General features: G+C 32.0%; 45 protein-coding genes (1 of these 45 running past the window's edge). 18 read left to right on the forward strand and 27 right to left on the reverse strand.

Features of this window, described 5'->3' with window-relative positions; genetic code table 11:
• Window positions 1–351: 351 nt before the first annotated feature.
• Window positions 352–1077 carry an NAD-dependent protein deacylase gene (locus JK636_RS11955; RefSeq protein WP_202749243.1) on the forward strand — a complete coding sequence of 242 codons (726 nt, stop codon included), beginning with the start codon at window positions 352–354 and terminating at the stop codon, window positions 1075–1077.
• A gap of 239 nt (window positions 1078–1316) precedes the next feature.
• On the opposite strand, the gene JK636_RS11960 is transcribed toward JK636_RS11955, so the two are convergent.
• Window positions 1317–6713 carry a diguanylate cyclase gene (locus JK636_RS11960; protein WP_202749244.1) on the reverse strand — a complete coding sequence of 1799 codons (5397 nt, stop codon included), beginning with the start codon at window positions 6711–6713 and terminating at the stop codon, window positions 1317–1319.
• Window positions 6714–6890: 177 nt separating this feature from the next.
• Here JK636_RS11960 and JK636_RS11965 point away from each other — a divergent pair, with 177 nt between their 5' ends.
• The 3 genes from JK636_RS11965 to JK636_RS11975 all read left to right on the forward strand — a co-directional run bounded on the left by JK636_RS11965 (window position 6891) and on the right by JK636_RS11975 (window position 9823).
• A complete protein-coding gene (locus JK636_RS11965) occupies window positions 6891–8228 on the forward strand; it encodes an aminotransferase class V-fold PLP-dependent enzyme (RefSeq protein ID WP_202749245.1) in 1338 nt (445 codons plus the stop codon).
• 110 nt (window positions 8229–8338) lie between these two features.
• Window positions 8339–8815: a DsrE/DsrF/DrsH-like family protein gene (locus tag JK636_RS11970; protein ID WP_202749246.1), complete on the forward strand. Its 477-nt coding sequence runs from the start codon at window positions 8339–8341 to the stop codon at window positions 8813–8815.
• Window positions 8816–8893: 78 nt separating this feature from the next.
• Window positions 8894–9823, forward strand: coding sequence for a DMT family transporter (locus JK636_RS11975; RefSeq protein ID WP_202749247.1), 930 nt, complete (start codon window positions 8894–8896; stop codon window positions 9821–9823).
• 38 nt (window positions 9824–9861) lie between these two features.
• Here JK636_RS11975 and rd read toward each other — a convergent pair whose 3' ends face one another.
• Entirely contained in the window at window positions 9862–10023 is a 162-nt protein-coding gene (gene rd / locus JK636_RS11980) for a rubredoxin (RefSeq protein ID WP_202749248.1), read from the reverse strand.
• A gap of 187 nt (window positions 10024–10210) precedes the next feature.
• On the reverse strand, window positions 10211–10963 hold the full coding sequence (gene surE, locus JK636_RS11985; RefSeq protein ID WP_202749249.1) for a 5'/3'-nucleotidase SurE: 753 nt from the start codon (window positions 10961–10963) through the stop codon (window positions 10211–10213).
• Window positions 10964–11295: 332 nt separating this feature from the next.
• Here surE and glgB point away from each other — a divergent pair, with 332 nt between their 5' ends.
• From glgB to JK636_RS12015, 6 genes are all read left to right on the forward strand, one after another.
• Window positions 11296–13257, forward strand: coding sequence for a 1,4-alpha-glucan branching protein GlgB (gene glgB / locus JK636_RS11990; protein WP_202749250.1), 1962 nt, complete (start codon window positions 11296–11298; stop codon window positions 13255–13257).
• Window positions 13258–13452: 195 nt separating this feature from the next.
• On the forward strand, window positions 13453–14595 hold the full coding sequence (locus JK636_RS11995; RefSeq protein ID WP_202749251.1) for a glucose-1-phosphate adenylyltransferase: 1143 nt from the start codon (window positions 13453–13455) through the stop codon (window positions 14593–14595).
• A 33-nt stretch (window positions 14596–14628) separates the two neighbouring features.
• The gene (gene glgD / locus JK636_RS12000) at window positions 14629–15741 is read left to right on the forward strand and encodes a glucose-1-phosphate adenylyltransferase subunit GlgD (RefSeq protein WP_202749252.1); all 1113 of its coding nucleotides are present in this window, start codon (window positions 14629–14631) and stop codon (window positions 15739–15741) included.
• A 24-nt stretch (window positions 15742–15765) separates the two neighbouring features.
• The gene (gene glgA, locus JK636_RS12005; RefSeq protein ID WP_202749253.1) at window positions 15766–17196 is read left to right on the forward strand and encodes a glycogen synthase GlgA; all 1431 of its coding nucleotides are present in this window, start codon (window positions 15766–15768) and stop codon (window positions 17194–17196) included.
• Window positions 17197–17284: 88 nt separating this feature from the next.
• Window positions 17285–19726: a glycogen/starch/alpha-glucan phosphorylase gene (locus JK636_RS12010; RefSeq protein WP_202749254.1), complete on the forward strand. Its 2442-nt coding sequence runs from the start codon at window positions 17285–17287 to the stop codon at window positions 19724–19726.
• A gap of 125 nt (window positions 19727–19851) precedes the next feature.
• On the forward strand, window positions 19852–20841 hold the full coding sequence (locus JK636_RS12015) for a polysaccharide deacetylase family protein (protein ID WP_243428218.1): 990 nt from the start codon (window positions 19852–19854) through the stop codon (window positions 20839–20841).
• A 264-nt stretch (window positions 20842–21105) separates the two neighbouring features.
• On the opposite strand, the gene JK636_RS12020 is transcribed toward JK636_RS12015, so the two are convergent.
• The 3 genes from JK636_RS12020 to JK636_RS12030 form a co-directional block, all read right to left on the reverse strand.
• The gene (locus JK636_RS12020) at window positions 21106–21297 is read right to left on the reverse strand and encodes a hypothetical protein (RefSeq protein ID WP_202749255.1); all 192 of its coding nucleotides are present in this window, start codon (window positions 21295–21297) and stop codon (window positions 21106–21108) included.
• Window positions 21298–21318: 21 nt separating this feature from the next.
• A complete protein-coding gene (gene rpsA, locus JK636_RS12025; protein WP_202749256.1) occupies window positions 21319–22500 on the reverse strand; it encodes a 30S ribosomal protein S1 in 1182 nt (393 codons plus the stop codon).
• Window positions 22501–22611: 111 nt separating this feature from the next.
• Window positions 22612–23550, reverse strand: a complete 939-nt coding sequence (locus JK636_RS12030) for a CPBP family intramembrane glutamic endopeptidase (RefSeq protein ID WP_202749257.1) — start codon at window positions 23548–23550, stop codon at window positions 22612–22614.
• Window positions 23551–23723: 173 nt separating this feature from the next.
• Here JK636_RS12030 and JK636_RS12035 point away from each other — a divergent pair, with 173 nt between their 5' ends.
• Window positions 23724–24968, forward strand: a complete 1245-nt coding sequence (locus tag JK636_RS12035; protein ID WP_202749258.1) for an aminopeptidase — start codon at window positions 23724–23726, stop codon at window positions 24966–24968.
• Window positions 24969–25016: 48 nt separating this feature from the next.
• Here JK636_RS12035 and JK636_RS12040 read toward each other — a convergent pair whose 3' ends face one another.
• Window positions 25017–26114 carry an RNA ligase RtcB family protein gene (locus JK636_RS12040; protein WP_202749259.1) on the reverse strand — a complete coding sequence of 366 codons (1098 nt, stop codon included), beginning with the start codon at window positions 26112–26114 and terminating at the stop codon, window positions 25017–25019.
• 346 nt (window positions 26115–26460) lie between these two features.
• Between JK636_RS12040 and JK636_RS12045 the strand changes: the two genes are divergently transcribed.
• Window positions 26461–26877 carry a hypothetical protein gene (locus tag JK636_RS12045; RefSeq protein WP_202749260.1) on the forward strand — a complete coding sequence of 139 codons (417 nt, stop codon included), beginning with the start codon at window positions 26461–26463 and terminating at the stop codon, window positions 26875–26877.
• A 36-nt stretch (window positions 26878–26913) separates the two neighbouring features.
• Here JK636_RS12045 and JK636_RS12050 read toward each other — a convergent pair whose 3' ends face one another.
• The 8 genes from JK636_RS12050 to JK636_RS12085 form a co-directional block, all read right to left on the reverse strand.
• The gene (locus tag JK636_RS12050) at window positions 26914–28965 is read right to left on the reverse strand and encodes a methyl-accepting chemotaxis protein (protein ID WP_202749261.1); all 2052 of its coding nucleotides are present in this window, start codon (window positions 28963–28965) and stop codon (window positions 26914–26916) included.
• 142 nt (window positions 28966–29107) lie between these two features.
• Entirely contained in the window at window positions 29108–29926 is an 819-nt protein-coding gene (gene speD, locus JK636_RS12055; protein WP_021656114.1) for an adenosylmethionine decarboxylase, read from the reverse strand.
• A gap of 62 nt (window positions 29927–29988) precedes the next feature.
• Window positions 29989–32262, reverse strand: a complete 2274-nt coding sequence (locus JK636_RS12060; protein ID WP_202749262.1) for an ATP-dependent Clp protease ATP-binding subunit — start codon at window positions 32260–32262, stop codon at window positions 29989–29991.
• Between the two features lie 386 nt (window positions 32263–32648).
• Window positions 32649–33656 carry an aspartate--ammonia ligase gene (gene asnA / locus JK636_RS12065; protein ID WP_202749263.1) on the reverse strand — a complete coding sequence of 336 codons (1008 nt, stop codon included), beginning with the start codon at window positions 33654–33656 and terminating at the stop codon, window positions 32649–32651.
• Between the two features lie 78 nt (window positions 33657–33734).
• Entirely contained in the window at window positions 33735–34418 is a 684-nt protein-coding gene (locus JK636_RS12070) for a DUF1048 domain-containing protein (RefSeq protein ID WP_202749264.1), read from the reverse strand.
• Window positions 34411–34752, reverse strand: coding sequence for a PadR family transcriptional regulator (locus JK636_RS12075; protein ID WP_202749265.1), 342 nt, complete (start codon window positions 34750–34752; stop codon window positions 34411–34413). Before JK636_RS12075 ends, JK636_RS12070 begins: the two co-directional genes overlap by 8 nt.
• 169 nt (window positions 34753–34921) lie before the next feature.
• Entirely contained in the window at window positions 34922–36589 is a 1668-nt protein-coding gene (locus tag JK636_RS12080) for a hypothetical protein (RefSeq protein ID WP_202749266.1), read from the reverse strand.
• A gap of 47 nt (window positions 36590–36636) precedes the next feature.
• Window positions 36637–37428, reverse strand: a complete 792-nt coding sequence (locus JK636_RS12085; protein WP_202749267.1) for an ABC transporter ATP-binding protein — start codon at window positions 37426–37428, stop codon at window positions 36637–36639.
• A 368-nt stretch (window positions 37429–37796) separates the two neighbouring features.
• Between JK636_RS12085 and JK636_RS12090 the strand changes: the two genes are divergently transcribed.
• The 5 genes from JK636_RS12090 (at window position 37797) to JK636_RS12110 (ending at window position 42985) form a co-directional block, all read left to right on the forward strand.
• Window positions 37797–38366, forward strand: a complete 570-nt coding sequence (locus JK636_RS12090; protein WP_202749268.1) for a CD3073 family putative ECF transporter S component — start codon at window positions 37797–37799, stop codon at window positions 38364–38366.
• 121 nt (window positions 38367–38487) lie between these two features.
• Window positions 38488–38970 carry a CD3072 family TudS-related putative desulfidase gene (locus tag JK636_RS12095; protein WP_202749269.1) on the forward strand — a complete coding sequence of 161 codons (483 nt, stop codon included), beginning with the start codon at window positions 38488–38490 and terminating at the stop codon, window positions 38968–38970.
• Between the two features lie 181 nt (window positions 38971–39151).
• Window positions 39152–39844 (forward strand): response regulator transcription factor, encoded by a 693-nt coding sequence (locus JK636_RS12100; RefSeq protein ID WP_202749270.1) that lies wholly within the window; start codon window positions 39152–39154, stop codon window positions 39842–39844.
• Entirely contained in the window at window positions 39822–41972 is a 2151-nt protein-coding gene (locus JK636_RS12105; protein ID WP_202749271.1) for a HAMP domain-containing sensor histidine kinase, read from the forward strand. Before JK636_RS12100 ends, JK636_RS12105 begins: the two co-directional genes overlap by 23 nt.
• Before the next feature lie 179 nt (window positions 41973–42151).
• Window positions 42152–42985 carry a DegV family protein gene (locus JK636_RS12110; RefSeq protein WP_202749272.1) on the forward strand — a complete coding sequence of 278 codons (834 nt, stop codon included), beginning with the start codon at window positions 42152–42154 and terminating at the stop codon, window positions 42983–42985.
• Between the two features lie 46 nt (window positions 42986–43031).
• Here the strand turns inward: JK636_RS12110 and JK636_RS12115 are convergent, their stop codons facing one another.
• Window positions 43032–44606: a DEAD/DEAH box helicase gene (locus tag JK636_RS12115; RefSeq protein WP_202749393.1), complete on the reverse strand. Its 1575-nt coding sequence runs from the start codon at window positions 44604–44606 to the stop codon at window positions 43032–43034.
• 85 nt (window positions 44607–44691) lie between these two features.
• Window positions 44692–45651, reverse strand: a complete 960-nt coding sequence (menA, locus tag JK636_RS12120) for a 1,4-dihydroxy-2-naphthoate polyprenyltransferase (RefSeq protein ID WP_202749273.1) — start codon at window positions 45649–45651, stop codon at window positions 44692–44694.
• 233 nt (window positions 45652–45884) lie between these two features.
• On the opposite strand from menA, the gene JK636_RS12125 reads away from it, so the two are divergent.
• Window positions 45885–46844 (forward strand): 3D domain-containing protein, encoded by a 960-nt coding sequence (locus tag JK636_RS12125; protein ID WP_202749274.1) that lies wholly within the window; start codon window positions 45885–45887, stop codon window positions 46842–46844.
• Between the two features lie 26 nt (window positions 46845–46870).
• Here JK636_RS12125 and JK636_RS12130 read toward each other — a convergent pair whose 3' ends face one another.
• From JK636_RS12130 to JK636_RS12175, 10 genes are all read right to left on the reverse strand, one after another.
• Window positions 46871–47971 (reverse strand): ABC transporter permease, encoded by a 1101-nt coding sequence (locus JK636_RS12130; RefSeq protein WP_202749275.1) that lies wholly within the window; start codon window positions 47969–47971, stop codon window positions 46871–46873.
• Between the two features lie 13 nt (window positions 47972–47984).
• Complete coding sequence (locus JK636_RS12135) at window positions 47985–49148, reverse strand: ABC transporter permease (protein ID WP_202749276.1); 1164 nt, start codon at window positions 49146–49148, stop codon at window positions 47985–47987.
• Between the two features lie 11 nt (window positions 49149–49159).
• Complete coding sequence (locus tag JK636_RS12140; RefSeq protein ID WP_202749277.1) at window positions 49160–50098, reverse strand: ABC transporter ATP-binding protein; 939 nt, start codon at window positions 50096–50098, stop codon at window positions 49160–49162.
• 426 nt (window positions 50099–50524) lie between these two features.
• Window positions 50525–51178, reverse strand: coding sequence for a response regulator transcription factor (locus tag JK636_RS12145; RefSeq protein WP_202749278.1), 654 nt, complete (start codon window positions 51176–51178; stop codon window positions 50525–50527).
• 2 nt (window positions 51179–51180) lie between these two features.
• Entirely contained in the window at window positions 51181–52359 is a 1179-nt protein-coding gene (locus JK636_RS12150) for a sensor histidine kinase (RefSeq protein WP_202749279.1), read from the reverse strand.
• 41 nt (window positions 52360–52400) lie between these two features.
• Window positions 52401–54020 (reverse strand): hypothetical protein, encoded by a 1620-nt coding sequence (locus JK636_RS12155; RefSeq protein WP_202749280.1) that lies wholly within the window; start codon window positions 54018–54020, stop codon window positions 52401–52403.
• Window positions 54013–54720 carry an ABC transporter ATP-binding protein gene (locus JK636_RS12160; protein WP_202749281.1) on the reverse strand — a complete coding sequence of 236 codons (708 nt, stop codon included), beginning with the start codon at window positions 54718–54720 and terminating at the stop codon, window positions 54013–54015. The genes JK636_RS12155 and JK636_RS12160 overlap by 8 nt, the downstream gene beginning before the upstream one ends.
• 43 nt (window positions 54721–54763) lie before the next feature.
• A complete protein-coding gene (locus JK636_RS12165; protein ID WP_202749282.1) occupies window positions 54764–56002 on the reverse strand; it encodes a HAMP domain-containing sensor histidine kinase in 1239 nt (412 codons plus the stop codon).
• The gene (locus JK636_RS12170; protein WP_202749394.1) at window positions 55999–56691 is read right to left on the reverse strand and encodes a winged helix-turn-helix domain-containing protein; all 693 of its coding nucleotides are present in this window, start codon (window positions 56689–56691) and stop codon (window positions 55999–56001) included. Before JK636_RS12170 ends, JK636_RS12165 begins: the two co-directional genes overlap by 4 nt.
• A 90-nt stretch (window positions 56692–56781) precedes the next feature.
• On the reverse strand, window positions 56782–57671 hold the 3' end of the coding sequence (locus JK636_RS12175; RefSeq protein WP_202749283.1) for an ABC transporter permease. The gene runs 1612 nt beyond the window's last position; the window shows 890 of its 2502 coding nt (coding positions 1613–2502); the start codon falls outside the window, past its right edge — the gene reads right to left on this strand; it ends in the stop codon at window positions 56782–56784.

Here is a 57671-nt window from a genome sequence, read left to right on the forward strand (position 1 = left end):
GGATAACTTATGCTCGCTGATTTCCATCAGCTAAGTTATCCGCTAAAGTCCATTTAGGACTTTAACCCTTAATTTCTCTGTTTAATTTTCAAAGACCAATTTGCTTTGCCGTCATCAGGCAACTTCTATATCTTATCAGCTGCAAGCTGCTTTGTCAACAACATTTTTCTTGGAAGTTTTAAGCAGTTTTAATTGTCTACTTTTGTAGATGCAATCGCTGTAGGATTTATATTATCAAAATTATATGTCTCTGTCAACGACTTAGTTAGTGGTAAATTATTCATATAACTTTAATATAAATACCATTAAGGTTTATAATAGTTAATATACTTATGTATGGAGATGATAAATATGTGTATAGATAGATTAAAACAAATAATAAATGAAAGTGATAATATTGTTTTCTTCGGAGGGGCTGGAGTTTCTACTGAAAGCAATATCCCGGACTTTCGCTCAAATAGCGGTTTATATAATACTGAGTCCTCTGCTGGCTATAAACCAGAAACAATATTAAGTCATTCCTTTTTCAAAAGTCATACCGAGGATTTTTATAACTTTTATAAAAATAAAATGATATATACAAAAGCAAAGCCAAATAAAGCACATTTAGCTCTAGCAGAACTTGAAGAGAAGGGCAAGCTTAAAGCTGTAGTTACTCAAAATATTGATGGACTTCATCAGCTTGCTGGATCAAAAAATGTTCTTGAACTTCATGGTTCTGTTCATAGAAATTATTGTATTAAGTGCGGTAAATATTATAGCTTGGATTATATAATGAATAGCCCTACTAACATACCTCGATGTGATTTATGCAGCGGTATAGTAAAACCTGACGTAGTTTTATATGAAGAAAACTTAAATATGGATGTGCTCTCTAGTGCAATAAATTATATCAGTAAAGCCGATACTCTAATAGTTGGCGGCACCTCTCTTGCTGTATATCCTGCCGCTGGATTAATAGATTACTATATAGGCAGCAAACTAATTCTAATAAACAAATCAAAAACTCCTTATGATAATAAAGCTAATTTAATATTTCATGGCAGCATAAGCGACATCTTAAGTTCTGTAGTGTAATTGGACCTAAAAATTAAACCTCTAAACAGATAAAGTTTTTTCTGTTTAGAGGTTCTTAAATTATAAGCTTTGTTAAAAGGAATTAATGGTTATTTTATCATTTACATATTTAAATATAAACCTATAAAAATATTTAAATATATAAATATTTACTGCAATCATGCCGATTTACAGTAGATTTGCCTTCTACAATATCAAATAACACGCTTATATCAACACTATTATTAATCAGCGCCAAATTATAATATTCCCGCAGCAAGTTCACCAATAGTATTTATGTAATTAAATTCATCAAATTTAAATTCTTTTAGCTTTGTAGATGCACTTAAGTACAATATACCTTTCGCTGCTCCATTTTTTACAAGCGGTACCACAACTATTGAATGCCAATCAGGCATTCCTGTTACAGAGTCATAATTTACACTTTCATCCCAATCAGTCATGAACAATCCCTGTTTTTTTATTATTGCTGAATTAACCGCCTCACTATTATAATTAATTGGCTCAGACCAATTTTCATTAAATATTTTTCTAGAATATATATTTTTTATTTCTCTATTATCAATGATAAAAAACATTCCACACTCTGACTCTGTAATTTCTATAATTCTTCCAAGTAAATTATATATTTTATTCTCAATACTTATATCCTGTTTTATTAGTTCGATAATATCAACCATAGCAAGTATATTTCTTGAATCTTGTACTGTATTACCAGAAACAATTCCAGAAAGCTTATTTCTACCCTTTACCTTATTCAAAAAATCATTACTCCAGACTTGGCATCTATTTCTTCCAAGCTCTTTAGACACATATAATGCTTGATCTGCCTTTTCTACAAGTTCTTGCTTCCACTGAGCATTATGTGGATAAGTAGCAATACCAAGACTCATTGTTACAGAGGTTTTATCTTCTAAAATTTTTGCATCCTCAACCGCTTTTCTAAGTTTTTCAGCTATAACCAAAGCTTCCTTACCATCAGTTTGTGGAAGAATGATAATAAATTCTTCTCCACCATATCGTCCAAAAACATCATTTTTTCTTATATTATTCCTTACAATATCACAAGCGCGTCTTAGAACTTCATCACCAGCTTGATGCCCGAATCTATCATTTATTTGTTTAAAATGATCCATGTCCATCATAATTATAGAAAAAATATTATTAAACTCATCCACTCTATCTATATGTTCACTAAGCGACTCTTCAAGGAACTTTCTTGTAAGTGTTCCTGTAAGCTTATCTGTAGATGATGTTAACAAAAGTTGATATCTTTCAATATTAACTCCAGCTAACCTGCTTAATTCAACACATTTTTTAAGTGTTTCCTTATTGAAATTATTAAGTATTCTTTCAGACTCAAGATATATATATCCTTTAATTGAATTTCTAGTTTGATTACTTTTCAAATCTTCAATGTTCATTATTATAGGTACACATATAACAGCCTTGGTTCCTTGAAGAATAATATTCAATTCTGGTTTATTCTCATTTGAAGCTTCAGTTATCAAAATTGCATTTCTGCTGGATTTTGCTTTTTCAAACACATACTTACTTCTCGGTACTGAATTACTTCCATCCATTGAAGTAATTACATGATAATCCTGCTCAAAACTATCAACAACAATAATACTTTTAGTAGCAATTGTAACACTTGCAAGGTATTTTGTTATTAGATCTAAATTTTTTAAGGGGTCTGAATATAAGTTCTTAACGATATCTGAAGAAGTTCTAATTGTTTTAGGCAAATATGAATTATATAGTCTTCTTGCAGATCTTATAAAATACTTGTTATTCAATATATCTTTTACATCTTCAAAAGCAAAAAGTTTATTCAGCTTATTCAAATTCATTTCTTCAAAGTCATTATCACTTTTGAAAAGTACTTTATCATATTCCCTAAAACTCCTTAACGTCGCAAGCTTTTTAAATGGGATTAATAGATTATTTTTAACGACAAATTGTACTCTAAACTCCTCTGGAATGCTTAATGCCAGTTTTTTAATTATTTCACAAGCTTCAAAATAAAAATTTATAGAGTAAAAGTAATCTTTGCCATAAAAATAATAGTCGCCAAGTTCACTGCAAACTCTAAGTTTCGACCAATCATCTTTTTCGATTTTACACATTTCAAAAGAAGCACTTAATACCTTTAATTTATTTGTTCCTTTAGCAAATACGCCACTTAAATAGAATTCTTTTATTCTCATTATGTTTGGTTTATCAGATACACTATAATTTTCAGCTTCATTAAATAACGCTGCAGCCTGCTCTTCAAAACCTCTTTTATATAGTTCAACAGAAGTACTATAAAGCTTGTCTACTTTTAAAAGAGTTGACTCAAACTTGTTTATAACCTGACGAACACCTATTAGTTTGTTATTCAGTTCTTCTCCTGACTGAATATTGCTTATATCAATAAAACCTTTCAAAATACTGCATTCCCACTTTGGTAAGGATTCATCAAATTTATAAACTTCAAGCGCTTTATTTATAAAAAAATCAGCCTTTTCAATATCTCCAAAAACACAAAATAATTCTGCACTCATTTGATAGTATACTGCAATTTCTTTTCCATGCTCAGGATATTCCTCAAGTTCTTTTTCAGCGAGCATATGATACTCATAAGCCTTTTGAAAATCTCTTAACCTTAAATATATGTTTGAAAGATAGTTATAACAATAGAATATATTTCCTTCATACTCTATCTCTTCAGACTTCTTTAAGGCATTGAGGAAATATTCAAGTGAAAGTTCATAATTCCACTCCTCAAAATAAGAACAGGCTAAATTAGTAAGCGCCATAACCTCATAGCTAATAATATGATTTCGTTCACTAATTTCTTTAACTTTCTTAAGATATTTAATGCTTTCCCGGCTATTTTGATATATATCTCCATATATGACAGAAATATTATTTAGTGCACTAACTATCCCCTCTGAATAATCTATTTTCTCAAAGCACTTCAAGCTTTCTTTGTAACAATTTAACGCCTTATCACCCAGAGAGTTATTTAAATAAACATTGCCTAGATTCTTATAAAAGATTCCTTTAAATTTATAATCATCTTCTTTGCAAAGCCTAATGCATTCTCTACATATTTTTTCAGCGCTTTTATATTCTTGTTTTAATGCCAGAACCCTGACTAAAAGCTCCTTAGCTTCAAAATAAGTCTGCGTGTCCTCTTCTATGATATTAGACTTTTCTAATATTTCTTCTGACTTTTTTATATAATTTAATGTTTTATCAATTTCATTTCTTGAATAATATACCTTTGCAATCCTATTTAAAGCCTTAATATGCTTATTACAATTATCTAATTTTACAGCCAGACTTTCTGCTTCTTTAAAGAATTCTATCGCAATTGCTCCATTGCCATCATCTTGATATACGTCTCCAATTCTAATGAGAAGCTCTGCCTTTCTATCATCTTCGTCATTGTTCTCCATTATAGCAACAGCTCTTTTTAGATTTTTTACTGCCTCGCTTCTATTCTTAAAAAGTTCCATCTTATCTGCTATTTCTAAACAATACTTAATTACTTTTTCCTTATGTCCAGCCTTTTCAAGATGATATATCAACTCTTCTCTATTGCTCAATCCCTCGTTGAGCTGCATTTCTAATAACTCTGCTGCCAATTCATGCTTTTTCTTTTTATAACTTATATCTAGTCTTTTTCTGATTAGGCTTTTCAATATTCTATTGGAAAAATCATAAACAAATCCTCTATCTTCAATTTTCTTGCATAATACACCACGTGATTCTAAATAATTAACTTTTTCTGTTACGTCGACTATATCCTTCAAAACAATTTTAGTTATATCATCTAAGGAAATTGCTGTATTAAAAATTGATATACCATTTAACACTTGTAAACTTAAACTGTCTATTCCTTTTATTTGAGAAAGAACAGCTTGTTCCATGTTTGAAGGCACAGGCAGCTTGCTATAATCGTAATCAAATTTGCTATTCCATATTCCGCTTTTTTCATCTACATAAATAATATTTTCAGAATATAAGTTTTTTAAAGTTTCTTCAATAAAGAGCGGGTTTCCAAAGGTTTTTGAGAATATCCTCTCACCAAAAATACTCGGCCTTACCGGCATTCTTAAAACATCTTGAATTAATGCAACTGAATCCTCATTGTTAAGCCCCCGCAAAGGTATATCTATACTGTTTACTTGACCAGAAACTTTAGCAATAAACTCTGAAAGTCTTTTGTTATTGTTAAGTTCTCCATCACAATAAGAAAAAATAATCATTATATTTTTATTTCTTAAATATAAGTATTCTAGAATATCTATTGAGAAATCTCCAGACATATGAGCATTATCAATAATAAATACAGCAGGTTTTCCTTTCATAAAATCATTTATAAAAGTGCACACTGAACCAATCAGCCTAATATTTTCTTTCTCTCCTGATATCGTACTGCTTGGAACAATGTTTTTGTTTTTTCCAAGTTCAGGTATAAGTTTTATTAATTCACTTTCATATCTTTCAAGTAAGTCACTATCGCACTCACTTATTATCTTCCTTAATATATCAATTGCTCCTCTATTACTCCCTAAACTTGATGCTTCAAGACTATAACTAGAATAAACATTTACATTCTTTAGAAGAAGTATTCTTTCCAGCTCCTTTAAAAGCTTTGTTTTGCCTATTCCGTACTCTCCGTGAACTATAACGAACTTTTCTCGAAGTCCAAGCTGAGCCATTGATTTATAAATATTAATGACATTATTAATTTCATAATCTCTTCCTATAAGCTTAGTGTTAAAATTAAGCTTTTCAACTTCATTATTATAGTGAGATTTATAGTTTGTCCCAAATTCAGCATTTATATCTTCAATTATTTGTCTTATATTAACATACCTTTTTTTAGTATCCTGTTCTATCATTCTTTCTATAATTGGAATTATTCTATTTAAAAAATTCAAATATTCTTTTGTAAAGTTTCTATCAGATTTATTTATATTTTTTATCTCATGAATTAGATTTATATTATCTTTTATTTGTTTTTTGCAAACAAGTAATAAAAGCACTCCAAGAGAATATATATTTGAAGAAACCGACTGTGTTTTATCTTCTAATATTTCAGGTGCCTTAAAAATAAGCTGACTGCTTTTTGTACTCCAATAGTCATATTTTTCAAGCTCTACAGAAGCTATATCCTTAAATTTTATTTTAGAATTACTAATAAATATATTATCTAAATTTATTCCGTTATATATAAAACCTCTTAGGTGTAGATAATTAACTGCTTGACATAGTTCTATGATTAGATCTAAAATTTCTTTTTCTTCCATGCCGCTTATAAAATGCATTAAATCATAATCTGCTTCTGCATATTCATTAACATAAAAATATCTTAGACCCTCTATTCTTTTATTATCTATAGTCTGTATAGAGTCAAAATCATATAATTTAACAAAATTATTTTTATCTATTGTCGTTAATGCAGAAAAATCTTTAATATAAAAATCAAGCAAACTTTCTGGGAGATATTCTGAATTAATAATATTCAATTGAAATTTTTCACTTTCGTTCTTAATATCTAAAACCAAATATGAAGAAACTAAACGATTTTGCTTTAAATTTTTAACTATTCTATATCTATTATTAATTAAATTCATGCTAATCTCACTCCCATGCATAGAAACATATTATAAGTATAGCATTATATGTAAATGTGGTAAATATTCTATAACTAATTATGCTAAGTAATTATTTCACTGCTTTCTTATATAAATCACAACCTTTTGATTCACTCATATACTAATACAAAAATAGTAATATTGCAGGTGAAGTATATGAACTATGAAACAGAGGAAGCCCCTTACAGATACTTAGTAGCAGGAGTTGATACCCAAGTTCCACTGGCCAATGGAAACTATGGGACCTATGTTAATTTTGACAATGCTGCTACAACACCACCTTTTAATTCCGTTATTAAAGATATTATAAGTTTTTCGCCCTGGTATTCTTCAATCCATAGAGGAAATGGCTACAAATCCCAAATTTCATCAAATATATTTGAAAGCTCACGGGAAACAGTTTTAAATTTTGTACATGCTGATTCAAGTAATGACACTGTAATTTATGTTAAGAATACCACAGAGGGCATAAACAAATTAAGCTTTAGACTCTGCACCGGAGATAAAAAATGCGTTGTGCTATCTACTAATATGGAACATCATTCAAATGACCTGCCTTGGAGAGATAAATATAAACTTGATTATATAGAGCTTGATAAGCAGGGTAAATTATCTTTAAAAGACTTGGAGCAAAAATTAATTAATTATAACGGAGCTGTTAAGCTGGTCACTGTCTCCGGAGCATCTAATGTTACTGGTTACATCAATCCAATATATGAAGTGGCTAAGCTTGCCCACAAGCACAATGCTAAAATATTAGTTGATGGAGCGCAATTAGTTCCTCACTCTCCGGTGGATATGAAACCTGAAAGTTCTTTAGAGCATATAGACTTTTTAGTATTTTCAGCTCATAAAATGTATGCACCTTTTGGCATAGGTGTACTTATAGGTCCAAAAGCTGCTTTTATGCAGGGTGCTCCTGATTATAAAGGAGGCGGTACTGTAGATTTAGTTACTCACGAATACGTTGCTTGGAACGAACCTCCTGAAAAAGAAGAAGCCGGTACGCCAAATGTTATGGGAGTTGTAGCTTTGGTATCAGCAATTAAAACTCTAACCTCAATAGGAATGAAAAATATAGATACTTATGAAAGAAGCTTAGCTTATTATGCTCTATCTAGTATAAAAAATATAAAAGACATAGAACTTTATGCAAGCTCAGAGGATATTAACAATAGAGTAAGTATAATTCCATTTAATATTAAAGGTATGCCTCATAGCATAGTATCAGAAATACTTTCTCTTGAAGCAGGGATAGCAGTTAGAACAGGCTGCTTTTGTGCTCATCCTTATGTTCAAAAACTGCTTGATGTTTCTGGAGAAGATATATCAAACTATCTTAGAACCGATAAATCAGAAAGACCTGGCATGATAAGACTTAGCTTTGGACTATATAACAGTTTCTCAGAAATAGATTATTTTTTAAGAGTATTAAAATATATAATTAATAACAAACAATATTTTTTAAATAAATACAGCAATCATACACATTAATCACCCTTTGCCTTTCTGTTTTAGGAAAGGCTTTTGTTTTTATGAATAAAAGTGTGCATAAAGATTAAACTAAACTTGCTAAGAATAATTATTTGAGGATGGTGATTTATTTGAACAAAAAAATAAATCTTCTTTTATTTAGCGGAGATTATGACAAAGCCCTAGCAGCTTTAATCATTGCAAATTCAGCAAAGGAACTTGGAGCAGATGTATCAATTTTCTTTGCCTTTTGGGGACTTTTATTAGTTAGAAACCCTGAAGTACCAATTGCAGACGAAAAAACCCTATATGAGAAAATGTTTAGTATAATGACTCCTAAGGGTCCTGAAGATTTACCTTTATCTAAAATGAATTTCAGTGGATTTGGCAAAGAAATGCTTAAAGCAATGATGAAAGAAGAGGATACTCCAAGCCTAACAGCATTTTTAAATGGTGCTAGAAAAAAAGGAGTTAAATTTTATGGCTGCAAGCTGTCTGTGGAAGTAATGGGCTTTAAAAGCGAAGAACTTTTACCAGAACTTGAGGTAATTGATGCTAAGCAGTATCTAAAGGATGCATTAGAATCAGATATGCAGTTATTTATATGAACCATTAACTAATCAGTTGAAAGCCCTCCCTTTTTATTATAGAATTTATTTAGACTATTAATATTCTCGGGGGTATATATGAAAAACGAACATAAGGCACTTGCTGTTTTGGCAGGCATAGTTTCATCAAGTATATTTGGATTAAGTTTTTTATTTTCTAAAATGGCTTTATCAGAAGCAGGAATTTATGAACTTTTATCCTTTAGGTTTTTAACAGCTTTCTTAATAATGTCAATTCTTGCACTACTTAAAATAATTCGTTTAGATTATAAAGGAAAGAATATAAAAGGTTTATTGATTCTTGGTCTTATGGAACCAGTAATATATTTTATATTTGAAACCTATGGAATTAAGTTTTCTTCCTCATCTATTGCAGGCCTTATGATATCTCTAATACCAATAGGAGTTGTTATATTATCAGCATATTTTCTTAAAGAAAAGCCCTCTGTTTCCCAAACAGGCTTTATCATACTTTCTGTTTTAGGTGTTATGTTTATAGGAATTATGGGTAGTTCTAATTCTGGAAGTTCCAGTTTACTTGGCATAATATTATTAATCGGTGCAGTATTATCAGCCGGAATGTTTACAATTATCTCAAGGAGACTATCAAAAAACTTTACACCTATGGAATTAACTTATTCCATGATGGCTATGGGAGCAGTTTTCTTTAATTTTGTTTCAGTAGTTCAGCATTTAATGAACAATAATATTAAAAACTATTTTTCACCACTAATGAATACTAAGTTCTTAATATCCATAGGATATCTAGGAATACTTTCATCAATAATCGCCTACTTTTTAATAAACTTTACATTATCAAAAATAGAAGCTTCCAAGTCCTCAGTACTCTCAAATATATCAACTATTGTTTCTATAGCAGCAGGAGTAATTTTCTTAAAAGAAGCTTTTCACTATTATCATCTTATAGGTTCACTTATGATACTCTTAGGAGTATGGGGCACAAACCATTTTGAACCCAAGAATATTACAAAAACTGAAGTTTTATAAGAAAATTAAAAAGATGGCCTAAGCAAGCCATCTTTTTACTATTCTACTTCTTCAAATTGATCTTTACCTACTCCACAAAGTGGGCATAGCCAATCTTCAGGAACGTTTTCCCAGCTAGTTCCTGCATCTACTCCGTTATCTGGATCACCTATTTCTGGATCATATATGTATCCACAAGCTATACAAACATATTTTTTCATAATTTTTCCTCCTCTTAACACTCAATTTCATTTAATATTAATTATATTTTACCAACTTCCACGACATATGTAAAGTTATAGGCAAAAAATAAATGTTAAATTATTGTGTATGCTTAGATTTTAGCAGCTACATAAATATTTTATTCTATTTCAGTCATATTTATACTACTTATCTAATTACATCCTGTCAAAACCACTGCTTTACTCTATCTATTATCTTATAATTAGTCAAGTCATAATGAAGCGGTGTAATGGTTATATATCCCTGTTTAAAGTAACTTACATCCGTATCTTCTTCATCTTTATCATTTACACTGCCCATTATTTCATAAATAAGATTTCCTTCTTCATCCTTACTCTCAACAAAAACATTATTGTAAGTTCTATTTCCTATTTTACAAGCCTTAATACCTTTAATATCTTCCTTATCTACAAGGGGAACATTAATATTCAAAACTACATCATCACTTATATAATTATCCTTTGCCATTGAAATTATTTCAACCGCTGTTTTTGCTGCAATTTCATAATTGTCTTTATCGCCTTGAAATTCCGAAGACACTGCTATAGACGGAATATTATATACCGATGCCTCAATAGCTGCCGAAACTGTTCCTGAATAAATAACATCTGTTCCTAAGTTTACCCCTTTATTGATTCCTGAGACCACCATATCAATCTTGCCTTCAATAAGCTTTTCTACAGAAGTTCTAACACAGTCTGCCGGAGTTCCATCTATGCTGTAGGCTTTTGAATTTATACCTTCAAGCTTAACCTTTTTCACAATTAAAGGTCTTGTTATTGTTATGGAATGCCCGCAGGCACTTCTTTGATCATCCGGTGCAGCTATTACAACCTCATGATATTTTTCTAATTCTTTTGCAAGTTTATATAAGCCAGGAGCATAAATTCCATCATCGTTTGTTAAAAGTATTTTCATATATACACCAGCCTTTAAAGTTTTTTCTATTTATATTATAACTATAAATAATTATTAGTACACTCTATTCTACGTAATGTTGACACAACACTAAAAATATATTTCAACTATTTAAAAATTTAAAATAGTACAGTGTATTATTATTGACGGTGCCTTATAAACAAGGTACTATATATCTATAGAGACTTATGGGTTTAATATAAATATTATTTAATTAAAATATGAAGGTTTTCAATCATGTTATTGCACAAACTTCATGTAACCTTGAAATTTTAAATAGGCAGAACATACGAAGTTCTGCCTTTTGTTATATAAGTCAAAGGAAGTGCTTTATGAATACAATAAAAAATAAAAAAATAGAACTGCGCAAAATACAAAAGATAAAACTTTATAATATTTTAGGCAGTCATGAAACAACTATAAATGGTGTTAAAGGAGTTCGCTTTTTTCTATGGGCTCCTAATGCAAGAGAAGTAAAAGTTGTAGGAACCTTTAATAATTGGATAGGCAGCAAGCATATAATGAAAAGTAATAAAAAACTAGGTTTATGGATCTTGTTTATTCCTAATCTTTGCTCTGGTGATATTTATAAATATGAAATTACAACTTACGATGGTAAAAATCAGCTTAAGTCTGATCCTTTTGCTTTTTATTCCGAATTAAGACCTAATACCGCTTCAATGATAGTTAACTTAGATAATTTTGAATGGAATGATAATGAATGGCTTTTAAAAAGAAGCTCTGAGGCTTTATATGATAAGCCATTAAATATTTATGAAGTTCATCTCGGATCGTGGAAAATGAATGATAATGAAGAATTTCTAAATTATAGAGAAATAGCTGACAAACTTCTAGAATACATACTTTATATGGGGTATACCCATATAGAACTCCTTCCTGTTACAGAGCATCCTTTAGATGCTTCCTGGGGCTACCAAAGTACAGGCTATTATTCACTTACAAGCAGGTTTGGTACTCCAGAAGATTTTATGTATTTTGTAGATAAATTTCATCAAAATAATATTGGTGTTATTTTAGATTGGGTCCCAGGTCACTTTTGCAAGGATGCTCATGGGCTATACAATTTTGACGGAACAAAGCTCTATGAATATGAAAATCCCCTGCTTGGCGAAAATTATGACTGGGGTACTGCTAACTTTGACTTAAGCAGGCCTGAAGTCAGAAGATTTTTGACAGCTAATGCTTTGTTTTGGTTTGATACATATCATATTGACGGCATGAGAGTTGATGCAGTGGCAAACATGCTATATTTAAATTACGGCAAGAAAGAAAATATGTCTCTAAAAAATAAATTTGGAGGCAGTGAAAATCTTGATGCAATAGATTTTTTAAAGCACTTAAACTCATACATATTTAAACACTTTCCAAATGTACTTATGATTGCAGAAGACTCTAGTTCCTATCCTTCAGTTACAGCTCCAGCTTATTTAGGCGGTGTTGGTTTTAACTACAAGTGGAACATGGGCTGGATGAATGATATGCTGAAATACATGCAAATGGATCCTATATATAGGAAATATCATCATAACTTAATAACCTTTTCTCTTATGTATGCTTTTTCAGAAAACTTTGTTCTTCCACTTTCCCACGATGAAGTAGTACATGGCAAAAAATCTTTACTTGATAAAATGCCCGGAGATTATTGGCAGAAGTTTGCTAATTTAAGAATGTTTTATGGATACATGATAGCTCATCCAGGAAAAAAACTTTTATTCATGGGCAGCGAGTTTGGTCAATTTATAGAATGGCGTTTTGCTCATGAACTTGATTGGATGCTTTTAGATTATCCAATGCATAAATCCATGCAGGATTATGTAGGAAAGCTTAATTTGCTGTATAAATGTGAAAAAGCCCTTTGGGAAAAAGATCACAGCTATGAAGGTTTTCAGTGGATTGATCATCAAAACTATGAACAAAGCATAATATCATTTATGAGAATAAGTAATAATCCAAAAGATTTTATAATAGTTGTTTGTAATTTCACTCCTATAGTATATGAAGATTATAAGATTGGAGTCCCAAGCTTTATACACTATAAAGAAATATTCAACAGTGATAGCGACTGTTTCGGAGGTTCAAATCAAATAAATAATGAAATAATTAAACCTGAGCTGGAGAAGTGGCATAATCAGCCATATAATATAAAAATTAAAATTCCGCCGCTAGCCACTATATTCATTAAACCTGAATATGAATTTAGATTGGAAAAGCCGGCATTTGAGGAGGTTGAAGTCCTAAACGGAATTCAACGAGCAATTAGCGAACGGAAGTGAGGTTAATGTCCTAAATGGACATTAACGGGCTGGCTAGCCAGTGGAAACTGGCGAGAACAGACAGCCCAGTGATTAATTGCTCAGTGCTTCCGACTAAAAGGAGGTAAAAGTCCTAAATGGACTTTTACGAGTAATTTTCGAGCGGAGCGAGAGTCTTAAATTACTCTGTGTTCCGATTAAAAGGAGGAATTGAAAATGCAGAAGAAAGAAATGATAGCAATGATCCTTGCAGGGGGGCAGGGAAGTAGACTTGGTGTACTTACAAAAGGAATTGCTAAACCCGCTGTTCCATTTGGTGGAAAATATAGAATTATAGACTTTCCACTAAGCAACTGTTCAAATTCTGGGATTGATACAGTTGGTGTTCTAACCCAGTATCGTCCTTTTGCCCTAAATTCACATATAGGTATAGGTTCTCCTTGGGACCTTGATAGAAATAAAGGCGGAGTAAGTATACTGCCTCCATATATGCGTGAATCTGGCGGTGATTGGTACAAGGGAACAGCAAATGCCATATATCAAAACATGAACTTTATTGACAGTTTTAACCCTGAATATGTACTTATTCTTTCTGGCGACCACATATACAAGATGGATTATTCAAAGATGCTTGAGTTTCACAAACAAAGAAATGCAGATGCAACCATAGGTGTTATAGATGTATCTCTTGAAGAAGCAAGTAGGTTTGGAATCATGAATGCAAATGAAACCTATGAAATATATGAATTTGAAGAAAAACCAAAGCATCCTAAGAGCACGCTTGCTTCAATGGGTATTTACATATTTAATTGGCAGGCATTAAGTCAGTTTTTAATAAAGGACGAACAGGATCCAAAATCAAGTAATGATTTTGGTAAAAATATAATACCTAAAATGCTTGAAGCAGGCAAAAAATTAGTTGCATATCCTTTTAAAGGCTATTGGAAGGATGTGGGCACTATAGAAAGTCTATGGCAGGCAAATATGGATTTACTCGATGATAACAATGAATTAAATATACATGATAAAGCCTGGAAAATCTATTCAGTCTCCCCAACCTTGCCCGCCCAGTATATTGGAGAAACTGCTTCAGTTAAAAACTCACTCATCTCTGACGGCTGTGAAATTTTTGGTGAAGTAATTAACTCCGTATTATTTTCTGGGGTTTATGTAGGCAAAGGCTGCAGAGTAATTGATTCTGTAGTAATGGCCAACACAAAAATAAAAGATAATTCTGAGGTTAGGAAAGCTATTATTGGCGGAGATGTTATTATTGAAGAAGATACTAAAATAGGCGATGGCAGCAAAATTGAAGTTGTTGCTGAAGGCAGAGTACTAGACAAATATTCAGAAATATAGATTTAATTCAAGGTTGATGGGAGATGAAACTCTATGCTTAAAAATTACATGGGAATATTAATGTTAAATGAAAATGACGATAAAATAAAAAGACTTACAAGGAATAGACCCTTAGCCTCCATCCCCTTTGGCGGAAGATATAGAATAATTGATTTTGTTCTTTCAAATATGGTTAATTCAGGTGTTACAAATATAGGAATGTTTACTGATGGAAAAACAAGATCTCTTATGGATCATATCGGCTCGGGAAAGCCCTGGGATTTAGACAGGAAAATAAATGGTTTATTTATCTTCCAATTAGACAAGAATAATTATTATATGAATGAAATTGAAAGCTTAAAAAACAATATAGAGTATTTTTATAAAAGCAAAGAAGAGTATGTTATTCTTTCCTCCTCTTATATGGTTTGCAATATAGATTATAAATCAGCTGCTGCTTACCATGAAGCCTCCGGCTCGGATATTACTATAATATATAACCATGCAGAAAACTGCAAATCAAACTTTATCGACTCCAGTATTTTAAATTTAGATGAGAATAACAATGTGCTCAGTGTGGGCAAGAATATAGGCACAGATAATATAAACAATATATCTATGGAAATGTTCATAATGAAAAAGGAAGTTCTTATAAACCTAACTCTCGAATGTATTAAATCCGGCTATTATAGTTCCATTAAAGAAGCTATATACAAGAAGCTTGGAAATCTTAAAGTAAATGCTTATGAATTTAAGGGTTACGTAAGCTGTATAAATTCTGCTGAGGTTTATTATAAAACGAGCTTGGACCTATTGAACTTAAATATAAATAACGAATTGTTTTTCAGTAATGGACTCATCTACACAAAATCCCAGGATGAACCCCCTACTAAATACTCAAACTCTTCAAAGGTTTCAAACTCATTAATAGCTAATGGCTGTATAATAGATGGCTGCATCGAAAGCAGTGTTATATTTAGAAGAGTGAAGATACACGAAAGTGCTGAGATTAAGAACTGTATTATAATGCAAAACTGTGAAATTAAAGCTGGCGCAAAACTTAGCAATATTATAATAGATAAAAATATTGTAATAGAAGAAGGAAAAGAACTAAAGGGTGATATGGATATCCCCTTAGTTGTCGAAAAGAAGCTTTACTTTGAATAAACTTTTAGAAAGAGGAGATTAGTTATGAAAATACTTTTTGCATCTTCAGAAGCTCATCCATTTATAAAGTCAGGAGGTCTTGGCGATGTGGCTTATGCTCTTCCTAAGGCACTTCGAAAAATGGGTGTAGACATTAGAGTCATAATCCCAAAGTATTCAGATATAAAACAAGAATTTAAGGACAAAATGATTACTCTTGAAACCTTTAATGTTCCTGTTGGTTGGAGAAATCAATACGGCGGACTTCAATATCTGGAATATGACGGTATCCCCTTCTACTTTATAGATAATGAATACTATTTTAAGAGACCAAGTTCCTATGGCTTCTATGACGATGGAGAAAGATTTGCTTACTTTTCCAGAGCAGCACTTGAAGCAGTTAATCATATGGTTGATTTTACTCCCGATATTATTCACTTGAACGACTGGCATACAGGCATGATAGCTCCTATAATGAAAGAACACTTTAAAGGTAATCCTAGATTTAAAGATATTAAAACAATATTTACTATTCATAATCTTCAGTACCAGGGAGTCTTTCCAAAGGAAACCTTAGGCGACTTATTAAGCCTTGGAGATAATTACTTTTCTGAAGATATGTTAAAATATTATGATGGTATTTCCTTTATGAAGGGCGGACTCAACTTTTCTGACAAAATAACCACAGTAAGCAGCTCTTATGCAGAGGAAATAAAAACTCCATTCTACGGTGAAGGTCTTCATGGACTTATGCAGGTTAGAGGCAATGACTTAAGCGGGATAGTAAACGGAATAGATACGGAACTGTTTAATCCTAGAGAAGATAAAGAATTATTTTATAACTTTGATTATAATGATATTAGTGGTAAAGCAAAAAACAAACTAGAACTTCAAAAAAGCTTAAACCTTCCTGTTAATGAAAATATTCCTATGATAGGAATGGTTACAAGATTAGCTTCACAAAAGGGAATAGACTTACTGGCTCATATTATTGAAGAATTGCTAGCGCTAGATATACAACTTGTAGTGCTTGGAACTGGAGAGCAAAAATTTGAAGAAATGTTACGCTACTACGCTGGGGTTAGCAAAGACAAACTTTCTGCAAACATAACCTTTAACAATACTCTTGCAAAAAGAATTTATGCTTCCTCTGATCTGTTCCTTATGCCTTCACTGTTCGAGCCTTGCGGTATAGGACAGCTTCTTGCACTTAGATATGGTACTTTGCCTGTTGTTCGTGAAACTGGTGGTCTAAAAGACACAGTTCATGCCTTTAATGAATATACTAATGAAGGAAATGGTTTTTCCTTTTCAAATTATAATGCTCATGATATGCTTTATACTATAAAAAGAGCACTTAATTTTTATGAAAATAAGGAGTTGTGGAACAATCTTGTAAAGAATGCTATGCTTATAGATAACAGCTGGAAAAAATCAGCTTTAGAATACAAAAATCTATACGATTCCTTATTATAGAATAATAATTTTAGTAGACAGCAGTATTTGCTGTCTACTGTTATATTAGGGATATTTATACGTTTTCAAAATATAAAGGAGAATCATAATGAAACTTAATAAAGAAAAATTCAAGTCTGATTATAAACGAAAGTTAATGAACACCTTTGCTGAAGAAATTGATACTGCTTCAAAGCTCCATAAGTATTTTGCCCTTGGTGGCTTAGTTAGAGATTATGTCACAGAAAATTGGGTTAATACAAACAAATATTACATGGAGAGCGGCGAGAAGCAAGTTTACTATTTTTCTATGGAATTTTTAATAGGAAGGCTTCTAGGCAGCAACCTTCTGAACTTAGGTATAAGAGAACTATGTTATGAAGGTTTAACCGAGCTTGGCATAGACTTAAACGAGCTTGAGGAAGTTGAAAATGATGCGGGGCTTGGTAATGGCGGCCTTGGAAGACTTGCAGCTTGTTTCTTGGATTCTATGGCTTCCATTGGTGTTCCTGGTCATGGCTGCGGCATAAGATACAAATATGGCCTATTTGAACAAAAAATAGTTGACGGCTATCAAGTTGAAATACCTGACTACTGGCTAAGAGATGGAAATGTATGGCAAATTAAAAAAGAAAATAAAGCTGTTGAAGTACGCTTTGGCGGAAATGTAAGAGCTACTTATGAAACCGGGAGACTTTCCTTTATTCATGAAAATTATGAACCAGTACGTGCAGTTCCCTACGATACTCCTGTAGTTGGCTATGATAAAAATATGGTTAACACCTTGAGATTATGGAGTGCGGAACCAGTAGACTATGAATTCGATTTTTCAACCTTCAGCCGAGGCGATTATCTTAAAGCCGCTGCTTACAGAACCTCAGTAGAATCAATATCGCAGGTTTTATATCCTGATGACAGCAATTTTGAGGGAAGGCTTCTAAGACTTAAACAGCAGTATTTCTTTGTAAGTGCAGGACTTCAAAGTATAGTTAGAAGCTATAAAAAATCAGGACTTCCCATGAATGAATTTCACAAGCATACTGCAATACATATAAATGATACTCACCCTTCTGTTGCAGTAGCTGAGCTTATGAGAATACTTGTAGATATAGAAGAACTATCCTGGGAGGAAGCATGGCATATAACGACTAATACAATGGCTTATACAAACCATACCATACTTTCCGAGGCTCTTGAGAAATGGCCTGTTGACATGTTTATGAAGCTTCTGCCAAGAATATATATGATAATTGAAGAAATAAATAAACGTTTCTGCGAAGAGCTGTCTCGTAGATACCCAGGTCAAAATGGAAAAATAAATAGTATGTCTATAATCAATGATGGAGTTATTAAAATGGCTTATCTTGCTATAGTAGGAAGTCATTCTGTTAACGGAGTTGCAAAGCTTCATACTGAGATATTAAAGAATCAGGAACTTAATAACTTTTATCAGGTTTTCCCTGAAAAATTTAATAATAAGACTAACGGCATAACCCACAGAAGATGGCTTATGAAAGCAAATCCAAAACTTACGGAAGCCCTAAATCATACTATAGGTACTAATTGGATTAAAAATCCTAATGAATTAGGAAAACTGGAAAACTTTAAAACTGATAAGTCTCTGCAACGTAAAATAGCTTCTATAAAAAAAGAAAATAAGCTTCAATTTTCAAATATGCTTAAAGCCAAGTACGGAATTGATATCGACCCAAATTCAATTTTTGATGTTCAGGTTAAAAGACTTCATGCTTATAAGCGACAGGTGCTAAACATTCTTCATATTATGTATTTATATAATAAACTTAAGGAAAATCCTAATCTTGATATTGTTCCAAGAACCTTCTTCTTTGGTGCTAAAGCTTCACCTAGCTATCATCTTGCAAAACAGACTATTAAGCTTATAAATACTGTAGCAAATAAAATAAACAATGACCAAAGTATTAATGGAAAGTTAAAAGTTATTTTTCTTGAAAACTACAGCGTATCTCTAGCTGAAAAAGTTATCCCCTGCGCTGATGTAAGCGAGCAGATTTCAACAGCTTCAAAAGAGGCCTCTGGAACCGGAAATATGAAGTTCATGATGAATGGTGCTATAACTGTTGCAACTCTTGATGGTGCTAATGTTGAAATGAAAGATTCTGTAGGGGAAGATAATATAGTTATTTTCGGTCTTAAAGCGAACGAAGTTATAAGTTATAATAAGTACGGAGGTTATTCTGCCTTTGATATTTATAATAACGATATGAGAGTTAAAAGAATACTTGATCAATTAGTTGATGGTTCTTTAGGCGTATCTTCAGGTGAATTTAAAAATATTCATGAATCTCTTTTAATGTTTAATGACGAGTACTTTGTTCTAAAAGACTTTGATGCTTATGTTAAGGCTCAAGAGAAGATTGATACGCTATATAGAGATCCAGCAAAATGGAATGAAATGTGTATAATGAACATCGCGCACTCTGGTATTTTCTCCAGTGATAATACTATTAGAGAATACTCTAAAGATATTTGGGGTACTAGAGAATTAAAGTCTGTACCTGTTATTGATTAAAAATAGTATTTATGATGCATGGATTATCTAACTTATCCATGCGTTTTTTATTCAATTTGCACGTGGTTTGTGATAATATGAAAATATAAATATTTATTTAAATATGACAATTGGAGGTGAAGCTTTTGAAAAATAAAGTTAAAATATTACTAGCTTTAAGCATAGCTGTTTCTACTGTAATTTCAGGCTGCAGCACAAAAACAAAACAAGCAGTTGCAGCAAATAATACAGCTATAAATTCAAACACTAGTCAATCTAGTGATAATGAAAACTCAAATTCAGAAAATAATTTACCTAACCCCTCTGCTGATAACACTGATAAAAATAATCCTACTGAAAATATACCTCAACAACCTGAAAAAAGTAATACGCAGTCTGATCCAACTCCTAAGCCTGCAGCACCAGTAAGCGTCTCGAACACAGCTTCCCTTGATACTAAAAGAATAGGCTGGTCCTGGGCTTACTCGCCTAAAAGCAGTGCTTCTTTATTATCAAAATATCATGGCTATGCCTTTGGTGATATTTCGAAGAAAATCATATATCTTACTTTTGACGAAGGATATGAGTACGGTTATACTCCAAGTATTTTAGATACATTAAAAGCAAATAATGTTCATGCAGCCTTTTTTGTAACGGCTCCATACATTGTCGGTTCTTTTAATGGTATTAAGAACTCTGACCTCTTAAAAAGGATGACAAACGAAGGACATGTAATCGGCAACCATTCAGTACATCATAAATCTATGCCTGACTTTACTGACGAGAATGCTTTCAATACAGAACTAACAGGAGTTGAGGCTGCTGCCGCAAAAGTTCCCGGAGTAAAATTATCTAAAAACTTCAGGCCGCCAATGGGCGATTTCAGTGAATTATCTTTATACTATACACAAAAACTAGGCTATAAAACTATATTTTTCTCTCTTGCATACAAGGATTATGACGTAAATAATCAGCCTGATCCCGAAAAATCTAAAGAGTTCTTATTGCAATCAACCAAACCGGGTATGATATGTCTTCTTCATGCAGAGTCAAAAACAAATGCATCAATTTTGGACAGCCTATTAAAGGAATGGAAAAAGCAAGGGTATGAATTTAGAAGTTTAGATGAATTATAAAATAATAAGGGCTGCTGTAAAACAGCAAAAACTTAGCGTGTTCTTTAAAGTTGCAGAAACATTGAGCGAACATTAATAAGACTTTAATTATTTTTTATACAAATCCGTTAAAAATCCTATATTGTTTGAACGAAGTGAGTTTATAGGATTTAGGAGTTGTATAAAAAATAATTATTAGTCTTATAATGTGTAGCGAACGTTTCCTAAACTTTAAAGAACACGCAGAGGTTTAAGCTGTTTTACAGCAGTCCATTCTTATTGTATCTACTTCTCTGCCTTAGTAACAATTTTATTTACTTTGCTTTCTTCAACGAGATCGCTTTTACTAAAGCCTTTTCTGAAATATCTTATCTGCTTGTATTTAGTACCGTTCATTTCAAAATCCAGTACATCTATTCTGTCACCAGTGTAAATAACCGGCTCTTTTTCACCTTTAAAGAATATTTGAACTTCCATGATGCCGTCGCTCCTAAAAACTTATTCTTCAAACTTAAAATCTTTAAATTTATCCTTTAGCAAATCTCCCAAAGTTAAACCTTCAGATTTATCTCCTAAGAAGTCTTTTATTTCTTCTCTTTCCTCTGTATTTTTAGCTTCTTTAATGCTTAAGCTCATCTTTTGGTTCTTGGTATCTATTTCCAATACTTTTACCTTTACTTTATCACCAACATTTAAAACTGAAGATGGCTTTGATACTCTTTCTTCTGATATTTGAGACGCATGTACAAGACCTTCTATTCCTTCAGCAACTTCAACAAAAGCACCAAAGTCTGTAAGTCTTACAACTGTGCCTTGGACTATATCATTAACTTTAAATTTAGCTCCTGCACTGTTCCATGGATTCTCTGAAACTTCCTTAAGTCCTAAAGAAATTCTCCCCTTTTCTTTGTCAAAATCAATTACATAAACCTCTACCTTATCTCCTACTGAAACAACTTCAGCTGGATCTAAAATTCTCTTCCATGAAAGATCTTGATTATGTATAAGGCCATCTATTCCACCTAAGTCAACAAAAGCTCCAAACTTAGCAAGTCTTGTAACTGTGCCAGTTCTTCTTTCTCCCTTTTTAAGAGACGCCCACACTTCACCCTTCTTTACTTCTGCTTCAGCTTTCTCAACTTCTTTTCTTGAAAGAATAACCTTTTTCTTATCCTTATCAAGCTCAATAACTTTTACTACTAAGTTCTTTCCTACAAAGCTCTTTAAATCTTCAACATATTTTGAAGAAAGCTGTGAAGCAGGAATAAATGCTCTAACACCTTTTACATTAGCAGTAACTCCACCTTTTACAACTTCATTGACTTTAACTTCTAAAGTTTTTCCTTCATTTATGGATTCTTCAAATTCATCCCAAACCTTATGCTCTTCAGCTTTAATTTTGGATAAGGCAACATTTCCTTCACCGTCATTAACCTGAAGTATGTATACATATATTTCATCTCCTGGTTTCACAACATCCTTAGGATTTACCACTTCATCATAGCTTAACTCTTCTCTAGATATAACGCCATCAGCCATATATCCTATATTAACAAAAACTGAGTCGTTAGAAGCTGATATAACAGTTCCCTTTACAACATCACCAGCATTTATTCTTTTTAGGCCTCCTTCTAAGGCAGCCATCATTTCTTCCATTGAACCTTCTTCGTAGTTACTCATTGAAATCTCTCCTTTATGTAATAATGTTAACTTTATTCTAATACTACCATTTTATCACAAGCATATTAATTTTTATACAATATAAAAATCTATAATCTCATTTTGCCTATCTTATATATTTTCATACATTTTATAACCCTTGTTTCTGGAAACTTCTCTCTTTGGCATGCTCCAAACTATTAAAATTCCAATGGCAATAACAATAGTTGTAAGTATTCCTGCTTCCGGTCCAAAAGCTCCTCCAGTTAATATATTATCCTTCAATATATTTATATTATATATACCATGAGCCTCATTTCCGCTTACAGGAAAACCAAAGACGTTTCCTTGAAAGTAATTCCAGGTTATATGATATCCAATAGGCATCCATAGGTTATTAGTCTTTATAAACATATATCCAAAAAGAATACCTACAAAAACTATGTTAATAAGTCCTAAAGCTTTTACATTAGGATTAAACAGATGAAGTGCTGAAAACATTAATGATGATATAAGTACAGACAACCAAGGTCTTTTCATTTGGTTTAATGCAGTAATTGAATATCCCCTTGACAGAAGCTCTTCTTTAAAACCAACTATTATAAATAAACCTATTCCCCAAAAAGTATATGATGAAAACTTTGGATTTCCTATATTGTTTTGAAGAGATATATTTTTAGTTGCAAATAGTACTATAAAGATTGCTGTAAAAGAAACCGCTCCAAATAAAAGCCCAGCCCCCAAATCTTTAAAATTGCTTCCTATGCCTGTAAATCCTATATCTCTAAAGCCTTTTTTATCTACTGCCTTAAGCATAATTATTAATGCAATTAAAAAGCCGGCCATGTCTATTGCCTGAGCTAGAAACATTCCTTGAGAAGAATGTTGAATAAAATTATTAATTGAGCTGTTCAAATTCTCTATACTTGTGCCTTGCATAAAAATTATACCCAGTACCATACCAAGAACAATTTGAAGAACTAAAGTAATACCTAAGTATAATGCCATAATGCATGCAAGCTTCCACCCAGATCTTAATTCATTATTACTATTTTTAAATACTTTTGCCATGATTCTACCCCCTATCCCATATTTATTATATGGCAATATATACATTTTACATTATTTGGATGCAAAAATAAAGCGTATTTATTTTGCTAATAATTTTGTGCTTTTATATGCGCATTATTAATGTTAGAATATAGATAATTAGTGGTTTTAAAACCGTATAAGGAGGAATTTACATGGAGAACTTTAAAGAAAATCTTGAAAAATATGCAGAGCTGGCTGTTAAGGTTGGTATCAACATACAAAAAGGTCAGACACTCGTTATTAATGCTCCTCTTCCAGCTGCTGAATTTGTTAGAGCTGCTGCGAAAAAAGCTTATGAAGCAGGTGCTAAAAATGTTCATGTTGAATGGGCTGATGAAGAAGTCACAAGAATAAAATATCTAAATGCTCCAGAGGAAGCTTTTTCTGAATATCCTATGTGGAGAGCACAAGGTCTTGAAGAAATGGCTAAGGAAGGAGCAGGATTTTTAAGCATTTCAGCTTCAAATCCGGATCTTCTTAAAGGAGTTGATCCAGAAAGAATATCTGTAGCTAACAAAACAGCATCAAAAGCATTAGATGGCTATAGAAGCTATGTTATGGCAGACAAGGCTGCTTGGTGTGTTATATCAGTTCCTACAAAAGAATGGGCTGCAAAGGTATTTCCTGATGCAGACGCTGAAAAAAGTGTAGAAAAGCTTTGGGAAAATATATTTAAAGCTACAAGAGTAGACAGAGAAAATCCTGTTGAAGCTTGGAAAGATCATACTAACAATTTAAATTCCAAGCTTGATTATTTAAACAGCAAGAATTTTAAGAAGCTTCATTATAAATCCCCAGTTACAGACTTAACTATTGAGCTTCCTGAAAAACATCTTTGGGCCGGCGGTGGTTCCAATGTTGAAGGTGGCAATTATGAGGGTACATATTTTGTAGCAAATATGCCTACAGAAGAAGTATTTACAATGCCAAAGAGAGATGGAGTTAACGGTACAGTTAGAAGCACAAAACCTCTTAACTACAGCGGTAATTTAATCGATAATTTCACCCTTAAATTTGAAAACGGAAAGGTAGTAGACTTCTCAGCAGAGCAAGGCTATGAGACCTTGAAAAAGCTTATCGAAACTGATGAAGGTTCACATTACCTTGGAGAAGTTGCATTAGTTCCTCATGATTCTCCTATTTCAAATACAAATATTATATTCTTCAATACATTATTTGATGAGAATGCTTCCTGTCACTTTGCTTTAGGAAAGGCTTATCCTACTAACCTTGAAGGCGGCGCTTCTATGAGTGAAGAAGAATTAACTAAAAATGGAGCTAATACAAGCTTAACTCACGTAGACTTTATGGTTGGTTCACCAGACTTAAATATTGACGGTGAAACAGCTGATGGAAAATTAGAGCCTATATTCAGAAATGGAAATTGGGCATTCTAATTAATGTAGAATTAATAGCAGAAAGTCCCTTTCGGGACTTTCTTACTTTTAAACCTTATAAGTAATCAACGGATTCAAACTTGCCACAAGCTTTATCATCTTTTCATTGACCATATCTTCAACTACTTTTTCTATACTTTTGTAAGCCTCAGGAGCCTCTTCATAAACTACATTTTTATCTTTACAAATTAAAGTACCTGCTAATTTTCTTTCCCTAAGTATTTTATCCTCATAAACATGTTGAAGTCTTTTCTTGCAGTCAAACCTAGGCCATCTTCGCCCTGCGCCATGAGATACCGAATAACAGTAGTCATAAAGTCCTTCTTCAGGTTTTATAATATAGGACTTAGTACTTCTGGTTCCTGCAATAACTATATAACCCACATCCGAAGGAGCTGCACCCTTTCTGTGAATGTATATTATTTCGCCCTCTGTCTCCTTTTTTGTTATAGAGTTATGCACACTTTCTAGAAGTTTTTTATCATCCTTACCGCCAACAGTGTCCAAAAGTCTATGAGCTACTAGTTCTCTGTTCAGCCTTGCATATTCAACTGATTTTTGATGTTCTTCCAAATACTCATTAAAAGCCGTACTGTCAGTTTTCAAACCCTTTTGGCAGGAATGTTTTCTTATACAGTCTTGAATAATATATTCTCCGTACCCTCTCGAGCCGCTGTGCACTAAAAGATAAACACTGCCCTTCTCCATGCCGATTTCCTCAAAGGCTTTTTCATCAAAGACCTCTGAAACCTCTTGAAATTCAGCAAAGTGATTTCCTGAGCCTATTGTTCCAAGAGACTCTTTAAAAGGCAGATCTATATCTGCTATTTTCTCGCTTATGTCTATATTTTCCAGACCTCCCAGCCTAAAAAGCTTTCCAAACATTTTATCAAATTTAAATTTCCCTCTATTTATTCCTGTTGAAAACAAAGCCATACCACAGCCAATATCGCTTCCAATAATATGAGGATAAATTATATCCTTAGTCATATAAGCTGCACCAACAGGTGTTTTTCCTACATGCAAATCTGGAAGTCCTACAGCCTTTATTATTCCTTCAAGCTCCGCTGTTTTTTCAAGCTGATCTATTGCAGCAGTCTCTATCCACGACTTTTCACTTTTTACTACTTTAACTTTACTCTCCATATTCTCTCCTTTAAAAACAATCAATTTTAAAGTCTATGCGAGAGAATATGCTAAGATATTTTATAATCTTATATATTCCCTCACCAAAATATTTCTTAATAACATTATAACCACAACCTTTCAAAGTTAATTACATACAATGCAATAAAGTTCTTACATTAATTAATAAGAAGCCTAGCAAATAATTATACGCATATTTATTATTAAATTAATTAGTAAACATATATAAATTTGATTATTCAGAATAAATTTATAATACATTTACTTTTAATCCAATTTATGTTAATATATTTGTAACATCTGATTATTGGTTAGACTGTTACAAATAACTTATGGGGGTGATCCTTTGTATACTGTTTTAGCCATTCTTTCTATCCTTTTATCAGTACTGTCTACTGTTTTAATTGTAAAAAATTTTTTAATTAATGTAAATACCAGCAGCAGAGCTTTGATTAATATTATGTTTATAGTATTGCTGATTGCCTCATTAGTCTGTGCTTTAGGAGGTTCCTACGGCGGAATTGTAATACCACAAGCTATTGCAGAATTTAATGCACAAAAATCTGGTTTAACTAATGAAATGATAGCCAAATATCTTATTAACATTAACCATTACACTAATGAAACAATTATTTTTACTATCTTAGGGTATGCGTTTTTCGGTATATCATTTTTATTATTAAATAAAATAAAGAAAGAAAAAGCAGAAGAACATAGTAAAGTCAAAACCTGGAACTTCGATAAAATAAATAATAAATCTTAAAAGACCAGCACATTAAAACTGTGCTGGTCCTCTAGTTTATTTAACCTTGAATTTTCGTACAATATCGTTAAGCTTTTGCGCAAGCTCAGCCTGCGTCTCTGCACTATGCGCAACTTCATTCATTGCTGCTGTGGTTTCTTTTACGCTGTTTAAAATTTCAGTTGTACTTTCTGCTGAATGTTGAGTAGTACTTGCTACATTCTGCACTGCTGTGCTTACCTGCGATACTGTAGCAGTTATTTCCTCAGACATAGCTGCTATTTCTTCAGACATTGTATTTATATACTGAGCATCGCTTCCATATTGGTTCCCTACTCCAACCATAGCTTCATAGTCTAGTTTTACTGTGCTGTCTATATAACTTACAACTTCTTGAGTATTATCAGATAGATTATCAAAAGCATCTTTAACCTTAGCAATTGTGTCCTTTATGTTTGAAACAGCCTGAGTTGACTGCTCTGCAAGCTTTCTTACCTCGTCTGCTACTACTGCAAAGCCTTTGCCCTGTTCCCCAGCTCTTGCTGCTTCTATAGCTGCATTTAAAGCAAGCAGGTTTGTTTGTGAAGCTATACTATCAATAATATCAGCCATTTCTTTTACCTTTTCAACTACTTTGCCATCCTCAACAGCCTGAAGTATCTTATTTTGCTTATCTCTATAAAGAAGTTCTGATTTCTCACTAGCTTCTTTACTGTTTTTCTGAATTTTTTCCGCCCTGTTCTTTATATCATTTGATAAACTGCTTCCATCCTCAGCTTTACCTGAAAGAACATTGATACTTGAGTCAACCTCTTCCATAGAAGCTGTTATTTCTTCAGTAGTTGAACTTAACTCTTGAATACCATCATCAATATTTCTAACCGATCCTTCTATTATATTTAACTTAGCGGTCATTTCTTCAACGCTTGCAGAAAGCTCCTCACTTGTACTTGCAACTTCTGTAGACTGAGCTAGTATCTCTTTAACCATATCGTTCATATTTTGCGACATCGTATTCAAATAGCCTGCCATTTTACCTATCTCATCATGAGTCTTTATATCAATCTGCTTTGTAAGGTCTCCCTCTGCAATTGCCATAGCAAAGTCTTTAACTTTATTGATGCTCTTTGTTAAATAGAATGCAAAGAATACTATAAGTGCTATAACTGCAGCTATGGATATAACTGTCAATAAAGACATACTAATAACAAATTTCTTAACAGGAGCCATAAGCTCGCTTTCAGGAATACTTAATGCAATCTTCCAATTTGTCTCTGGAACAGAAGAATAATAAACTATATTATTACCACTTTCATCTTTATAAGTGCCTTGTCCTGATTTATTACCAAGCATTGTCTTACCCAGTTCTGATAAACTTGAATTTTTGTCTTCACTTATCTTAACCTTCATAACTTTATCAGTATCTTTATCTGCTATAAAAGTTCCATTCTTATCTATTATAAAAGCTTTACCCTTTTCACCAACCTTTATATTCTTAACCATGTCTTGTATAGTAGTAAGATTAATATCAGCAGTAGCAACCCCTAAAAATTGCTTGTTCTTATCATAAAAAGGAACTGTAGTAGTTATCATTGATATCTTTGTTACATCGTCCAAATAAGCGTCAGACCATACTGTACCATTGGTCGTCGTTCCAGCCTTGTACCAATCATACTTTATGTAATTATAGTCATCTTTGCTATAATCATCAGTATATACTATCTTTCCGCTATCTTTGTAGGCATAAGGTCCAAAAAACTTATTACTAGAATTATATTTATACGGCTCGAACCAAATTCCAGATCCTAAAGTATCATCATTTGTTGCAATTATACTTTTTAAAAAATCCGCATAATTATCTTTGCTTAATACTGTACTTGCTGCTTCTGCTGTTTTTGCAGCACCTTGTGCTACCTTTTCGTGTCTTTGAAGCCTTTTTTCAATTTCATTCACGTTCGTAGCTAGCTGATTTTGCATATCACTTTTTATCTGTGAATTCATTAATGCTGAAATTCTATCATAGCTTAAGAACACTAATACACCTATTACTACAATAAATACAGGCAATACTGAAAGCAAAATTTTATTTCTGATACTTTTTATTTTCATGTTTGTCACCTCTTTAAATTTTAAGTATATATTATATTTCGAATCATTTTCACAAAACTTTATCACCTTATTATGGCAAAGTATAAATTTCAAAAAAATAAAGACCTTGTGCTTTAAAAAATCCAAGCACAAGGTCTTTATTTTAAACATTAGGTACATTAATCCCAAAAAATATTTCTGTCATTTCTCTATCAATCTTTTTTATTACTTCTTCTCTTTCCTCAGGACTTAAATCTTCTTCTCTGACTTCAAAAAGATAATTAGGCAGATTGATATCTCTGACTCTCATTTTTGTATGAAATATACTTGATTGAAAAATATTCATATCAATGAGATTGTATCTATTAATTGTATCTTTCGAAATAAAGTTTTGTATAGAGTTTATATCGTGGTCTATAAAATGCTTATATCCATGTATATCTCTAGTAAAACCTCTTACTCTATAATCTATTGTAATAACATCTGAATCAAAGCTGTCTATAAGATAATTCAAAGCTTTTAGAGGAGAAATCGTTCCACAGGTTGAAACATCAATATCAACTCTAAAGGTACTTATATCGTTTTGAGGATGACTCTCAGGATAAGTATGCACAGTTACATGACTCTTATCAAGATGCCCTACTATATTTTCACGAGCCGGAGTTAAAACCCCCCTGTTACAGGATGGATCAAGCACATATAAAGGAACTTCTTCTTCTGAAATCAAAAGTGTAACGCTTGCTCCCTGTGGGTCGTAATCCTGCTTCGCAATATTAAGCACACTAGCACCAATAGTTTCCGTAACATCAGTTAAAATCTTAGTGAGCCTTTCAGAATTATATTGTTCATCGATGTACTCAATATACTTTTTTCTATCTTCCTCTGTCTTTGTATAGCAGATATCGTATATATTGAAGCTAAGCGATTTTGTTAAGTTATTAAAACCATACAATTTTAATTTATCTTCTTTGTTTACATCCAAAATTCATCCCTCTATTCTACGTGAAAAGTATTACACCCATGCTTTATAGTATATAACTTTTTTTACTTCAATACAATATTTCCATTTTCTAAAGTTATATTTACTTTTGATCCCTCATGAATTCTTTTATGAAGATAGCTTTCTGAAATTTCATCTTCTATATATCTTTGTATAGATCTTCTAAGAGGTCTTGCCCCATACTTTTCATCATAGCCCTTTGTAATAAGGAAGTCTTTAACCTCTTCAGAAATTTCGATGTTTATATCCTTTTCTCTAACTTCCTCTAAAACTTCATTAAGCATTAATTCTACAATTTTATGAAGTTCTTCCTTAGCTAATGGCTTAAATACTATGGTTTCATCTACTCTGTTTAAAAACTCCGGTCTAAAATATTCTTTTAAGGCTTCTTTTACCTTATTCTCCAAAGCGTCATAACCTTCTTTTCCAAAGCCTATATTGTTGCTTTTAAAGTTAGTTCCTGCATTTGAGGTCATTATTATGACTGTATTTTCAAAATAAACGGTTCTTCCCTGACTATCAGTAAGCCTTCCATCTTCAAGTATTTGAAGCAGCATATTAAATACATCCGGATGAGCTTTTTCGATTTCATCTAGAAGTATTACTGAATAAGGTCTTCTTCTAACCTTTTCAGTCAGCTGTCCTCCTTCATCGTATCCCACATATCCTGGAGGCGCCCCGATAAGCTTAGATACAGTATGCTTTTCCATATATTCAGACATATCTATTCTTATTAACGCTTCTTCACTTCCAAAAAGCTCAATGGAAAGTGCTCTTGCAAGCTCTGTTTTACCTACTCCAGTAGGGCCAACAAATATGAAGGAAGCAGGTTTCCTCTTCTTTCTAAAGCCTAATCTGTTTCTTCTTATTGCTCTTGAAAGTCCTACAACAGCCTCATGCTGTCCTATGACCCTTCTATGAATTCTATCTTCTAATTGGAGCAGCTTTTCTGCTTCTTCTTCAGTTATACTCTTCACAGGTATCTTCGTCCAAGCTTCAATTACATAAGCAATATCTTCAACCGTTAAATAAACATCACTTGTTTCCTTTTCAAGCTTAGTAATTTTATCTTGAAGTCTATATTTTTCAACTTTGTATTCTGCTGCTTTTTCATAATCGGTTTTCTCAGCAGCATCTTCAATTTTCTCTTCAATTGCCTTTAATTCTTCTCTTACAGCCTTAAGTTCAACTAAACCCTTATTTTTAAGATTAGCTCTTGAGCTAGCTTCGTCAATAACATCGATAGCCTTGTCTGGTAAAAATCTATCTGTTATATATCTTTCAGACATTACAGCTGCTGCTTTAATAACCTCATCAGTTATATGCACTGTATGGTAGTTTTCATAATAATGCCTTATACCTTTTAATATTTCTATGGTATCCTCAACAGTAGGTTCTTCTACCATTACAGGCTGGAATCTTCTCTCTAGAGCTGAATCCTTTTCTATATGCTTCCTGTATTCCTCTAAGGTAGTTGCACCTATTACCTGGATTTCGCCTCTAGCAAGAGCAGGCTTTAGTATATTTGCAGCATTCATAGCTCCGCCTTGGGCTTCTCCAGCACCAATTATATTATGAACTTCATCTATAACTAAAATGATGTTGCCGTTTTCCTTAGCTTCATCAATTATAGATTTCATTCTTCCTTCAAACTGCCCTCTAAACTGAGTTCCTGCAACAACAGCAGTTAAATCCAAAAGATAAACCTCTGCATCAAAAAGTTTGGCAGGTACTTCCTTCTCAGCAATTCTAACAGCCAAGCCTTCAGCTATAGCTGTTTTACCAACCCCTGGCTCACCAATTAAAATAGGATTATTTTTACTTCTTCTATTTAAAATTTGTATAACTCTGTCTATTTCACGATGTCTTCCAATGACCTTGTCTACTTTCTTTTCTAAAGCCTTATCAGTTAAATTAGTTCCGTAAGTATCCAGATACTTTCTTTTAGTTTTTTTCTTTTCCTCTTTTTTATCCTTTGGCTTATCTTTAGCCTTAGAATCCGGAATCGATTTTGTTTCTTCTTTTTCATTAAAGTCCATAGGCTCTGCCGGAAAAGCACCATTCATAAGATTCATAAACATATCATTCTTTCCTAGCTCTTCCATATTGACATCTTTAAGCATGTCATTCATCTGTTCAGATAAATTTTCAATATCGTCTGCACTCATGCCTGTTTGCTGCATAAGCTGATCTATAACCGGTATTCCCATTTTTTTAGCACACTGAAGGCATACACCAACAGTTTCTGTTTTTCCTTCTACTGTCTTGGCAGTAAAAATTGTAGCTATATTTTTATTGCAAATTGAACACAGTTTCATATTTTCTCCTTTCATTCGAAACACTGGGTACTCTAAACATGCTCGTTCACACTCGCAGACTACCCGTAAAAGTCCATTTAGGACTTTTACCTCCTTTCAGTCGAAACACTTGGTACTCTAAAGCACTCATTTCCATTCGCAGCTTACCCGTCGAAGCCCATTTATGGCTTCAACCTTCTTGTTTACGAATAGTCATCTAAATAATAATATATCTTTATATTATAATTAATTTTAGCAAATAATCTACAGTAAAATGACTAATAATCTTAAATTTACAAATAATTATTATTTTAAACTTTATAAAGTTAAAAACCCTGTAATTTTCATACAGGGTTATAAGTCTATTATATTCTTTCCTCACTTTTTAATCCATAAAACTTAGGCAATTATAATAGAAATATATTATTAGCCTCACATTCTGCTATTATTTCATCAGTCCATACAGAAGATTGAACTTCTCCAATATGTGCCTTTCTTAAAAAGAACATACATATTCTGGACTGTCCAATTCCTCCACCCATTGTATAGGGAAGCTTTTTTTCAAGCACTGCTTTATGATATTCAAGATTTTTTCTTTCCTCGCAGCCTGAGAGCTTAAGCTGTTTTTCTAATGTTTCTTCATCAACTCTTATCCCCATAGAGGATACTTCAAAAGCTCTGTCAAGAAGAGGATAATAGAAAACTATATCTCCGTTTAATGTCCAATCGTCATAATCAGGTGAACGACCATCATGCTTTTGACCTGACCTAAGCTGTCCACCTATCTGCATTATAAAAACTGCACCTTTTTCCTTAGCAATAACATCTTCTCTTTCTTTAGGAGTAAGTTCAGGATATTTATCTTCAAGCTCTTGTGTTGTTATAAAGTATATATCCTGCGGAAGAACTTTTTCAAATATTGGATAGATAGAATACAGATAATTTTCAGTATCCTTAAATACCTGATATATTTGATTAACTATAACAAACAAACTCTCAAAGGTTCTGTCCTTCTTAGAAATAATCTTTTCCCAGTCCCACTGATCTACATAAATAGAGTGAAGGTTATCAAGCTCCTCATCTCTTCTTATAGCATTCATATCTGTATAAAGGCCTTCTCCTTCTCTAAAACCATATCTGTAAAGAGCCATTCTCTTCCACTTTGCAAGAGATTGAACAACCTCTAAAGTATTATCTTCTATTTCTTTAGCATCAAAGGAGACTATTCTTTCTACACCGTTTAAATTATCATTTATTCCTTTGCCGCTTTTCACAAAAACTGGAGCTGATACTCTTGTTAAATTAATCATTTCAGCTAGTCTTTTTTCAAAATAATCTTTAACACTTTTTATGGCTATCTCTGTTTCAATAAGATTCAATGAGGATTTATATTCTGTTGGTACAACTGTTGACATCCCTAGCCCCCCTATTTTATTAATAAAATTACCTTATTATAATTCAAAATTTTACCATAGTCAAGTGTTAAAGGTAACTTATGCATACTTGTTGGATAGCACTTTTGACAGTAGAAATAAAATTAATAATGGTATAATTAATATATAAAATGCAACATTAATCTGTATTACTTCGTCAATAAAATGTCCTGCAATTACAGATGCAATTATTATAAAAGCATAGGATATGCCGAATAAAAAATTAAATTTCAGCTTTTCTTTTTTATTCATCCCTTTTAGCTTTTCATTTTCAGTTCTTCCTATCCACTTAACTATATATACAGCAATAAATACAAATATTACTCCTAATATTATCGGTGTTAGATGAAACTTATATACTATATCTAGACTTCTTTGTTTTTTAAGCTGGATAATTTTTTCAGATACAAAGTCAAGCCCTATTAAAAACGCAATATTGCCTATAAATAAAGGAATTGTTTCAATTAAATTTTTTATGCCTTGATTTTTTTCCTTGTGAGACTCAATTACATCGTCACAAAACTTTTTATAATCCTCCCCTATAACCTTAAAAATATCTTCTTCTCTCTCCTGTGCTCCAAGCATGATATCTAAAATATCATTTACCGCTTCCTCAATCTGTCTTTCAGTAAGGGGTGCTGTTCTGATGTAGCATACAATGTCTGTATATAAATCTTGATATTCTTCTTTAAGTTTTTTACTCAACTCATAATTCTTTTTGATAACTTCCTTGACCTTACTCATTTATCTCTCCCCCATAATTTAGAAATATTTTATCCACTATGTCTTTAAATTCAATCCAATTGTTATAGAATACTTTTAATTCCTTTGCTCCTTGCTCTGATAAAGAATAATATTTTCTTTGCGGTCCTAAAGGCGATTCTTTTTTAACTGACTTTAATATATCTTTCTTTTCGAGCCTTGTAAGCAGCGGATATATTGTACCTTCTGTTGAATCAGTAAAGCCATACTCCCGAAGTTTTGAAACTATTTCATAGCCATAGGTTTCACCATCGCTTATTATCTTTAGTATGCAGCCTTCCAATGTACCTTTTAGAAGCTGTGACTTATCATTCAAAGGTATCCCTCCTAATCTTAGCCTATTATGTATTGCATAGTAGTATAGTTAAAAAATAACTACTATGCATTACATAGTATTCCTTGACTATATTGTAATGCATAGTAGTTTCGTGGTCAATAGGTTTCTGCTATATTTTGTTAAATTAATTTTTCGTACTCTTCTCTTCCTAAATATCCTTCCAGCTGAACCTAAAGCTAATATTCCAAAACAAGATAAATAATAGAAGCAATACAATATTATATGCTAAAATTCCATACTGAATTTTAGCGAGTGCAAAGTGTATTCCTGCGCATCCACCGCAGTATGCCATACTCCCAAACATAAGGCCCAACGCACCTTCTTCATTGCTTTTAGTTGTAGCAAAGTCCTTATGAAAAGGAAGTTCTTTTTTAGATAATTTGAATATGAGCATAGATAAAAGCATCGCGCTTAAAAATATGCCAGTTAAGTCTAATAAAATCCTAGGTCCAAATATAATTAGAAATATAACTGTTATTACTAAATATACCGGAACTACTAGCTTGAGTATAACAGCCTTTATTGCTCCTTTAAAAACATCTGCCGGTTTTTCAATAGGCAGCGCTTTGTATATCCATGCACCTTTGTATTTTTCGCTTCTAGTAATATATTTAACTGCTCCTGCGAGCACAATACTTGAAAAGTAAATGAAAAGATAAGCTTTTCCACCTCTAATGTTTGACATCACCTGTGAAAAACTCTTGCCCTTTTCAAATTGATTTGCCATGAATATAAATGGCATTATTACTGAAAATGCCAGAGAAGGATAAATACTTAGCTTAAGCTTTCTTTCATTTGAAATCATATTTTGCGTAAATCTAAAAAATGCATTTTCTGTCCTGTTAAAAGTAAATACTCCAGCGAAGTTTCTTTGTCTTTTAACCTTTTTTTCTTTAGATTCCTTTACTCTCTCATTATTTTGAGAAAGCTTTTGCAGATTCCTTTCAAAGTATGGAGTTATTACTTTAAAATAAAGAATAAAAGCTGCCAATGGTAATATTATGCTTATAGCAGTAAATACTATAAAAACTAAGGATTTATTTCCTTCAAATATTAAGCTGTAGGGTGCAGCAAACCAGGTTGATGGTATCATGTAATGCCACCATTTTGGTTCATAAGCTATATTATAGTCGAACAAATTAAAAATTCGTCCCATAAATTGATATCCTACAGTAATAACTATACTGAGCACAATTTGAAAGTAATTAATAACATCTTTAAGTTTTTCTCCATCAAACATTGATAAAATAAAGAAATATAAAATAGATGTAAAAAATATAACAAACCCCGAAATTAGAACAAGCTGAAGCAGAAAAACAAGTGCGAAAAGTATTCCATATTTATATATTGAAGCTATAATCGCAAGCCCGGAAAAAGCAGCAGTAATACTAAAAAGATATATAAAAATATGCACAAGCTTTGCAGCGTTAATGGTTCTGCTGTCTACAGGTCTTGGCACAAGAATATTTTTATCTTTTATATCCAATAAAACCGATGAAAAATCTGAAATCATTGTGGCCATAATCATAAATACTATCATACCTAATATAAAATTCATCTTCATAAATAAAGGCATCGGCATAAAGATAAAGATTGCTATAAAAAGACCCAAAAATCCATACATAAACAATGAATAGGTAAACTGATTTCTGTTTTTCTTATCAGAATTGTTATTATTCATTATTGTAGTTGTTCTTCTGCTGTCTAAAGTAAGCTTAAGCTGAACAATTTTTCTCATCATCTTATAATCAATCCCAAGTTTTGTAAAGATTGAACTAAATCTATCTAAAAGCTTTAATACCCATATATCTTTCATTATTACCCCTCCAGTATTACTTATAGGTCCATGACAATTATTAATTGTCATGCCTCACTACTAAGCACACTTACGAACTCTTCTGCTATTTGTTTATGTTGGTTAAAGCCTGTGAGTTGGTTGAATATTTCCTCTAAAGAACCTTCCTTACTCTTTGCTTTAAGCTCTTCAAAGGTTCCGTCTGCAACAACCTGTCCACCATTTATAAGTACAATTCTGCTGCTTATTCTTTCAACCACATCCATAATATGTGAGGAATAGAATATTGTTTTTCCTTGGCTGGCGAGCTCAGACATTATTTCTTTTACGACCATAACACTGTTAGCATCAAGCCCGCTTAAAGGCTCGTCTAGAAATAATATATCCGGATTATGCAGCAAACTTGATATAATAAGAACCTTTTGCCTCATTCCTTTAGAAAAAGAAGATATTCTAGAGTCATACACATTATCAATTCCGAAGAGTTCCATAAGCTTCTTAGCTTTTTCATCCACCTTTTCATAGTCTAAGCCATACAGTTCACCTATAAACGTAAGATACTCTCTTGCTGTTAAGTTTTCATAAACTTCTGCAGTTTCCGGTACATAGCCAATCTTTTTTTTATATTCAATGCTTCCATTAGATATATCTTCACCGAAAATTTTAATTGTACCTCTGTAATTATTCAATATTCCTAAAAGTATCTTCACTGTAGTACTTTTGCCTGCACCGTTAGGTCCTATATATCCAATTATCTGTCCTTTATGAATATCTATATTTATTCCCTTAAGAACATCCTCCGAGCCATAGCTCATTCTTAAATCTTTAATAGATATAATCGGTTCGTTAATGTTTTCCATGGTCTTTCCCCCCAGTAAATATGTTTGTTATAATAATAACAATTTTTAACATATTATATCATAACTTATAGCCGTATTCTATAAATTTACTTTAATTACAATTATATTTAAATAGTTAAATATATATCTTCTTATCATGATATCGCGATATCTTCTTTTCTTGAAATCAATATATAGTGCACTTTAATGATGCTGCTTTATAGTAACTTAAGGCTTCTGCATAACTTTTTAGACTTTACTATCAATTTGCTTATTAATATTACCAATACTTACAAGTTTATCTATTTAAATTATCTATTTTACTTCTTATAGGCTAAGCCCTTAGAATAAATATTGTTATTAGATATTTATTTTAGGGGGAATACTTTATGCAAAACAGAAAAACTTTTATAATGGTCATGTGTGCCTTAGCAATTGCATTAAATATTGTACTAGGTACAGTAGTTCAAAAGCTTCAAATTCCGCTTTTATTTTTAGATACAGTAGGAACTATCTTTGCTGCTGTTTTATTTGGTCCTTGGTATGGTGCTGCTGTTGGAACAATAACAAATGTATTGACTCCAATACTTACTGGAAACCCAAAAGATATTCCATTCTTCATAGTTAATGCAGCCGTAGGTATAATAGTTGGATATATGGTTAAAAAATTCGATTTCACAATAGTTACTGCTGCAATAACTGGAGTAATACTTTCAATAGTATGTCCTATAATCGGAACTCCAATTGTAGTCTGGGTATATGGCGGAATAACTGGTTCAGGCAATGATCTTCTATTCTTAATTTTTAAGAATTCTGGGATGCAGATTTTCTCTGCAGCATTTATTCCTAGAATCACAGGAAACATAATAGATAAAATAGGTTCCTGCTTACTTGTTTTTACTGCAATGAAATATATACCAGCTCAATATAAACAAAGTAAAAATATATCTGCCCAATAAATTGAAGGATAGATAGTTAAAAAACTATTCTATCCTTTTTTAAACTGAATAATGGTCTAAATGAGGAGACTTAAAGATTAATAATCTTTAAGGACATTATAAGGAATACAGGAGGGTATTTATGAGGAGTAAAAAGATAATACTTACAAGTCACTGTATATTAAATCAAAACAGCGTAGTTGAGTCTCTTGCGAGAGCTAAAGGTGCTTTTAGTTTTGTTAAAGATCTAGTTGAAAGCGGAGTGGGAATAATACAGCTTCCCTGCCCTGAATTTAGATTTTTGGGTATAACAAGAAAGCCTATGGAAAAAGCTGATTATGACAGCTCTGAATATAGGGAGCTTTGCCAAAAACTCTTTTTGCCAATTCTTGATGATCTGCTTATATATATCGAAAATGGCTATGAGTTCTGCGGAGTTATAGGTATTAATCAAAGTCCAACCTGCAGCATATCAGGAAACCGTGGAATCTTCATGGAGGAAATATTTAAACTTTTGTCCTCCAAGGGTATAGATCCAAAATATTTTGAAGTTCCCGAGGATTACAATGATGAAACAGATGGTGATGAACTATTTAGTAAAATTAAAAACACCTTAAATATATAAATTGCAGACGGTCTTAGCTAAAAATTAGGACCGCCTTTTTATTTTTTGCTTCTTTCATATTCTTAAGAAATTTGTAAGAAATTTAAATACTGAATTGTAAAAAATATTTCTTATAATATATTTACGGCTACAGCAAACTATGTGGAAGGTGATATAATGGTTTGAGAAGGGGTGGAGATTTATGTCAAAATATAATGTTTTAGTTGTTGATGATGATGAAGAAATAAGAGACGCTATTGAAATCTATCTAAAGAATGAAGAAATTAAAGTTTTTAAAGCTAAAGATGGTATAGATGCTTTAATGATTTTAGAGGAAGAAGATATACAACTTGTACTTATGGATATTATGATGCCGAGAATGGATGGAATTAAAGCTACCTTTAAGATAAGAGAAAATAAGCACATTCCTATAATAATGCTTTCAGCTAAGTCTGAAGATACGGATAAAATTTTAGGTCTTAATGTTGGTGCTGACGATTATATTACAAAGCCTTTCAATCCTTTAGAGCTTGTAGCAAGAGTTAAGTCCCAGCTTAGAAGATATGTAAACTTTCAAAGCTTTAATCCTATAAGCAATGTACTTCAGATTAAAGGTCTTGTATTAAATAAGGATACCAAACTTGTTACCGTAGATGGTGATGAAGTCAGGCTTACTGCTATTGAGTATAAAATACTTGAGCTCTTGATGGAAAACAAAGGACGTGTATTTTCTATTGATGAAATATATGAGAGGGTATGGAAAGAGCCAAGCTATAACAGTGAAAATACCGTTGCTGTACATATAAGAAGAATACGTGAAAAGATTGAAATAAATCCTAAGGATCCAAAGTATTTAAAGGTGGTGTGGGGTATTGGATATAAAATTGAAAAATAAAAATTTAAAGCTAATAATCTTTGTTTTATCTTTAATTTCTATTACATTAGCTTTATGTTCTATGTTTAATTTTAAAGTTAATAAGGAGTATTTAAATTTCAAGTCCTATTTTGAGAGCCGCCAATTTGAAAGCAGGTTAAATGAGTTTTATTCTGACTTTAAAAATTATAATGTTGATTATAAAGACTATGGAAAGAAATCAATTGATGACAAAATAAATACTGATAATTTTAACAACTTAAAGAATCAATATGACAATCAACTTGAAAACAAGCTTCAAGATACAGAAAATCAATATGATTCACAAATTGAAAATGCAGAAAGCAATGGAAATAAGGATAAAGTAACAAGGCTAACAGAAGAGAAAAACAAAAAGCTTGAAGAAATAAAAAAACAAAATACTAAATCTGCAGACGATATAAAAAAAGAACTCGCCAAAAGAAGTGATGATAACTATAACTCAGTTAAAAAACAATATGAAAGTATAACTGATATAAAATATTATCTTAAAGACAGCAAGAGCGGTGATATCTATAGTAATTTAAATAATGTAGATGATATTCAAAATTATATTAAAAGCAGTTCTGCATATTCTTTCAGTCTGCCTAATAATTCTCCAACCACCAGTACCAGATATGTAAGCAATCAGCTTTCCGGATTAGGACTTGAGGGTTATGTAATAGTACCTAAAACCAGCCCTCTGGTTTCAAACAGCAAGGAGTTTAATACTAATAAGATACTTGCAATAATTCAATTAATAGTTTTTCCTGTCTTCTTAGCCGCTGGAGTTTTGATGCTAAGATACTCTAGAAAAGCAGAAATAGATAATCATTCTTTAATTATAGCTTCTAAAAAGCTTTATAATAAGGTTCCTTTTGATCTAAAATTACTAATACTATTTTTCGCGTTAATAATTTCACCAAATATTTATAGAGATCTGTATTACCAGGGTATGAATGTAATTACATCAGACTTTTTCATAAACCTTATTCTTACTACTTTACTTACTTACTTTCTTTATATAAGCATACCTGATATCATTAATTGTTTAAAAAACAGAGAGAATCTTTTAGCTGAAATTAAATCAGGATTGCTATATAAGTTCAAAGATATTATTCTCGGATGTTTAAAAGATAAAAACCTGATGTTTATAACCATTATATTTATTATTGGAACAGTAATATTTGGTGTTATTGCAGCTGCAATATCTTTATCTGCCCATGCCGCCCCAGAACTATTTATACTTGCAACGATATTATATGTATTCTTTGTTATAATCCTGCTTCTTAAAAACATAGTAAAATTAGATAAAATAATCAAAGGCACCGACGAAATAGTAAAAGGTAATCTAAGCTATGTTATAAAAGAAAAAGGAAAGGGAAATTTATCAAGACTTGCACATAACATAAACAACATGAAAACTGGTATCAGCAAGGCTGTTGAAAGCCAAATGAAAAGCGACAGACTAAAGTCTGAACTTATTACAAATGTATCTCATGATTTAAAAACTCCTCTTACCTCTATAATTAATTATGTAGATTTACTGAAAAAAGAGGATTTATCGAAAGAAGAAGTAGAAGGCTATATTAAAGTTTTAGAGAGAAAGACCGAGCGGCTGAAGGTTCTTATTGAAGACTTGTTCGAAGCTTCTAAAATGGCAAGTGGTGCTGTAGAGCTTAATATAGAAAAGGTAGATGTTGCTCAACTACTAAGCCAATCGCTGGCAGAACTTGATGAAAAAATCAAAGCTTCCGGACTTATATTCAAAGTTAACATCCCTCATCATAAGGTTTATTCTAACTTAGACGGCAAGAAGACTTGGAGAGTTTTTGAAAACCTTATAGGAAATATACTTAAATACTCTCAAATTGGCACAAGAGTATATATAGATCTCACTGAAAATGATGATAAAAATATAATAACCATGAAAAATATCTCAGCTTATGAAATGGAATTTGTTGTCGATGAAATCTTTGAAAGATTTAAAAGAGGTGATACCTCAAGGGCTACTGAAGGCTCAGGCCTAGGGCTTGCCATTGCCAAGAGTATAGTAGACCTTCAAGGCGGACGACTAGATATTGACATTGATGGAGATTTATTTAAGGTTAGGGTTGAATTCAATAAGTAACCTCATAATGCACTTTTAAAAGTGCATTATTTTTTATTAAATTTGTACTGACTATTCTAAATTAATCTAGTATATCCATAAATTATATGATATAGTTCATATATAGCTAATAAAATATTTTTTTTATGTATATAATAAATAATAATAGTTTTATTTACATATCTGGAGGTAGAGGATTAATGTCAATAAAAATTGTTGCAGACAGCAGCTGTGACTTAACTGAAGAAATGAAAAAAGAAATGAACGTAGAAATTGCTCCATTAATATTGGAATTAGGAGATAAGTCCTTTGTTGATGATGAAAATTTAGATGTAAAACACTACATTAAAGAAATGAATGCTTATGAGGGGGCTCCAAAAACAGCTTGCCCTTCCCCAAATGAATATATGAAAAGATTTGAAGGTCCTGAGAGCGTATTTGTTATAACACTTTCAAAATTTCTAAGCGGATCATATAACAGTGCGGTGCTTGCAAAGGATATGTTTATGGAGGAAATAGGCAATAAATTTATTCATGTCTTTGACAGTTTAAGTGCTGCCTCAGGCGAAACCATGGTAGCAATGAAAATAAATGAACTTGCTAAGCTTAATTTTAGCGAAAATGAAATTGTAGAAAAGGTTTCAAAATACATTACTGAAATGAAAACTTTCTTCCTTCTTGAAAACCTAGAGCACCTTGCAAAAGCAGGAAGATTAAATCCAATAATAGCTAAGATAGCATCAATGTTATCAATAAAACCTATCATGTGCGGTGATGAAGGAAATATTAAACTTTTTGAAAAAGTAAGAGGTTATAAAAAAGCCTTCAATAGACTTGTGGATGTTATTGGAGAAGAGGGAAAGAACTTCGAGGACAAGGTCTTAGGAATTGCTCACTGCAATTGTTTAGATAGAGCCTTAGAATTTAAAGATGCAGTTCTCAAAAAATATAACTTTAAAGATGTTATCATTGTAGAAACTAAAGGCTTAAGTTCTACTTATGCAGATGATGGCGGAATTGTAATAGCCTTTTAATTAAATAATAAAAAAACTCTGAGGCTTTTGCTTCAGAGTTTTTTTATTATTTTCTTCCAGTAGACACTTCAAGTTTAACTTTTCTACCGCAAAGCTTTTTGCCAGTGCAGTTTTTCATAACATTATCAACTACTCTTTCAGAAACATCTACAAAGCTGAATTTTTCAAGTATATCTATGTCTCCAACATCTTCTTTATTTAATCTTGCAGTTTCATTAAAGAACTGAAGAAGAATTTTTGGATTAAGTCTATCCATTCTTCCAACTGTCATAAACAATCTAACAAAGCCTGCATCAGCTCCGATATCATTTTCTGTATAATCAAAGCTTACTTCTTTGTTATAAAGTATATTCATAAGTGCTGCAGCAACATCTACTAAGTTAAATTCTTCATCTAATTCAGCAGCAAGCGGCACAAATCTCTTGTAGTCTTCAGTATCAAGGGTTTCTTTAACCCTTCCTGTTATATTTTTATATTTTGCTAAGAATATATCATCAATTGTAGGTACTTCTTTTCTCTTAATCTTGCTCTTTGTTACTTTTTCAATTTGTTTAAGAGTCATATATTCTCTTGGAGTTACAAGAGTATATGCTATACCTTCTCTGTTTGCTCTTCCAGTTCTTCCTATTCTGTGAACATAGGATTCGATTTCTTGAGGCAAGTCGTAATTTATAACGTGAGTTACATTTTCAACGTCTATTCCTCTTGCAGCTACATCAGTAGCAACTAAAAATTCAAGATTTCCTTCTTTAAACTTTCTTAAAGTATTTAATCTTTGATTTTGATTCATATCACCATGCATACCTTCTACACTATAACCTCTAGCCTGCATAGCTTCAACTAATTCGTCTACGCCTCTTTTAGTTTTGCAGAAGATAATTGCAGAAGATGGCTCATCTACATCAAGAATTCTGCAGAAGGATTCAAATCTATCCTTTTGCTTAATTTCATAGTAATACTGGCTTACTGTAGATACAGTCATAGTATTTTTTATTATAGCAATATGCTTGTTGTCTGGCTTTAAATATCTTTTAGTAAGCTTTTTGATTTCATCAGGCATAGTTGCAGAGAAGAGCATTGTCTGTCTTTCCTTATTAGAATTTTTCATTATCTCTTCTATGTCATCAATAAAGCCCATATTAAGCATTTCATCTGCTTCATCAAGAACAAGGAACTTAATATGGCTTAAGTCAATAAGTCCTCTTCTAATTAAATCAAGTACTCTTCCTGGAGTTCCTACTACTATATCAACTCCGCTCTTTAAAGCCCTTATTTGTCTTTCAATAGGCTGACCACCGTAAACAGGCAGCATTCTAACTCTTGAATACTTAGCTATACGCACTATCTCATCATTTACTTGAATTGCAAGTTCTCTTGTAGGAGTAAGTATTATCGTATTTATCTTATTGCTTTCACTTCTCTCAAACTTACTTAAAATTGGAGCACCAAAAGCAAGAGTCTTTCCAGTACCAGTTTGTGCCTGCCCAATAGCATCAAAGCCCTGCAGCAAAACTGGTATTACTTCTGCTTGTATTCTTGATGGCTCTTCAAAGCCTAAGTCATCTATAGCTCTAAGCACCTTTTCATTAAGTCCTAACTCATTAAATTTTACATCTACTATTTTTGTTTCTTCCATTCATATCCCTCTTTCAAACGTCAATTGTTCTATTATACTATAGTGTTCCTCTATATACAAGGAATTATTATTACTTTGTTAAGGAAACTGTAATTATTGTTGCTCCCAATACAAGTATATTAAACATATTTATAAGCACCATATTCTTCACAGACAGTACAAAAGTTTCAGCCTTTGAAGGATTAGCTTGAAATATTTTAATATTTTTATAAGCCGGAATAAAAGTTATAAGCATTATTAAAGCTGATAGTGGTAATAGCCTTAGAATAACAGCAGCAATGATTGCTATATATCCTATATAATAGAGAAAAGCAAATAGCCTAAGAGCATTCTTTCTTCCAATATAATACGGAAGAGTAAATCTTTGATTTTCTATATCATCTTCTACATCACAAATATTATTTGCTAGCATTATGTTTGCAATACATCCTACTAATGGTATTGAGATTAAAAAAATCGATAAAACTTCTAAAATATTAATTCCAAGACCTAATACATTACTGCTGTAGCTCAAATAAACAACATTTTTATCGTAGGCATGTATAAATATTGATAAAAAAGTAATTCCAAAGCCCATAGTAACTCCGGAAAAAGCTTCTCCTAAAGGCATTCTTGATATGGGTATAGGTCCAAAGGTATAGAATACACCAATAGCAAAGCATAGCATGCCTATTAGTAATACAACTAAGCTTGTTCTTAATGTTAATATTAATCCAAAGACAGCAGCAATAGCTAATAGGATTATTATTATTCTCTGACCTGTTTTTTCGCTTATCCCACCTCTTCCCATGGCGTTATGCACTTCATAGCCATAGCCTTCTTTTTTGTTTGCTTTTTTGAAATCTATATAGTTGTTTATTGCGGTAGTAGCCATATCAAAAGTTATCAAAGACACAAACATGATTAAAAAATTAATTAGATTAAAGCTTTTATAACGATAAAAGCAATACAGCGTTCCAAAAGTAAAAGGTATGACACTTGCTACCTTGGTTTGTATCTCTACATATTTCAAAAAACTCCTTATAGTCAACTTATGTTCCCCCTCCATGTTTAAGTTTGTTTCCCATATAAATTATACCCTATTTTTTTGAATGTTAAAGGGCTTATCTCCTGCAAATTTGACAAAAACATAAAAAACAGTTATCATATCTTACATACCTTTTACATATTTTTTCCATATTAAATAAAAGGAGGGGGATTAATATTAGTAAGGTTCAAAACTTTTTACAAAAGCTAAGAACGCAGAAGCTGTTTGCTTCGCTAATGTCAATCTTAATCGCATCAGGGTTAATAGCAGTAATATATTCAAATATAAAAACCATTACCGTAATAATTGACGGTAAACAAACAAAGCTTACAACTTTTAAAGGTACTCTTGAAAAGGCTTTAGCTGAGGATGGCATTACAATAGGCCCAAAGGACAAAATAGAGCCTGCCTTAAATTCAAAGGTTGTGAAGAATGAAACAGTTAATATTAAGCGAGCGGTTAATATTAAAGTAGCTGTGGATAAAGAAGAGCGTATTATATTGTCCTCAGAGGATAATGTAGAATCTATGCTTAAAGCTGAAAATATATCATTAGGCCAGCAGGATAAGTTAAGCCTATCAAAGGATACTAAACTTTCAGAAGGCATGAATCTTGAGGTTATAAAAGTAGAAACAAAGGAGCTTTCTGAAACTGAAGCTGTAGCTTTTAGTACAGTTGTTAAAAATAGCAATGATCTGCCAAACACATATAAAAAAGTTGTACAAGATGGCTCTGAAGGTGAGAAAAAAACAACCTTTAGCGTTACATATGAAAATGGAAAAGAAGTACTAAGAAAAGTAGTAAATGAGATAATTTCTAAAAAGCCAACTGACAAGATAATAGTTTTAGGTACCTTGCCTGTTCTCCCTGTTTCAAGAGGCGGAGATTCAGTGCCTTATACCAAGGTAGTAAAAATGAGAGCAACTGCCTATTCTCCAACAGGAGGAGCTACCTCAGCCTATACAGCTTCCGGAAGAAAAGCTGTAAGAGGTTCAGGAGAGGCCTACAGTACTATAGCTGTAGATCCAGGTGTTATACCTTATGGTACTAAAGTCTTTGTACAGGGCTATGGCTTTGCAGTAGCTGCTGATACTGGCTCTGCAATAATTGGAAACACAATAGATGTTTTCTTTAACACAAAACAAGAGGCTCTAAATTGGGCTGTAAAATATGTAAATGTATATATTCTAAAATAAACTGAAAGACCGGATTTCTCCGGTCTTTATTCTTTTACTAATTTGTTAAGCCTTATAGAACCTGCTGTAAACAGCACTACCCCAAACAATAAAATCAAGATTGAGCTTACTATTACATTTCCTCCGCCCATAATCTCAGAAAACCAGTATTGAGGAGTGAACTTTGCTATACTTTGAATTGCTGATGGAAGACTGGCACTTGGTGTAAAGGAGCCGCTGACAAACCCTGTAGCAGTTCCAATTACACAAACTATTATGGATAAAAGCCCCTCATTTGTTGTTATTCTAACAGCAAATAGACCTAAGCTTACCGAAACTACAATCATGCATGCCATTCCTATAAAAATACTTATTAAAGACACATCAAACTGAAGGCCAAAAGTCATTTTTAAAATAACAATAATAAAACTATAGATAACTATCTGTATAAGCCCAAAACCTAATATAAGTCCTCCGCTCACTTCCCAAGGCTTATGCGGGGTTGTAAGCTGCCTTGATAGTGTTTTCTCCTTACGCTGTGCAAAAATTTCTCCTGCTACATAGTTTGCTGAGAAAATTATAAAATTTACTATAAGAACCATAACCAGTTTAGCAAAATTAAAGCTGCTTCCCTTTGTCTTAACTTCCGTAGTAATATTATTTTTTGTAATAAGGCTCTCATCAACACTCCCTACAGAAGCTTTTAGATCTGAAATTAAAATCTTGCTGTTTATATATTGGTCAATATACTGTCCTAATTTAAAAGCTACATTTTGATTTCCAGTCTTTAAAAGACTTATAACTGGTTTCTCTCCTTTTTGTATTTTGTCTGAAAAGTCTTCACCTATAATATAAGCCGCCAAAAGTTTTCCACCTTTGATTTTAGCTCTTGCTTCCTCTTCGCTAAGGTTTGTGATATTGTAATAATCTTTCTCCTCTTTTATCATTTCATCAACTAGTATTTTCCCTTGATTTCCTTTATCTTTTAATACAACAGCCACTGGAAAACTGCTCGTACTGCTATCACCTTTTGCCATATAGCATATAAAACCAGTAACCAGAAGTGGCATTAAAAGCATTAATGTTATTACTTTTTTATCTTTAATCATGTATTTAAAATTTATCAGTGCAAGTTTTATCATGCCCATAATACTTCCCCCTTTAAGCTTCCCAAGATCTGCTCATTCTAACGCTTCCGATAATAAAGGATAGTAAAACTACTGCAGCTACTACACCTAAACTTGGAATCATAGAGCTTAAATCATTATATAATCCTATTTTCTTATACATTTCTGCTATCCATATATTTGGCGTAAATTTTGAAGCTATATTAAGAAACTTATTATCAATAATATCTATTGGCCAGAATACTCCGCCAATCATTGTCCCTGCCATCATTACAGTAGTCAGAATAATTCTTGCAGTTTTTTCATCCTTAAAAATTGATATTGCAAGACCGGTAAGAGAGGCTATTAAAAGACTATTCATTATTACTGCCAAAATTATAAGAGCAAAATTTCCGTGAAAGGCTTTCCCCGTAAATCTATAAAATAAAACATAACTTAATATTGATAATGTTGATATTATAAACAAAGCTCCTATTTTTCCCAAATACAAACTCTTTCCGTCTATGGATATGGAAAAGACTCTTCTTAAAGTTCCTTCTTTTTTCTCTTTCATAAATTCTAATGAATAGGACATTATGATTAATACAGAAGTAAAGGTAAGCATTTCAATCCCATAATATTCAATAGAACTTAATCTATTATTTAAGGCTAGAGTATCTTCTTTTATGGCTGAAGTACTAAATGCACTATTTAATTTAACAGCATAGCTTTGCATTAAATCCTTCTTTTGTGCTTCAGAGAGAGTAGAATTATAAATATTTTTATTTACTCCATTAGCTATAGAAATATTTTTTGCAAAGCTTTCTAAAACTCCTTGAACTACATGAGTTTGAACTCCCATATCCTTTTTAATCTGGTTTATCAGAAGCTGTGAAGCTTTATTGTTTTGTATGCTGCTTTGAAAATCTTTTGGTATTATAACCTCTATATCTCCATCGGCATCTCTCAATTCAATAATATCTTTTAAAGCTTGATTACTAAAAATATCTTTTATTAACCTGCTGCTTTCGCTGTTATCGCTATCTTTGATACTAACCGTAAATTTTTCCACCTTTGCAGTTTCCTGAAACATTTTATCTTGAAAAAATCCGTAGAAAAAGCTAAGCATTACCGGAAATATAAAAAGCATAAGAAAACTGCTTACAAAGTCTTTTTTAATTATCCTTAAATCTTTCAATATATATGCCCATATTTTCATAACTTTTCTCCTTAATCTCTAAGCTTTTTGCCAGTAAGCGTTAAAAAAACTTCCTCGAGAGTGGGTTCATTAATATGAATGCTGTTAAACTTAACTTCTTCTGAAATCAGTACTCTTACTGCATCTTCCAAACTAAAGCTTTCATTTTTCGTAACTAAAGTAAGCTTTCCTTCTTCTTTTACAACTTCACTTATTCCTTTAAGCTTTTTAAGCTTAAGTACAATCTCTTCGCTATATTTTGGTATTTGTATATCAACTTTTGTTAAATCAGTAACCATCCTTTTTACTTCTGCCTTGTTTCCCTTTGCTATTTCCTTTCCTAAGTCTAATATGAAAAGGCTATTGCAAAGAGACTCTATTTCCTCCATATAATGAGAGGTATATATTACTGTAGTTCCATTTTCTTTGTTAATATTTTTTGTGAATTCAAATATATGATTTCTGGATTGAGGATCAATTCCAACCGTAGGCTCATCCATTATAAGCACCTTTGGATGATGAAGCACAGCACAGGCTATATTAAGTCTTCTTTTCATTCCTCCTGAATATTTCTTTACCGACATCTTAATGCTGTCTTCAAGTCCTGCAAGTTCTATAGCTTCATCAATTCTCTGTTTTAAGAGCTTTCCTTTTAGCCCATACATTGCTCCCCAAAACTCCAAATTCTGCTTGCCTGAAAGTTTTTCGTATAAGGCAATTTCTTGAGGGACTAAGCCTATTTGTTCCTTAACCTTTAAAGGTTCCTTATTTATTGAATATCCCCCTACAACTACATCCCCATTTTCTGCTTTAATAAGCCCTACCATAGTTGATATCAAAGTAGACTTCCCTGCACCATTTGGCCCTAAAAGCCCAAATATATCCCCTTCTTCAACTTCCATTGAAACATTATCTACTGCTAATTTATCATTAAATCTTTTTGTTACATTACTAATTTCTATAAATGCCATACTCCCATCTCCTTGTATCTCTTATCATGATTTAATTATATATTCTTTAACATATTTATCCTATTGTCTTAGGTAATATATTGAAATGACTTAAGTCATTTCATAAATTACTTATATAAAAATAGGCTGCTCCTAAAGCACTAAAGCTTAGGTCTGTCTCAAAACAGCTAAACTTAGCGTGTTATTTGAATTCGTAGAAACATTTGAGCGAGCAGCAATAAGACTTTAATTTAAAAATATATAAAGCCGTTAAAAATCCTATATTGCCTGAGCAAAGCGAGTTTATAGGATTTAGGCTTTATATATTTTCAAATTATTAGTCTTATCTGCACAGTGAAAGTTTCCCAGAATTCAAATAACACGCGGTAGTTTTATGCTGTTTTAAGACAACCCCTATAGGTTTATTGTGCTTTAAGATCAGCCCTTTTAATTAGCTATTCCATTTTTAAATGCAAATATAACAATTTGAGTTCTATCTCTTAATCCAAGCTTTGATAGAATAACGGAAATATTATTTTTTATAGTGCCTTCCGTTAGATATAGTTTGTCTCCTATCTCCTTGTTAGTTAAGCCGTTTGCTATCTCTCTTATAATATTTATATCTTTTTCACTTAATCCATGCTGTTTAATTATCTTGCTGTAGTCTTCTTTATCTTCTGCTTTATAATTGTGCATTATATTGGTAGCTATCTCAGGATGAACTACAATGCTGCCCTTGCAGGCAGCTTTTATCCCCTCATATATAACATCATAATCACTGTCTTTTAAAAGATACCCTGAAGCTCCATAATTTAATGCATCATGTATGTATTTATCATCTTTAAAAGTAGTTAAAATTAAAATTTTAATGTTATTAAAACTATCTTTTATAAGCTTTGTTCCAATAACTCCGTCGCATACAGGCATCCTTATATCCATTAATACCAAATCAACATCATTCTCTTTGCAAAGCTTTAAAGCCTCTTCTCCATTTTCACCTTCTCCAACGACCTCAATATCTGAATATGTGTTTAATATTATTTTAAGGCCCTGTCGTATCAGCTTCTCATCATCTACTATAACAATTTTTATTTTCTCCATACTTATAAATTCCTCTCAGAAATTAATGCTTCAACCTTAGGTAGATTTAAATTAAGCTCAAATCCTTTCTCTTTTGAAGATAAGTACTTAACAGCTCCTCCTATGCTTTCTGCTCTTTCTTTTATGCTTTTAAGCCCTACTCCCTCTACAATATCGTCACAGCCTGCCCCATTATCCTTTAGTCTCATGTATAACGAGTCCTTATAAAAATTCAAATTTATATTAATCTTATCAGCTTTTCCATGTCTTACAGAATTAGTTAAAAACTCCTGAACTATTCTATAAAGTACAAAGCTTTGATCAGAATTTAGTTCCCATCTTTCTTTAGACAAAACAAATATAACTTCCACTTCTGTAAGCTTCTTAAAGTTCTTTATCATCTCTTCAATAGCTAATATACCCTGATACTTTTCAAATTCAGTTGGAACAAGAGCTCTAACTGCTGCCCTCACGCTTTTTAAAGCATCTTTTGCAAAAGCGCTTAAGTTTTTAGCCATTTCTGATGCTGACTTTCCATCACTATCGGCTATCTTTTCAATTGCGGAAAGCTGAATTATCATAGTTGATAGACTATGACCAACTGAATCATGAATTTCTCTTGAAATTCTATTTCTTTCTCTAAGCAAGGTAAGCTCTTCTATCGTACTTGCATACCTTTCTAAGTTTTCTTTTGCCTTTTTTAGTTCTTCTTCAGAAATCCTAAGCTTATCATAAAGCTTTTGCGCTTCATGTTTTCTTTCTCTTTCTTCCTTAATATAAATTCCTAATGCACCAATTGCTGCTGAACTTAAAACACTAGATACTTGTAGCTTGAAATCAGTTTGTCCAGCAACTACTAAAATTATAATAATTAAGCTGACTAACCCTCCTGTTATATATTTATTATTTATGTATATCGTTGAGTCCAGCAATATGCTGAATAATAACAAGAATATTATTCCTCCATAGTACTGAAAAATAATCAAAGCTAAAGCTGCTTCAGCTAGTATTGAAGCTGAAAAATAAATATTCCTCTTAGGTATAGAGAAAAATCTTATTTGGTTATTTATTATAAATATTAAAGATAGTGCTATAAAACATATGTCTATACTCTTTCCTGATACCATTAAAAATACAGACGACCATAGAGATAAAACTAAAGATATATATCTTAATATTGTAAACAAAACCTTCTTGTCCAAAATGCATCCTCCTGCAATTCTTAATTATAACTTGAATAAGCCTACTTCAATCTAAAGGTCTTAGGAGCTGCCTTATAAGTTACAACTAGAGCCGCTGCCATATAAATAACAGTCACACCAAGTACTCCCAAAGTGAAATAGTAGGAGGATGTTTTAATTTGAAGACATCCATAGCATACAAAATACATAACCGCATTTATTATCTTAAATAATGGACTCTTAACAGTTAATTCAGCCGTATAAGGCTGTATTACATAATACATAAATAAATGGTGTATCGAGAAAAAGCAGGCTAGACATAATATACATAAAAATACCGGTATCATTGCTATAAGATTCGATGAATAACCGGCTGCTGCAATTATTATAATAAGTGCTAAACATAAGGCTGCAGCAGGTATAATATTTAGCATAACTACTCTCTTAAGTCTTGATGTAAAATTACTAAGTATAACTTTACTCTCTCTATAGTAGGTATATCTCAGCAAACTCATATCACAGTTGTAGAACATTGCCTTACAAATTCTTTCTCCGGTAGACATTAAATACATTAGGAAAACAAATAAAGCTGTGCTTTTCTGAATTTGACTAACTATATCTTCTCTATGCTGAGGCATAAAGATTACAAAATACATGCAGATTAAAAATACTATACCTATAATTACTGACCTATTTCTTATAGGTGTCACCATAATTCTTCTATGCCTCTTAAAAAATAATGCATTCAAATATTCATAGCCTTCCTTTTTACTAAAGCTTTTGCTGTCTAAATCTTCCTTGCTCATTTTCTTTTCATCTATTTTAACATCGCCAAACTTCATATCTGTCTTTATAGATCCAAGCTTAAATAGATTATCTTTAGTAAGTAATTTTTTTGATATTACTGTATAGTTTTTATAGTTAAAAATATATATAAAAGCTGCTGCTCCAAGACAAATGACAAAAATGGCTATATATGCATTAAATAATATCTTCTGAAAGTCAACAGTTAATTCTAATGCAGGCAGCAAATAAGCAAGAAGTATACTGCCAAGAATAACTATAGTCATATATATATTTTTTTCTGTGAGTGCGCTTTTTGTTTTAAAATATACCTTGATATGCAGATACTCTCCTATAAATCTTAAAGCAATCAGTTCCATTATAAAGATTAATGCTTTTAAAGGAGAGAACCCTATTATTGAGCCAATAATAAGCATAGGTATTACAAAGTGAACAAAGTCTTTTAAATTTATATATATTATGCTGCTAATGTAATATTCTCTTGCATCAGCTCTCATCAAAATAATCATATTAAAGGCCTGCTTATCATATTTATTTATAATTGTGCTTTTAATAAGTGGGCCTAAAACAAGACTTAAAAACGCAAAAATATGAAAAAATATAGGCAAAAGCTTAGTTTTATCCTTAATAAGAGAATCAGATATTAAATAAGCCGGAAGTATAACCATTATTCCAATGTAAAATGCTTTTCTGAAGAAACCGCCAAATAGCCCTAGAACTTGGCTTATGATTCCTATAGTAAGTTTAGCATCAGTCTTCTTATAAAGTTTCTCAGGTATTTTCTTACCTATTAGTGGAATTCTTTTTAAAAAATAAATAAACTGATTAGCTCCTTCTGCAAAGGAAACCTTGAAACTATTAATAAAAGTTCTATACATCGCCGCCCTCCTTTAAGATTTCCATAACTTTTTCCTCAAAGCCAGGACTCTTTAGTATTTCACTATTAAGTTCTTCTAAAGTTCCACTATTTAAAACTACTATTTCATCACACAGGTCAGTTGCAAGCTGCAAGATGTGGGTGGAAAAAATGATAATATGCTCGCTTTTTATTTTCTTAAGCAAATTTTTAATTTCAAGTGCTACAACTACATCAAAAGAAGTCAAAGGCTCGTCTAATAATATTACAGAAGGTCTTGTTATTAAAAAGCAAACCATCTGTATTTTATTTTTCATTCCGTGTGAATAACCCTTTATTAGCCTGTATCTATCCTGTTCATCAATTTTTATCAAATCAAAGTATTCTTCTATTTTAAGAGGATTTTTAATTTTATCCTTATTTATATCAATATAGAACTTTAAGAATTCATAACCTGTCAAAAATTCAGGCAGTACAGGCTCTGAAAAAACATAACCTACCTTTGAGTAATCTATAACCTGTTCCTGGCCATCTTCTACAAGCTTTATATTTCCGCTTTCATACTGCGCATCTCCGCTTATACAATTAAACAGAGTTGTTTTCCCTGCTCCATTTCGTCCCAAAAGTCCATATATCTTACCTTTTTCAAAGCTGCAGGATGCTTTTTTAAGCACTTGCTTTTCCCCATAGTTCTTTTCGATATTTTCCAATATAAGTTTCAATTTTATGCCCCCTCTTTAATATTATTTCATTATAAAAAAGTATTTAATAATTGATAAATGTAATTGTAAACTTAGTTCCTCTACCTTCTTCACTTGATGCATATATACTTCCTTCCTGTCCCTCAACAACTGCCTTTGCAATATATAAGCCTATTCCGACATTAGTAGGACTGCTGCTGTTCGGTCCCTTATAAAACCTTTCAAAGATTTTTGGAAGCTCTTTTCTGCTTATTCCAAGCCCATTATCTTCAATAACTATCTGAGAAAAAATATTATTACTTTCCCATGAAATATTTACAATTCCGTCTAACTTGCTGTGTTCAATGCAGTTTTTTGCTATATTTGAAAATGCCTCTCTTGTCCAATTTACATCATGTTTTATTCTTATATCTTTATCTCCTGATAATTTTATTAAAATGTTTTTTTCAGAAGCTGAAAGCTCAAGAGGCTCAATACTTTTACGTATAGTGTCATATATGGGCTTTTCTTCCTTATTAAATTCAATTATTTTTCCTTCAAGCTTTGCCATTTTAAGAAGATTCTTTATAAGCCAGTCTATTCTATCAAGTTGATTTTTGCCTTCTTGTAAAAATTTATATTTCTCTTCAAAGGGCATTTCTACATCCCTTATCATGATATCGTTGTACATTGTGAGAGAAGCTAAAGGTGTCTTGAGTTGATGTGATATATCCGTTATTATACGTTTTAAAAAAAGCTTGTCTTCTTTTAATTGTTCCATGTTTTCTTTTAGTCTTTCAGACATAGCATTATATTGATGGGACAGAAGACCAAAGTCGCCCTCTTCCTTATCACTTAGCTCACAATTAAAGCTTCCTTCCATGATTCTATCTGTACTTTCTGCAAAACTTCTTACTTTCCTAAATATGTTTCTTAAGAACATTATGATGAATGTGAAAAATACTAAACCAAATACTGCCAAGGCAGCAAGGGATATTGTGTATAATTTTTTATACTCCTTTTCAAATACTAAATTTTTATAAGTGCTTAAATCCTCTTTATAGGAATACTTATTTAAGATTTCTTTCCCATACTCATAGTTATTTTTAAAATCTGCTGTATAGTTTTTTACTATTTCCTCTTCAAGTTCAGGATGATTTTTTACTATAACCCCCACAGCACCAATGTTTTGTTTTATAACAATGGTATTTATGCTGCTGATGCTATTGTTTATCATATACATAAAACAGAGAACAAAAATAGTAAAGAGTATGATGAAGGTTGAGGTTATAATTTTTACTTCTTTATTTCTAAATATCATCATAGATTTCTGCTATCATCCTTCCACATGTATCCTATTCCTCTTATAGTAGTAATATATCTTCCTGCCTCCTCACCAAGCTTTTCTCTCAACCTTTTCATATAAACATTTAAAGTGTTGTTATCTATAAAGTTACCATCGATGTCCCAAAGCTTTTCTATAATAGCGTTCCTGTTAAGTACTTGATTTTTATTTTCTATCATAAGGAGCAGCAGCTTGTATTCGGCAGCTGTTAAATTTATTTCTTCTTCTTTTACATAAACCTTGCATTTAAGAGGCTCTACAGTAACTTTTCCGCTTATTAGCTTATTATTAGCAGCTGGTTCACTGCTTTTTCTTTGTCTTCTCATAAGAGCATTAATTCTTGAAGCAAGTTCTCCTATCCTTACAGGCTTTGCAATATAGTCATCTCCTCCTATATCAAGTCCAAAAATTATATTAGCTTCATCATCTAATGCGGTCATAAAAATAACAGGTACACCACTCTTCATTCTTATTTCCTTGCAAAAATCATAACCGTTTCCGTCCGGAAGCATTACATCCAACAAAATAAGCTCTACATCTCTATCAAAAGAACTTTTAGCCTGCTCTAAGCTTTTAGCAGTTATTATATTGAACCCCTCTTTTTTTAGGGCATACTCTATTCCCATTGCTAATGGTGCCTCATCTTCTACCAGTAAAATCTTCACTATCTTCCCACCTTACTAATAAATTCAATTTTTATTACTATTTTACCATAATTTATTTAAACTTAAAAATAATAGGAGGCAAATTGCCTCCTATTATTCTTCTAATCTTAAGCTTTCTACAATATTCATATCATTTAATTTTCTTAAAGGTATCAGCGCGGCAATAAACGTGATAAAAATAATTCCTGCAGCTCCTGAGAAATATGTCCATATTGACATCTTATAACCTATATCCCCTAAAGGATTATTACCTACTATACCATACCTTGTAAGCAGATAGGATAAAGGAAGTCCAACTAAGGAAGCAAAAATACCAAATAGTACTCCCTCTAAAAGTACAAGTTTCTTAAATTGTCCTTTGGTCATTCCAATAGCCTTAAATATTGCATACTCTCTCTTTTTAACAAGAAGATTTATAGTAACAGTATTTATAATATTTACTGTTGAGATTACTACTATTAAAGCTACGAAGCCATATACTAGAACAAATAATTGTTTTATAGAGCTATCCATTTCCTTTTGAGTACTATATGCATCCATAAACATAGCTTTATTCTCATCAGCAATGATATTTAGTTTTTCGAAAAGCTTATCTCTATATTGGCTTGAAGAGTAATCTAAAAGGATATTATTATATTCATTAAGCCCAGTAAGCCTCTTAAAGGTTTCATTTGATACTATAATTCCATAGCCATCTATTAATGGCGTACCTATTATAGGATCATCTTCAATAACATCTGCTACCTCTAAGGTAATTTCTTTTCCGCTATCAATTAATCCCTGAAAATTTTTAGTACTGGAATTATTAATGTACTCTTTAGACATTACAGGAACTGTAATTTTGTCTCCAGGTTTATAGCTTGTAAAATCCCCCCAGAATATTTTTTTATTATCTTTGCCTCTGACTTTGTTGACTATTATAACTTTATTATCCTTAAAATCAGAGTACTCAAGCTTTAACTTATTTTCTTTTTTTGCTAAAT

The sequence above is a fragment of the Clostridium rhizosphaerae genome (assembly GCF_016765585.1).
GTDB classification, from domain to species: domain Bacteria; phylum Bacillota; class Clostridia; order Clostridiales; family Clostridiaceae; genus Clostridium_AT; species Clostridium_AT rhizosphaerae.

Coding starts and splice junctions, on each gene's coding strand:
- JK636_RS11955 (WP_202749243.1), top strand. CDS start 352: ATGTGTATAGATAGATTAAAACAAATAATAAATGAAAGTGATAATATT.
- JK636_RS12125 (WP_202749274.1), top strand. CDS start 45,885: ATGTCAATCTTAATCGCATCAGGGTTAATAGCAGTAATATATTCAAAT.
- JK636_RS11975 (WP_202749247.1), top strand. CDS start 8,894: ATGAAAAACGAACATAAGGCACTTGCTGTTTTGGCAGGCATAGTTTCA.
- rd (WP_202749248.1), bottom strand. CDS start 10,023: ATGAAAAAATATGTTTGTATAGCTTGTGGATACATATATGATCCAGAA.
- JK636_RS12095 (WP_202749269.1), top strand. CDS start 38,488: ATGAGGAGTAAAAAGATAATACTTACAAGTCACTGTATATTAAATCAA.
- JK636_RS12070 (WP_202749264.1), bottom strand. CDS start 34,418: ATGAGTAAGGTCAAGGAAGTTATCAAAAAGAATTATGAGTTGAGTAAA.
- rpsA (WP_202749256.1), bottom strand. CDS start 22,500: ATGAGTAACTACGAAGAAGGTTCAATGGAAGAAATGATGGCTGCCTTA.
- asnA (WP_202749263.1), bottom strand. CDS start 33,656: ATGTCAACAGTTGTACCAACAGAATATAAATCCTCATTGAATCTTATT.
- JK636_RS12165 (WP_202749282.1), bottom strand. CDS start 56,002: ATGATGATATTTAGAAATAAAGAAGTAAAAATTATAACCTCAACCTTC.
- JK636_RS12050 (WP_202749261.1), bottom strand. CDS start 28,965: ATGAAAATAAAAAGTATCAGAAATAAAATTTTGCTTTCAGTATTGCCT.
- JK636_RS12035 (WP_202749258.1), top strand. CDS start 23,724: ATGGAGAACTTTAAAGAAAATCTTGAAAAATATGCAGAGCTGGCTGTT.
- JK636_RS11965 (WP_202749245.1), top strand. CDS start 6,891: ATGAACTATGAAACAGAGGAAGCCCCTTACAGATACTTAGTAGCAGGA.
- JK636_RS12135 (WP_202749276.1), bottom strand. CDS start 49,148: ATGAAAATATGGGCATATATATTGAAAGATTTAAGGATAATTAAAAAA.
- JK636_RS11995 (WP_202749251.1), top strand. CDS start 13,453: ATGCAGAAGAAAGAAATGATAGCAATGATCCTTGCAGGGGGGCAGGGA.
- glgA (WP_202749253.1), top strand. CDS start 15,766: ATGAAAATACTTTTTGCATCTTCAGAAGCTCATCCATTTATAAAGTCA.
- JK636_RS12130 (WP_202749275.1), bottom strand. CDS start 47,971: ATGGGCATGATAAAACTTGCACTGATAAATTTTAAATACATGATTAAA.
- JK636_RS12090 (WP_202749268.1), top strand. CDS start 37,797: ATGCAAAACAGAAAAACTTTTATAATGGTCATGTGTGCCTTAGCAATT.
- glgB (WP_202749250.1), top strand. CDS start 11,296: ATGAATACAATAAAAAATAAAAAAATAGAACTGCGCAAAATACAAAAG.
- JK636_RS12030 (WP_202749257.1), bottom strand. CDS start 23,550: ATGGCAAAAGTATTTAAAAATAGTAATAATGAATTAAGATCTGGGTGG.
- JK636_RS12085 (WP_202749267.1), bottom strand. CDS start 37,428: ATGGAAAACATTAACGAACCGATTATATCTATTAAAGATTTAAGAATG.
- surE (WP_202749249.1), bottom strand. CDS start 10,963: ATGAAAATACTTTTAACAAACGATGATGGAATTTATGCTCCTGGCTTA.
- JK636_RS12060 (WP_202749262.1), bottom strand. CDS start 32,262: ATGAAACTGTGTTCAATTTGCAATAAAAATATAGCTACAATTTTTACT.
- JK636_RS11960 (WP_202749244.1), bottom strand. CDS start 6,713: ATGAATTTAATTAATAATAGATATAGAATAGTTAAAAATTTAAAGCAA.
- JK636_RS12100 (WP_202749270.1), top strand. CDS start 39,152: ATGTCAAAATATAATGTTTTAGTTGTTGATGATGATGAAGAAATAAGA.
- JK636_RS12140 (WP_202749277.1), bottom strand. CDS start 50,098: ATGGCATTTATAGAAATTAGTAATGTAACAAAAAGATTTAATGATAAA.
- glgD (WP_202749252.1), top strand. CDS start 14,629: ATGCTTAAAAATTACATGGGAATATTAATGTTAAATGAAAATGACGAT.
- JK636_RS12010 (WP_202749254.1), top strand. CDS start 17,285: ATGAAACTTAATAAAGAAAAATTCAAGTCTGATTATAAACGAAAGTTA.
- JK636_RS12145 (WP_202749278.1), bottom strand. CDS start 51,178: ATGGAGAAAATAAAAATTGTTATAGTAGATGATGAGAAGCTGATACGA.
- JK636_RS12110 (WP_202749272.1), top strand. CDS start 42,152: ATGTCAATAAAAATTGTTGCAGACAGCAGCTGTGACTTAACTGAAGAA.
- JK636_RS12155 (WP_202749280.1), bottom strand. CDS start 54,020: ATGTATAGAACTTTTATTAATAGTTTCAAGGTTTCCTTTGCAGAAGGA.
- JK636_RS12020 (WP_202749255.1), bottom strand. CDS start 21,297: ATGGAAGTTCAAATATTCTTTAAAGGTGAAAAAGAGCCGGTTATTTAC.
- JK636_RS12040 (WP_202749259.1), bottom strand. CDS start 26,114: ATGGAGAGTAAAGTTAAAGTAGTAAAAAGTGAAAAGTCGTGGATAGAG.
- JK636_RS12080 (WP_202749266.1), bottom strand. CDS start 36,589: ATGAAAGATATATGGGTATTAAAGCTTTTAGATAGATTTAGTTCAATC.